The sequence below is a fragment of the Actinomycetes bacterium genome (assembly GCA_022396035.1).
Taxonomy (GTDB): Bacteria; Actinomycetota; Humimicrobiia; order Humimicrobiales; family Humimicrobiaceae; genus Halolacustris.
Genome location: JAIOXO010000006.1, coordinates 1 through 57,671, shown reverse-complemented (window position 1 = coordinate 57,671; position 57,671 = coordinate 1). Strand labels below are relative to the sequence as shown.

The window sequence follows — 57,671 nt, the reverse complement described above, 5'->3', positions numbered from 1 at the left end:
TAAATATTTCCTCTTTTGGCAGCAGGTAATTATCAAGGCAATCCATGCTTTCCAATATGGTTTTATCCATATCTTCTAAAAGTATCTTGGCCAGTACATCCCTGTCGCTGGACATTTTTACTTCTACTTCCAGGGGATCACAGATAACTGTAGTCAGGCTGCCCAGGGTTTTGCTCAGGTATTGCTGCAGGGATAAACTGTTATGGCCTTTTTTAAGTTTCCAGGGGTTTATATTGGGAAAGATTTCTGCCTGTTTTTCGCTGGACTCCTTCTTCCCGGTTACCGGGTTAACTGCATAAATATGCTGCAGGTCATCTCCAAAGAAATCAAGTCTTAACATTAAATCACCAGTTATATCGAAAACATCAACTACCGAACCTCTGATACTGAACTCCCCCCGGTCATAGACCATGTTTACCCGTTCATAGCCGGACTCAACCAGCCTTGCCACCAGAGTATCCCTTTCGTACTGGCCTCCCTGTTTCAAGGTTACGGGATCAAGATTTTTTAAAAGCTGGTGGTCCATTAAATTAAGGCAGGAATTTATGCTGGCTACAACTACAAAGGATTGCCTGCTGCCGGCAGTCTTTATGACTTTAAGCCTGGATGTTATCTTCTGCATATCTACCACTTTGTCCCGGTAATATATAGACATGGGAGGACTGGGGTAACTTAAAACCTGTTTTTTAGAAAGGCTGGCCACTTCGGTTACCAATTCCTGGGCCCTGTCCCAGGTAGAGGTTATGGCCAGGGTAGGGCCTTTAGAATTTTCAGCAAAGAAAGCAATCATATAAGCCCACAGGTCTTCTGCGGTACCTATACTCAGGCTTTCTTTTTTTTCTTCCAGAAGGCTTGAGATTTTTTTAAATTCGTCCTGGGCACAAAATAGATCAAGCAACATTTTTTAATGGAAAGTTTTAAAAGTGACTGCAACAGAGTTTAACCTAATTATATTTATTCATAACATAATTCAGACCATGTTCAATATAGGCCTCAATGGCTTCCACTGTATCCTGCAGCACAAAAACAAGCTCCCGGGCTTCTTTCTTCCCGAAGGGCTGTAACACATAATCTGCAGGGTCCCTGGTTCCGGGCGGCCTGCCTATACCTATCCTTAAACGGTGGAATTCCTTGCTCCCGGTAGAAGCCACAATTGATTCCAGACCTTTATGTCCAGCTGTGCTTCCGCCGGATTTGAACCTGATTTTCCCAAATTCTATATCCAGATCATCTTGTATTACCAGCATCTGGCTAATCTCAGGTCCATAATGATTTAGTATAGCAGATACCGAGCTTCCGCTCCGGTTCATATAGGTTAGGGGCTTGGCCAGAAGTATCTCCTGCTGGCAGCAGTTTAGCTTAAGCATATCAGCATTAAATTTGCTATAACTGCTGACTTTCCGTCCTTCAGCAAACCTGGCAACGGCCATAAACCCAATATTATGCCTGGTACGGTTATACTGAACTCCGGGATTGCCCAGCCCGATAATTAAAATCATGGTTGATTATTTATTCTTGTTCAGGAGTTTCTTCAGCTTTAGCATCAGCTTCTTCAGCTTCCTCTTCTTCGCCTTCTCTGCCTATCAGTTCAGGTTCTTCTTCGACCTCTTCTTCAACCTCTTCTTCAATCAGCTGTGAAGGATGAATTATGGATACTATGACTTCATTAAGATCACTTATAACCCTTATGTTCTCGCCAACCTCCAGGTCTGAAACTTTAACCGAGTCTCCAATTGCCAACTCCCTTATATCATAATCAATACTTTCCGGGATATCCTTGGGCAAACAGGCTATATGCAGCTCCCTTAAGCTATGCTGCATAACTCCGCCTTCTTCTTTCACTCCAATAGCGATATCGTCGTTTAGAATATGTATAGGAACCTGGGCTTCCACTTCCCTGGCCATCTCAATCCTCAAGAAGTCCAGATGCAAAAAGTTCCTGGTTATGGGATGTTTTTGTATATCCTTCAGGATTACAGATTCCTTCTTTTTGGAACCATTAACTGAAAGATTAAAGATGAGATTGGCTGTACCTTTTCCCTTTATGATCTGAGAAAATTGTTGGGCATCAATCTTTAAGGTTATAGGTTCTTTGGCCAGGCCATAGAGTACCCCGGGGATGTAATTTTCCCTCCTTAACCTTCTTGATGCATTATTTCCAAGCTCTTTATCTTCTCTCTTATCAACAGTCAAACTTAAACTTTCCATTTATTACACCTACCTTTAAAATTTAATTAAACCAGATTTTCTCCCTTAAACAACTCACTTACAGACTTGCAATGATAAACTTTTTTTATGGTTTTTGCAAGCAGTGAAGCAACGGAAACCACTTTTATCCTATTTTTGTCATAAGGCTTGTTTATGGGCAGAGTATCTGCCACTACTATCTGGGAAGCACTCGAATTCTGCAGCAGGTGTATGGCATCATCGGAAAATATGGGATGGGTGGCAGCAGCAAACACCCGGTTAACCCCACTGTCTGCCAGCATCTCTATAGCCTCTACCAGGGTCCCTCCGGTATCAATCATGTCATCAAAAAGGATGGCATCTTTGCCTTCCACCTCTCCCACCAGGTGTTCAATCTTGGCTACATTCTGGGAAGGCCTTCTTTTGTCAAATATGGCCAGGGGATAATGCAGCTGATTGGCCAGTATACTGGCTCTTTTAACTCCTCCCACATCAGGGCTTACCACTACCCCGTTTTTTATACCTAATTTCTTGAAATACTTGGCAATTATGGGTATAGCAGTAATATGGTCTACGGGAACATCAAAGAAACCCTGGATGGTTGCAGTATGCAGATCCATTACAATTAACCGGTCTATGCCCGCAACCTCCAGTATATCTGCAAACAATTTTGCGGTAATAGGCTCCCTGCCCTCCGCTTTTTTATCCTGCCTGGCATAGCCATAATGAGGAATAACCGCATTAATCATACCTGCCGATGCTCTCTTGAGGGCATCGACCATTATAAGGAGTTCCATAATATAGTCGTTAACCGGCTCGCTGCAGGTCTGGACCAGAAATACATCGGCACCCCGTACACTTTCTTCAAATTTTACATATATCTCCCCATTCTTAAACTTCTTCCGGTCAACCTTGCCCAGGGTTACCCCCAGCTCCTGGGCTATGTGTTCCGACAGTCTGATATTGGATGACCCTGAAAAAATCATCATTCTGCGGTTGGTAGGATAATCTCTCATTTAGCATCTCCCTCTATAACTAAGTTTTTTATCTTTGTTTTTTATTTATGGCTGCGCTTATAATTAATTTCTGCAACACTGCTTAGCCTTATCATTTTATTTAAATCAGCCCTTATTTAAATAATTGCCTATACATTGGCCTTTTTTGGTCTCCGTTTCCGGGCCCAGGCAGCTGTAAGGCCCAATACGGTTATTTTCTCCAATCCGGGAGCCGTTTACTACCGAGTTATTTATAATGGTATCCCGGCCAACAGCAGCATCATTAATCTGGCAAAAAGGGCCTATCCTGCAGCCGGTCCCTATGGTAGTGGTGCCAGTAATAAAGCAGTAAGGCTCTATGGTTGTATCTTTCTCTATCTCTACAGTATCCTGTATATGGGTATTTTCCGGATCCTTTATGCTTACCCCCTGTTCCATGAATTTCTGGTTTATTTTCTGCTTTAATATCTTTTCTACTTCTGCCAGCTGGTTGCGGTCATTTACTCCCATGACCTGGATAAAGTCTTTTAGTTTTAGGCTGGTAACTCTATCCCCGGCCTCTACCAGCTTTTCCACCACATCAGTCAGGTAGTATTCATTCTGTGAGTTGTCCGAATCTATGTTTTCTACATGTAAAAAAAGCTTATCCCGGTTAAAACTGTAAATAGAGGTGTTTATCTCTTTAATCATCTTCTGCCGGGCGGCTGCATCCTTTTGTTCCACTACTTTTAGCACCTTGCCCCGGCTGTCTTTTATTATCCTGCCATATCCTGTGGGGTCAGGCAGTATTGTGCTTAAAATGGCAGCGCTGCTGCCGGTTTTATCCATCTTCTGTACCAGAAGCTTTAAGGTCTTTGATTCTATCAGGGGACAATCCCCGCTCAACACTACCACTCTTTTACCCATTCTATCCTTAAGCTTGGCCACTGATCTGACTGCATGAGCTGTTCCCAGTTGCTGGTCCTGGTCTGCTGAAATTGCTTGGGGGAAATTTTGATGCAGATACTGCTTTACCATATCCTTTCTATGACCCACTACCACCACTACATTTCCGGGATTCAGGCCGTAGGCACTCTTTAGTATATAATAGAGCATGGGCCTTCCAAATATTTGATGCAGAACCTTGGGTTTTGAGGATTTCATTCGCTTGCCCTTGCCTGCAGCAAGGATTAAAACAGATAGATTTTCTCTTTTCTTCATCTCTGTAGGTTTAAATATCAAATAACTTCAAAATTCTAACATAAAATATGGTTATAATCTAAATTAATCCAGAAAGTTTCCTCCCGATATATCTTTGGACAGCAGTTCGTAGGATGGCCCAAAATACATGCTGACATATATAAGGTTATTACATTTATTGCCCAGCACTTCTTTCCTGAGGTAGAAGGCTGATCCCAGTGGTCCCTCGCCTTCGTATATCCGTGCAATGTCACTGGTTTTTCTTGTCTTTACTTCAATCTCTTCCCCGCACCGGCCGCACTTTACCTTAAAATCTATAAAATTGGAGGAAGATGGTGGTGAAAACATTTTTTTGAGGCTGTCTAAAAAACCCAAATTTGCTCCTTTTTTACTTACAACAACTATATTTTAAAGCCTGGCCATGATATTATCAATTCATTATTTGCCAAAGCAGTAAATAAATGGAAAATGATTTCCCAAAATATTAAAAAAATCTTTTACCTGGCCAATTATGCCTTCAAAGCAAAAATATCCGCAAAATACCGGACACCGCTTCTGTGCAGTTTCAAGATAACCTACCGGTGCAATTTAAAATGCCTGCACTGCCCTTTCTGGAGTAATCCCCGTCCGGCTGCCATGGAACCGGATAAAGCAGAGGACCTATTGCAGAAACTCTTTCTTAAAGGCATAAGGCTGGTTATCTTTGAGGGCGGAGAGCCCCTGCTTTATCCGGCTATTGGTCAGATGGTAGAAAAAGCCAAAAAATTATTTTTTTCAGTGGGCATAACCACAAACGGTACCCTGGACCTGGGAAAGGCTGACCCTGATATCTACTTTATATCCATAGACGGTCTAAAAGATGTCCATGAGTCTATACGTGGTAAAAGTTTTGACCTTATAATGGAAAACATCAGAACATACAGGCATAAAAAAATTATTGCCAATATAACCATATCCAGCTTAAACCACAAACAGATTAAGCCACTAATTGAATATCTGCAGGATAAGGTTTATGGCATCACCATCCAGTTTTTTTACCCTTTTCCCGGTATAGAAGAGCTGCAGCTGACCGCCGAACAAAGGATGTCTGCAATGGATACACTTATAGCTCTAAAAAGGAAGGGCTGCAGCATACTGGATTCACATACCTGCCTGCAGAAGATGAAAGATAACAGCTGGAGATGCCATGACTTTTTGATAGCCAGCGTTGAACCGGATGGTTCCATACATTTTGGCTGCTACTTAAAGCACCGGTTGGAAGTGTACTACTGCCGCTTATGCGGCTATGCCGTACACTGCGAGGCCAGCTCTGCCTATGACCTGGCGCCGGGTGCCCTGAAAACAGCCAAAAGGATATTCCTGGATTAGGCTGGCGATTTTGACTCAAGTTTCAGTAAGAAATGTTTTATGGGAATCCCTGCGCTGTAATTACCTGGTCTTCCGTCGCTTTTTATGACCCGGTGACAGGGTATTACAATCATCATGGGGTTCTTTCCCATAATGGACCCCACTGCCCGCCAGGCTTTAGGCCTGCCGGACATTTCGGCCAGCCGGCGATAGCTTACCGCCTGGCCATAGCCTACTTTTTTCAAGGTATTCAATACTTTGCAGAAAAACCGGGTGCCGTATATAAGGCGGGTATTTATGGTAAACTGCTCAAGATGGCCGTTTAGGTAACTGTCTACTTCCTGTTCCAGGTGCTCAAACCTTCTTTGTTTAAAACCCAGGCCCGCCTTCTGCTTGAAATGTTCAAATCTCTGTTTATCATTTCCCAGATACAAAAGCGTATTACTGTCCCAGGCATAATAAAGCAGGCCTATTTTAGTATCAAACTTATATTGAAACAGACTCAATTTGCTCTTACCGCCCTTTTTATGGGTAGAGTTATAAAGAAAATAGCAGCACTTACCATAATAATCGTAGCCCCGGAAGCAAGGTTAAATACATAAGAAAGCAACAGGCCGGACAGGCTGGATACAAAACCAAACAACACCGAAAAAATTACCATCTGGGTAAAATTGGAGCTGATGTTTTTAGAAGATGCTGCCGGTATTACTATCAGGGCGCTTACCAGTATTATGCCCAATACCTTGGTGCTTATAATTACAGTGGCAGCAACCATGATTATAAACAGGTAATCATATACAGCCACCCTTACTCCCTGCAGAGCCGCCAGCTGCCGGTCGAAGGTAATAAATATATAGGGCTTGAAAAATATAGCCAGAATTATTATTACCGCCAGGCCCAGCCCCAGAGACAGGTACATATAGAAGGTGTCTACTGCCAGAAGATTGCCGAAGAGGTAGCTGAGCAGGTCAGGCTTGTAACCCTTAGTAAAGCCAATAATCAGCACCCCTATAGCCATGGAGGTAGGCAGGAATATGCCTATTATGGTGTCTACTGAAAGAGTGCTCCGGTTCTTAATATAAGCTACCAGGACAGCAATGATAATTCCAAATATTACTGCACTTACTATGGGGTTTATGCCCAGCAGAAACCCCAGGGCAATCCCTGCCAGGGAGGAATGAGCTATGGCATTGGCAAAAAAAGACATTTTCTGCAATACCACAAACACCCCTATAAGTGAACAGGCTATACCTATTATGAGGCCGGATATAAGAGCCCTCTGCAAGAAAGGATAAGTTAAAAAATCCGCCATATTACTCCTCGAAAAGTTTGCACCTGTCTATGTCTTCCTGGGTTAATTCTTCCTGTGGCTTTTCCAGGCATTCCCGGTGCCTGAAAATCCCAAAGCCCTTTCCATAGGTTTTTTCCATATTCAAAGGCACCAGAACATCGCCAGGCTTTCCGAAGCCTACCAGTATGCGATTCAGGGCAGCTACCTTGTCCGCATACAGGTTAACTACAGTAACATCGTGGGAGATTAAAGCTACGGTTAGATTCTGGTTTTCCTTAAGCTGGTTTATAAGCTGGTAGAAACTCTTTTCTCCCTTAACATCCACTCCCGCCAGAGGTTCATCGAAAAATATGATACGGGGCTGGTTGGCAATAGCCCTGCCAATCAGCACTCTCTGTATCTGGCCCCCGGAAAGGTTGCCCAGTTTAGACTGTGCATATCCGGACATTCCCACCTGCTCCAGAGCCCAGCTGACTCTTTCCTCGATCTGCCCGGAGCTCCTGTTCTTTGAGTCTACGGCCATGGCTAGAACTTCTTTTACAGTAATGGGAAAAGTCCGGTCAAATTCAAACTTCTGGGGAACATAACCCACTATTCCCCGGTAGCTGTTAATATTAGAGGCAGGTTTGCCAAAAATCTTTATCTGGCCTGAATGGGGTACCAGATTCATCACTGCCTTTATAAGGGTGGTCTTGCCCGACCCATTGGGTCCAATAATTATAAGAAAGTCCCCCTGGTCAATAGAAAAGGTTATATCCTCCAGCACCCTTTTATTGCCCAGGGTTACCGATAACTTGTTTATCTCTAATGCTTTGGCCTGCATGACCTAACTGTTTAATTTTACAAAATGTTCTATGGAACGGTTATAGGTTTTTTCTGCCTTTTGGTCAAAATAACAGGCCGGCAGTTCACCCATATTCCGGTGGTATTCTATACACTGGCAACAAATGCCCTTGCGGGGACAGGGTTCATAGGTACAATTGCAAATATCCATGTTTTCTTCTTTTCTGCATTCCATATCTGTTCCTTTCTGTTAGTATTCTATTCCCTTAATTGCCTTTATCCCATTCTCAAATGCATGTTTTACCTGTTTCATATCGGTAACCGTATCCGCCAGTTCTACTATCCGGGGGTGGGCATTTCTTCCGGTAAGCACCAGGACTACATCCCGGGGTTTTTCCTCTATTATCTCGGCTACCGTTTCCGGGCTTATCAATCCGTAGTCAACCATATTATTTATCTCATCCAGTATAACTACATCATATTTTCCGCTTTCTACCATCTGCCGGGTATAATGGATAGAGCGGCCAGCTTCTTCTCTAAGCTTATCGCTTAGCACCGGTTTTCCCTGCTTCAAGGGTATAAAACCGGAACCCAGCTGCTTAACCTCAATCTGCGGTATATAGCTGGCAGCTTTTATTTCTCCGGAAACCCAGGGCCCTTTTATAAACTGAAGTATAAGCACTTTCCGGTTATGTCCGGCAGCCCTTAAGGCCAGCCCGAAGGCGGCTGTGGTTTTACCCTTGCCTTCCCCTGTATTTATGATTACCAGTCCCTTTTTCTGCATACTTAGATTTTATTAGATTTGACCTTTTTTATAAACCGGCATTTAGAATTTTATAGAAAGTTTCCATATCCATATTGCCCCTGAACAGGTCCGCCAGCTTATCATACTGTTTCTGTTTAAATACCTGGGAGCTTTCCTGGTTAAACTCAAGATTTAAGTTAACCTTGGCCAGGCCAGCCAGGTATTCTAATAAACAATTCCTTAACCGGTGGTTATCAAAAAGCCCGTGTATATAGGTGCCCATAACCATATTGCCTTTTTCCCGGTTTACCTTTATGCAGCCCTCCCGCTTATCCATACTTTCGGTTTTTACATAAAAGGGGTTTGCCAAACCTTTCACCCTGGTAGTCCCCATATGTATTTCGTAACCGGTAAAATATTCACTGAAACCTTCGGTTCCCAGGGCATCTGCGTTTAATTTAAACTGCACCTGGCTGGTATATTTTTCAGGCAGAAAATCTGTCTCTATATCCAGCAGCCCCAGCCCGCCTATGCTGCCGGCTTTAGTTTCTACTCCATAAGGATCAGATATGGTGCTGCCCAGCATCTGGTAACCTCCACAGATACCTATAACTGAAGCCCCCTTCCGGTAAGCCTGGGTTATATCCCCGGCCAGGCCACATTCTTTCAGGTACTCAAGGTCAGAAATGGTACTTTTGGATCCGGGAAGGATTATGAGGTGGGGAGAAGTTTCCTTAAGCTGTTTCCTGGTTTTAATATAGCTAACTTCAATATCCTGTTCTGTATCCAGGAAATTAAAATCAGTAAAATTGGATATATGGGGCAAATATATTATGGCTACCCTGAACCTGGCATTCCTGCTGCTATTTTTAATTTGCTGCTTTTCCAGGTTCACTGAATCCTCTTCATCCAGCAGGATATTGGTAAAAAAAGGGATGGTTCCCACCATCGGGAGCTTAAGTTTTTCTACTATCCACTTAATGCCCGGATCCAGCAGCTTTTTATCTCCCCTAAATTTATTTATCAGAAGTCCCTTAAAATACTTCTGCCATTTTGCCGGCATAATTTTCACCGTACCGTAGAAACTGGCAAAAACCCCTCCCTTATCGATATCCGCTACCAGTATTACCGGGGCATCGGCCGCCTGGGCGGTAGCCATATTAACAATATCATTTTTCAGAAGATTAATTTCAGCCGGACTGCCTGCCCCTTCTATTACCAGATAATCAAACCGGCTGCTTATATCCCCTATTATCTGCTTTATCCTGGGCATAAATTCCTGCTTGTAGTTATCATACTGGCCGGCAGACATGTTGCCCACCACCCTGCCCATGAATATAACCTGGGCAGCAGTATCCTTTACCGGCTTTATAAGTACCGGATTCATAAATACTTCCGGCTGCAGCCCACAGGCTTCAGCCTGCATGACCTGTGCCCTGCCCATCTCCCCTCCGGTTGCGGTCACAAATGAATTTAGGGCCATATTCTGGGATTTAAAAGGACATACCCGGTAACCATCCTGGTAAAGTATCCTGCATATAGCGGCCACGGTTACGCTTTTACCTACATGGGATCCGGTTCCCTGTATCATTACCGCCTTCATTTATCACCCTTCCCTATAGCCTGCAGCAGCTGGTCTTCTGAAGCTAAAACTTCTGCACCTTCCTTGATTATCTGGTTATAGATTTTGGTAGCTTTACCTCCAGTATAGTCCCGGCTGCTTATATCTTCTTTACCTAAAACCATTACTTTCTTTCCCATCTGCTGGGCCTGTCTGGCTGATACCAGGTTGGAAAAGTTTCCGTGCCCGAACTGCAGGGCGGGCAGTACAACAAGATCGCTTCCCCTTATAAATTTCAGGTTCCGGTTCTGGGCTTCCAGGCTTATGGGTGAGAAAGGAGCATCACTGACAAAGGGTATGCCCATCCTCTGGGCGGTGTTCAGATCGGTATCCAGGTTATTTACCACCCCGCATGAAACCCTGTAACCATGGGAGTACAGAAGGCTCATAACCGGAGAGGCCGCCCCTCCCCCGGCTATTACATGCACCCTTATATCCTTTATATTCCTTCTCTCCGGCGGGGTCAGGTTAAAAGTGGGGTTGATATAAAGTTTGCCGGTAAAAGGGTTTTTGGCCACATATACCTCGCTGCCGAAAACCCTTTCTATATTTTCTTCAGTTATGACCTCGGCCACCGGCCCGTAATCAAAAATAGAGCCTTCCTTTAAAAACATTACCTTATCCGAATACTGTATGGCCAGGTTCAGATCATGAAATATACCTATAATGGTCTTTCCATCCTGGGTATTAAGCCGCTTTATTTGCTCCATCAGCTCTATCTGAAAATTGATATCCAGATGACTGGTAGGCTCATCCAAAAGCAGAAGCGGAGTGTCCTGAACCAGGGCCTGGGCTATTATTACCCTCTGCTTTTCCCCTCCAGACAGTTCATTGTATTTCCGGTGGGCCAGACCGCCTATCTGAACCTTGTCTATTATATCTTCTACCCTCCGGTTATCCTCTTGTTTAAAGGACTCCAGACGTCCCATATAAGGATATCTGCCCATGGCAATCATCTGCCTTACTGTAAAATTAAAACCGGGATTGGTGGACTGGGGCACTACCGCCACCAGCCTGGCGGCCTGCCGGGGGCTGAGCCCTGCCAGGTTGTGGCCGGCTATATGTATGCTTCCTTCGTAATTTTTAAGAACAGCGCTTATGATATTTATAAGGGTGGACTTTCCGCTTCCATTGGGTCCCAGTATGGATACAAAACTGTGCTCACTTACCTCAAAGTTCATATCTTTTAATACCGGGTGGCCATTATAGGCAAAATCAAGATTTTCAACCGACAGCATATCCACTTAAAACACCTGCCTTTTGGACCTTATTAGAAGATAAATAAAGAAAGGCACCCCTACAATAGAGGTGATTATACCCACCGGTATTTCTCTGGGCATCAGCACCATGCGGGCTATGGTATCTGAAGCCAGCAGTACTATCCCCCCGGCCAGTGCAGAAGTGGGATACAGTATCTTGTGGTCCGGCCCCACTATAAGCCTTAGTATATGGGGGGTTATAAGGCCTACAAAACCGATTATGCCGCTAACCGAAACTGCAGCCGCAGCTATTAGGGAGGCCAGTACCAGCAGAAGTTTTTTTACCTGCTCGGTATTGACTCCCAGCTGGGTAGCCCTATTGTCGCCAAGAGAAATTATGTTAAGTTCATTGGTAAAAAAGGCAGCTGCTGTCAACAGTACTATTACAATAGGGGCAATTATGGTCAGCTGCTGCCAGCTGGAAGCAGTAAGGCCTCCCATCAGCCAGAAGATAACCCTGGCCAGGTCCTGGGACTGAAACATTAGTATAAAAGAATTTATGGAACTCAGCATAGCGCTTATGGCTACCCCTGCCAAAAGCAGGGTGAGCACCGATACCCGGCCCCTTATCCTGCTTATATTATATACCAGCAGGGTTACCCCTACCGCTCCCCCAAAGGCAAAAACACTTACCAGGCTTATGGAAGCCAGCCTGATGCCGGTGGCAAAAAGCAGGCCTACCGTGGCTCCAAAGGATGCCCCTGCCGATACCCCGATAATATAAGGGTCGGCCATGGGGTTTCTGAATATTCCCTGGAATATTACCCCGCTGGAAGCCAGGGCAATACCCACCAATATGGAGGTTATAATCCTGGGCAGCCTTATTCTGGTTATTATGGCAAAGTCATTGGAGCTTAAGGTGCTGGTATCTATAAGATTTCTTATGCCCGGGATATAGCTGGCCATAATCTTAGCGGTATCTTTAAGCGATATACTGGCTGACCCCAATGAAGCAGCCACTATGGCCATGGCAATAAGTATAATAAGCAGGATAATGGTATATTTTACAGTTCTTTTCATAACTTATGCCACCAGTATTAATGAAAACAAAAGAAAAGTGATCTCGGTCACCTGGGATACAGCTCCAGCCACATCCCCATTTATACCCCCCAAACGCCGGTAAAAAAGATGGCTGGCTATAATTAAGGCCAGCAGGCTGGCCAGAAAGGCTACCATGGCTTTAAGCCCCGGTATCAGGGCCAGGCCAGGATTTAAAAATAATTCCTGGCGGCCATAGCTGGCCTCAGATACATAGACCAGGATAAAAAATAGTATAACTGTATATATGGTGGAAACAAGAAACCGCATACGGTTGGATGCTGATTGGAACATGGCTGCCAGGCTGCCTTCTTTTTTTACCGGTTTGTAGCTGGTTAGCAGATAAACCATGGACCACCTGCCAAAACAGGAGAAAAAACTCAAAACAACCAGAAAGGAAAAAATATTTTCCGAATAATTCTGATAAAGGTAATATATAAGGCTGATTTTAAAAGCCAGCGCCAGTACTACTGCCATTACCCCAAAGGTGCCTATATCACTTTTCTTCATTATGGACAATATCTCTTCCGACTTGCTTCTTCCGGAAAAGATACCGTCAAATACATCGGCCAGCCCATCATAGTGTAATCCCCCGGTAAGTACAGCTTCCAGGGCAACCACCGTAATAACTGCCACCAGTATTGGCAAAAAAAGGCTGAAAGCCCAGAATGCCAGGGAAATAATTATGCCCAATATCAGGCCTATCAGAGGAAAATAGGTAAGAGACGGAGAGAAATCCTGTCGGTAGCCAAATCTGGCCGGTATCCTTATGATGGTTAAAAATCCCAGTGCATTTAAAAATCCTGCCATTATTTTAACCTCCGTCTTATTCCAGCAATAAAAAAGTAAGCCTCATCAGAGAGTAAAGCCAGCTGTTTATTGACAGTGCCCATAAGATCCCTGAATATCCTGCCCAGAGGATACGGGGGCACCAGGCCCATACCCACTTCATTGGATACAATAATGATGGTGGCATCTGCTGACTGCAGGAATTTATAAAAAGACTCAAATAATTGAGATACTTCTCCCTCGATTTTTTGCTCCAGATCATTGGGAATTATATCCAGTTCATCAAGCCGGTATCTTTCCAGAAACCGGTAAAGCAGATTGGTCACGCAATCCACTATCAGTACCTCACAACCTTTGATATCCAGCTGCTCCAGGTCTTTTTGTTCTATACTATCGCCTAGTTCAATGGTTTTCCAACCCCTGGGCCTTCTTTTTTTATGGGCCTCTATTCTTTTTTCCATTTCCTTATCGGTTACCCTGGCTGTAGCCAGGTAGGCTACCTGGCTGGAGATGGACGAGGCCAGCTCTTCTGCATAAAAGCTTTTTCCGCTTCTTGCGCCACCCAATAAAAAATATACCTTATGCATAAATTGCCTTTCACTACAGAGAAGGCTGATGCCTTCTCTGTATAATATTATCTAAAAGTAGCCAATAAATCATTCTATTATCTCAAACTGGCCAAAAATATCCTGGTGGAAAGCCTTGGCCAGCATCATAAGGCCTTTAACTGAATTATGATTGGGCCTTACTATAGAGTTTTCGGGCACCACATATACCCTTCCCCCGGTTACTGCAGACACGGTAGAAAACCGGGGATCCTCCAGTATTATCTCTCCGGTCCTGGCTTCATACATTCCCCCGTCACCGGCTACCATAACCTGGGGATTGTTATCAAGCAGTTTCTCCACACTGTATTCTGCATATCCTTCCAGGCCATCCCTGGCCACAATATTAATTCCGCCGGCTTTTTCTATCATATCATTAATATAAGTGTCTTTTCCTGCACTCCATAGTGGATCATCAAATATTTCGTAGAAAACAGTGGGTTTCTGGTCCTGTTCCAGATCTTTTACCTTGGTGTATATATCTTCTACCTGTTGCTCAAACTCATTTTTCAGCTGCTCGGCTTCATCTTCTTTTCCTATCATCTGGCCCAGGTTTATTATTTCCTGGTAAGCCCAGTCAAAGCTCTGGGCTTCAAAGGTATAAATGGTTATGCCCAGTTCCCGGAGCTTATCGTAATCCTCTTCAGATGATCCGGACAACCTTATTACCAGATCCGGATTGGCTTCAGCTATTTTTTCTATGTTGGGACCGTTAAAATCGCCATAAGCCTCAAACCCCTGGGCTAATGGCTCCCCACTTTCAATACTCCAGCTGTCTACCCCTATTACTTTGTCCATGGCATCCAAAGCGTCCAGCACCTCCAGCACGCTGGGAGCAAAGACAATCATTTTTTCTACCGGTCGGTCCATGCTTACCTGCTGTCCTATGCCGTCGGTTACCTTAATAGACCCAGCATCCTGCTCAGTAACGGGCTGGGTGCAGGATACGGATAGTATTAATAGGGATAAAATGGTTACTATTAAAATAAGTGTAAATATTTTTTTAGAAAACATAATTTTTTCCTTTCTATTTCTCTATTCCAGCCCTGGCAAGTATGCCCTGCTGGTAATAATGTTTTACTTCTTTCATCTCGGTTACCAGGTCTGCTGCCTCTATTATGGATTTATTTGCAAACCTGCCGGTAAGTATGAGTTCTGTGGCCTGAGGTTTTTGTTCTATAAGCCTTATAACATCTTCTACGTTTAGCAATTTAAGGTAGACAGCTATGTTGATCTCATCCAGAATTATTACATCGTATTGGCCGCTGCCAATGATTTTTTCCAGCTCCTTTAGGCCATTTTTAGCAGAATCGATATCTTCCTGCTCAGGGCTTTGGTTTATAAAACACCCTCTGCCATACTGTTTTATTTCAATATAGCCAGAAAATTTTTTAAGGGCCCTGATTTCTGAGTACTCCATTCCCTTTATAAACTGCCCTATAAATACCTTCATTCCATTTCCTGCAGCCCTTAAGGCCAGCCCCAAAGCTGCTGTGGTTTTGCCTTTACCGTTTCCGGTATAGACCTGGACATAGCCTTTTTGCAGGTTATCCATAATATCTCCTTTCTAAAAAGATAAAGGCTCTCCGCTTCGTTTTCAGCAGAGAGCCTTTAAATTTTTTAAAATAAAAAATTACTCCCTTTCTACCGAAGAGGTGTAACTTGTTTTCTGCCAGACAGGTCTCCTGACTTATGGGACTTTACCCTTCGCCTTCCCGGCTATTGCCAGTGGCCTATTGAAAGATACTCACCCAATTACAGTGGCGGGACCGTTCCAGATTCTAACTGGATTCCCTTGAAAAGCAGAATGATATTTGGTTGTAAAATAAGCTAAGGATAATATAGCATAAAGTGAGAAAAAAGGGTATGGGGAGTTTGAGAGTATACTGTAAGGCAAGACATATCTATAATAGTACATAATGGCTCGGTTTACCCTTTAAAAAGGGAAAGCAAGGGTATAAGAAATTATATTGACAAATCATTTTTGTATTTAAGGAAAGAAATCTTCTGTCCATATTAAGTATTTTAACCTTTGAGAAAAACAATACAAATTCTGGGGCTTATGAGAACAGTGCAAGCAATACACCTGCTGCAACTGCAGACCCAATAACTCCAGCAACATTTGGCCCCATTGCATGCATTAGCAGAAAATTACTTGAATCTTCCTTTAATCCGGTTTTATTTACAGTTCTGGCCGACATTGGAACTGCTGACACTCCGGCAGCACCAATTAAAGGATTAACCTTATCTTTTGATAATTTATTCATAATTTTTGCCAGTATAACGCCTGACGCAGTCCCGATAGAAAAAGCAATTAGACCCAATAAAATAATTCCCAATGTCTCCACGGTTAAAAACTGGTCAGCCTGTAACCTTGAGCCAACTGATAAACCAAGCAAAATGGTGACGATATTTATCAGTTCATTTTGAGCGGTTTTTGAAAGCCGGTCGGTTACACCGCATTCTTTTAATAAATTTCCAAACATCAGCATTCCGATGATTGGGGTTGCATCCGGCAGCAAGATTATACATAGAATAAAAATAATTATGGGAAAAAGAATTTTTTCTCTTTTGGAAACATGCCTGAGCTGTTTCATCTTTATTTTTCTCTCGCTTATAGTAGTTAACCCCCGCATTATAGGAGGTTGGATAATAGGGACTAGTGCCATATAAGAATATGCGGCAATAGCAATTGCGCCTAGAAGCTGGGGAGATAATTTAGATGCCAAAAAAATTGCTGTTGGCCCATCAGCTCCTCCAATTATTCCAATAGAAGCTGCGTCCCCCATACTAAAATTAAAACCCAGGTATTTGGTCAACAATAAGGCACCAAAAAATGTAGAAAATATTCCAAACTGTGCTGCCCCGCCAAGCAAAGCTGTTTTTGGGTTTGCTATCAGGGGGCCGAAATCAGTCATAGCTCCAATTCCCAAAAAAATTAAAAGCGGAAAAATAGAAGACTCGATTCCAAACTCATAAACCATTCCTAAAAAACCGGCTCCAGCAATATCAACTATGGGTATATTAGCTAAAATCCCACCAAAACCTATTGGTACTAACAAAAGGGGTTCAAAACCCTTTCTAATTCCAAGCCAGATTAAAAATAGTCCAACCAGGATCATAACTACTTGCCCAATAGTAAAGTTTGCAAGACCAGTAGACATCCATATAGTATATAGAGACTCTGATATTTGCATGCTCCCCCTAGTTTATTTAATATAAATTAAATCCTGGCCTGCTACTAACTGTTGGCCTTGGCTTACAGGAATCGAAGAGACGGTTCCCCCTACAGCTGATTTAATTTCGGTTTCCATTTTCATTGCCTCCAGAATCATAACAACTTCTCCTTCTTCTATAACATCACCTAAGCTGACTAGTATCTTGAAAACAGACCCTGCCATTGGTGCTTTGATAACCACAGAATCGTTTATCCCTATTTCTTCCGAATCTGAGGATAATTTATTCTTTCCTTTTCCCTTCTTAACAGAAACATTATATTTTTTTCCATCAACAATTGCGTTATCCCCATCAAAAGAAACAGTATACTTCTTATTATTGATGTTTACCGTATACTCGTTAGTCTCATCACCAGATCTTTCTTTTTCTTTTTTTCGAACCATTACTTTTCCTTCACCTTTCAGAAAAGCAATACCTTTTTCTTTACAAGCCCCTGCAATAAATATATTTTCATCAGTTATTTCTATACCATTGTCTACAAGCATTTTTTTAGCCGCATCCATACCTTTAGCAGGATTTTTTTCATCAATATCCAACGGGCTTTCGGTTGTGGGAGATAAGCCTAATTGTTTGGAAGCAATGGTAACTATTTCAGAATCCGGGGGTACGGGAGTTTTTCCAAAATATCCAAGCACCATCTTCCCGTAGCCTTCTGCTATCTTTTTCCAATCCCCGAACATAACATTATTAAAAGCCTGCTGAAAGTAAAATTGAGAAACAGGGGTAACGCTGGTGCCATATCCGCCTTTTTTTACTACCTCGCCCATTTTGGAGATAATATCTGTAAATTTATCCATAATATTGTTATCTCTCAACATTTGAGTATTAGCAGTCAAAGCACCGCCCGGCATGGGAGAAAACGGAATAAGCGGTTCAACTTTTTGTGATTCCGGAGGAACGAAATAGTCTTTCATGCACTCCTTAAAGACCATTTCAGCTTCCAGGATTTTATCAATATTTATTCCTAGCTCATATTCGGTCCCCCTTAAAGCATGCCACATGGTAACAATGTCAGCATGAGAGGTGCCGCCCGATACCGGGGCCATGGTTAAATCAATACCATCTACTCCTGCGTCAAGTGCTGCTTTATGACACAAAACACTACAACCTGCTGTTTCATGGGTATGGAATCTTAAATGAGTGCCTCCTGGCAACATTTTTCTGGCAAGTTTTATAGTTTCAAAAACCGTGGTAGGTGTTGATGTGCCTGAAGCATCCTTAAAACATACTGAATTAAAAGGTATGTCCGCATCTAAAATCTTTTTTAAAACATCTATATAAAATTTTGGATCATGGGCACCTTTGCAGCCCCTTGGTAATGCCATCATGGTAATAGCTACTTCATGCTTCAGTCCAGCATCAACTATGCATTGTCCACTATAGATTAAATTATTGACATCATTTAATGCATCAAAATTTCTAATTGTGGTAATCCCGTGTTTCTTAAAAAGCTCTGCATGAAGCTTTATCATATCCCTGGGTTGCGAATCCAAACCAACAACATTTACCCCTCTTGCCAAGGTCTGTAAATTTGCATCCGGCCCGGCAGCTTTCCTAAATGCTTCCATGGTCTTAAAAGCATTTTCATTGCAATAGAAAAATAAGGATTGAAACATTGCTCCGCCACCAGCTTCAAAATGAGTAATCCCGGCATCTTTTGCTGCCTCAATTGCAGGCAGATAATCATCCCTTAAAACCCTGGCTCCAAATACCGACTGAAATCCGTCCCTAAAAGAAAGATCCACAACTTTAATTAATTTTTTTGCCACTTTTGTAACTCCCGTTAATTTATTTGTGTATAGATTTTTTTATAGCTGCCACAGCTACCGCAATTTCTTCAAATTTTGAATCCTGATCCCTGGCTTCTGACAGGGATAAGTTTTTGTTTTCAATTGGCAAGAACTTTATGAAAAATTTAGAACTGTACATTATGGCTACTAAGGCACCCAAAAATAAGAAAACCATTAAGATTCCAATAACCATGACAATTAATCCTTCTATTAGCATATTATATCCCCTATGTTTATAATCTCTTCTCTGTCCTTGCAGTCTAAAATAAGTTGGCCTTTGTCATCTATCCCTTTTGCAATACCATAGTATTTTTTGTTAAAAACTACCACCTTAACCAATTTTCCCATAACCATATTTAAAAGACTATATTCTTCTTTAATTAATAGAAAACCTTTTTTCAATAATTCATCATATTGCAAAAAAAATTCTTTTAATAAAAAATCTAAAAATTCATCCCTATTTATTTCCTTTTCTAGTAAAACATTTAAGGATGTAGCCGGTTGACTTATTTTCTCTAATGTTTTTTCCTCCAGGTTTAAATTTACACCTATTCCAATAATAACGCCCTGTAAAGAATTGCCTTTTATTACTGTTTCTATTAATATCCCGGCAATCTTTTTGCCATTAGCCAATAAATCATTTGGCCATTTAATTTTTGCTTTAATAGAATATTTTTTTTTAAAAACCCTGGTTAAAACAACTGCAGTATAATGTGTAAGTGCATTAATAGTATTTATCTGTCGAAAATCAAATTGTGGCTTTAAAACTAAAGATACAAAAAGATTATTTTTCTCTGAAAGCCAATACCGTCCATTTCTGCCCTTGCCTCTGGTCTGCTTATCTGCAAGGATTACTGTTCTGTCTTCTATATTTTCAATGTTTTCTACAGCATAATTATTGGTGGATTCTATTTTAGGGAAATATATTCTTTTAACCATATATGCAAATTCCTAAAAATTTTATTTTATTCTCTGGAGACCTGCGCTACTAGTCAGAGATGTTTAATACTGCTACTGTTTCATTTCTGTTATTCTTCTTAACATTTGTAATTTTGAAACCCCAATTTACAAGTATTTACATCCTTTATTTTACCCCATAACCAGTTTTACAGAAATATATATTACATAGTAATCAAATATATTTATGGGTGCAAAAAGGTTTTAACTAAAGGTTTGTTGTTTAGAAAATGGGACTTTATTGTTGTCTAGAGTATAGGATAAAAAATAGCCTGTAAACTGAGTTATAGGCTAAAATGTATAGAAGATGTATTTTGGTCTATAATGAGATATAAATTTAGATTTGTTTGCTGATAATAATTATCTCTTAACCATTACAGTCAATGCTTTTGGAACAACTTTGACATCTACTGGCGCTGCCCCTATCAATTCCCCATCCGCTTGAACCAACATTTTGTGTTTGGAATAAATATGCGCTTCCTTTATTTTATAATATTCTTCCTTTAAGAATGAATTTGATTTCCCAATTGACAATAAGAAGATAAATTTTATTATTTTCCACCAACTTTTCCTGCTGATAACAACCAAGTCAAGAAGGCCATCTGTTGTGCTAGCCTTATGTGCTATTTGATACTCCCCGGCATAGTCCTTAGAATTTGAAACTATTACGAAATAGTCTACAGAATGAAATTTATGCTCAACATGGATATTATGCCATTTATATGTTAAGAGTTGTTTAATTCCAGAAAGCAGATATGCAAAGTTCCCCAACCTTTTCTTGACTTCTAGATTGACTCCTTCTATTAACTTTGGGACAAATCCTACATCGACCATCATAGTAAAATATCTAGCTTCCTCATTTGTTTTTGCATAACCCAGGTCAATCTTTACTCTCTTGCCGTGTGTGATTAATTCTGAAGCTTCTTTCACATTAAATGGTATCCCCAGCTCTAAAGCAAGAACATTAGTGCTGCCATAAGGTATGACTGCAAGTGTTATCTTTGAGCCAATGATACCATTTATGACTTCGTTTACTGTTCCGTCTCCGCCGGCCACAATAACCATATCATACTTTTTTCTTGCTCCTTGTGCCAGTTCTATTGCGTGCTTTGGATGCTTTGTAAATTCAATATCTAGTTTCATATTTTCTTTATTACAGCTTTTCCTCACTTCTTCTATAATTTCTGCAATAGTTGGTTTCGGCGAAGAAACCTCTTTTGCTGTATTTTCCAATTTCTTGAAAGTCCATTTCAATAAGGGTGAAATTTTTATTTTTGTATTCCCGGACTTTGGATTTATAATTAGAATTGCTTTCATATTATTTCCTGTGAAAGATTCTTAAAAATATCAAAAATATTTAAAACACTCGATTCTACTACATTATACTACTACGTTCTTCACAATTAATAGTTCAAAGATTATCATCATTAAAAATGCATTGGATATTCCTTAAACTGATTACAAACAGAGAAGACGCTGAAAAATCTTTTATATTTGAAGGATAGAATATCTGTAGTAAGGTTTGATTAATTGTGCTGGTTGCAGTGTTGTATGCAAAGTAATTTTTATTGGAGACTCCTGCTTTATATTATTTCACTATTTCTTCTAAATCCATTCTAGAATTATTAATATTTTCTATCGCTTTATAACCATTTAATCCTTTACCAGATGCGAAAAAAATCTGAACCATTTTCTTAAATTTGCTTTTTCTCTCCTTTTACCTAAAAATAGAATCATTACAATCACTATTTCTAATTATTTATGTTCTTTTTCATAGCTTAGTTTTATAATAAGAATAAATAAAAAATAGATTTATGGAAGTCATGGCTAGGAAAAAATTTATATTTTTTTTAGAAGCGAAAAATACTGCAGGGGAGAAAGTTAAATATCCAGTTTATAGTGATGAAGAATTTTATTATATTAAAGAACACAAGATTGAAAAGGGTAAAGACATTGAAGAGGCTATAGAAAAACTTTTTAAAGTTAAAGTTATCGGGCCAGTATTTGAAAAACCCCCTCACCAGGACAAAAAATTTCATATCTAAAACATTTTAAAGCTACCAGCCACACCGAATCCTTATTATATTGTTAGAATTGGTTGCCCTTTTTTTGTAGAAAACCAGATTCTAGAATTGGTGGCGGCATCCCATCATTAAGATTGGATGGTATAATTAAGAGGATCAAGAACAGATAATTAATTTTATGTTAGCCTCTAAGCCGAGTTATAAGCTAAATATACTTAAAAGATGTATTTAGTGTTGTAGTGAATAAATATTTAAAATCTTTTTTTAAAAAAATCAATCCAGACATATTGAAAAAAATAAAAATTGATATTAAAAATATTTAAAAGCATTTAAAATAGCTGATGGTTTTAATTTCAATGCCTGATTTATTTCTGCATAGCTTAAATATCCGCAGTTTTTACATAATTCGGCATCTCCAGCAAACCTGCAACATTCATAGACATCATTGCTTTCATAAATGCGGCAAATATCCAAAGGCCGCAACCAATCATTTTTTATTGCTGATTTTATGCCAGCTTGAGAATTTAATATTTTGTATTTCTTCTTAAAATCTAATAATCTAAGTAAAATTTCATTCCTTTCGGTAACATCTAAATATAAATCATCATATCCATAATAAGGTGTGTGAAAATAAAAAAATATGCCACGTATTTTATCTATGTTATTTATATATGCACAAAATTCTCCTATTTCTTCCTTGTTATGAGTGTTAATTGTAAAATTTATAAAAAGAGAAGAGTGCTTTGATTCATTAATATTTCTCATTATTTTATCAAATGTTTTACCGCGTATTAAATCATGAGTTTCTTTAAGTCCATCAATGCTAATAAAAATAGTATCAGCAGATGTTTCTAATGGAAATGTTCCATTTGTATAAATAATAACTGCAAGAAATCTTTTTTTATGAGCATATTTAACAATGTCTTCAACATTATAATAATTGTCATGCCAGACAAATGGTTCTCCACCTTCAAGATATAAAGTACGACCTCCTTGTTTGTAAAATGTATCAAGTGTTGAAGTTATTTCTTCAAATCGCATATCATCAGTCTTACGTTCAGTTACTCTGCAGTGCAAGCATCGTAAATTACACTTGTTTGTTATAGCTAACCCGGCAATAAGAGGGGTGCGTTTTTTTAAGATTTTATTACCGGCTATGTATTTGATTCCATAGATCATATTTTTCAACATGTTACAGTTCAACCCTTTTTGGCCAGGGGTCCTGCTTTGAAGTTCCCCACAACTTACTTATATAACTTATTGAAAATAGATCCTCAATTGCATGTAGCCAATACGAACCTCTATCTGTAAGAACTATTTGATCTTTGTTATCATTTAAGAACCTAAAAAAAGATAATATTTTTATATATTTTCCATAGATCTCATCAAATTCCTTTCCAAACCTTTCCATAAAATCGCTTCTTTTAAATCTAGTTTCATAGATTCTCCAGTAAAACCACCATGCCATCTGCATTTTTTCTGAAAGATTTAATGATAGGGCAATTGGCAATGTTTTATTCTTAATTGCTTTAATATACTCAGAAACATTGAAAGTATTTAGATAAAAAATATTCTTAAGATATGTTCCGCCACTTGCTCCTAGACCAATATAAAGAGGTACTGCCACAGAACAGTATTTTGGAACTTCTTTTTTTGTAAATGCCCAGACAGATGTTCTTTCAAAGCCAGCAGCATAAAAAATATTCTCAAGAATACCTAGCATTTTTCGTCTTTTAATTACAGTAGATAAATTGTAATTGACCTCCTCAGAAGTTGCACCCATTTTAGTATATGGAAATCTAAAGATTGGATAAGCTGCAACCTGGTCAACACCCGTATCAACCAAATCATGGCCTGACTGCTCTATTTCTTTATAAGTTTGGTTTGGCAATGCAAACATGATGTCCACATTAACACATTCAAAGCCCATATTAACAGCACGCTTGATTGCAGACTTTGCTTTTTCTGCTGTATATGGTCTGCCCAGCATCTTTAGATGCTTATCTTGCATAGCCTCCAAACCCATACTCAGATACTTAACACCCATATTAATAATAGTATTGAGATTTTTTGATGTTAAGTGATTGGGATGGCTTTCCATATGTGTCTTACATTGGATGTTAAAATTAAAAAAAATATGCTCCAATATTTCTTTAATACCGCTGTATAGCATTGTTGTTGGAGTTCCTCCACCAATATAAAAGGAGGTAACTGGCTTATTACCAATCAAAGAAGAATAGAAGTCAATTTCTCTTTTAACTGCACAAGTATATGCTTTCGCTAAATCAGGTTTATAAATCTCTTTATTATAAGGGCAATAAGAGCATATTTGTTCACAAAAAGGTATATGCAAATAAAGGCCGAATTCTTTAATGTCCTCAAACTCCGTACTTAATTCTCCAAATGAAGGAATTCTGGATTCAAGTACAAGCTCCTTTTCCCTTATTAATAATCTCTTTAAAATTGTTCTTATAAAATCTTCTTTTGAAGGAGTTGTTGGCCTTCTATCTTGTACCATTTTTAACCTTCTACTGATATAGCATTTGTCCTTTAATATAATAAGAAGTTTCCATTCAAAATTTAAGTTAAAAAATAATAGGTTATTTATATTTATTACATTATACTACTGTTCTATAAATAATAATTATTATCAAAGGTAGAAAAGCTGACTTTATTAATTATAGTAGTTGCCAAGTTATCTACTAGTTAATCAGCTATCATCTTGACCACACTCAGCATCCCTACCTGCAAGTATATCCAGTCCATGAGGCAGGGGTCTGTAAATGAGCTCCAGGCTGTCCTTGACACCCTTTATACTTCCCGGAAGATTTATTATCAGAGTCTTCTTTCTGATCCCGCTTATGCCGCGGGAAAGGATAGCCCTGGGAGTCTTCTTCTGTCCCTCTATCCTTATTATTTCACTGAAACCGGGCACCTTTCTTTCTATTACTTTTTCGGTAGCCTCGGGTGTCAAATCCCTTTGTGAAAAACCTGTCCCTCCTGTGGTGAGTATCAGGTTTGCTTCACCCGTATCGCATATTTCAATAAGCTTTTCCTTTATCATATCCAGTTCATCCGGGACAATAGCATAATCTGCTATATTCCAGCCCTTTTCCAAAAAATATTCCTGGATATATTTACCACTCCTGTCTTCCCTCTCACCGCGGTATCCCTTATCGCTCACTGTAATAACAGCTATCTTAAGTTCTTTCTTCATCCTGACTCCCAACTTTTTATCTTATCTCCTACTTTTATATTTCCGGGTTCTATCACCCGGCAGAATATTCCCTCTTTGGGCATAATGCAGGAACCCATCTGGTAATATATGCTGCATGGCCTGGGACATTCTTTTCCTATCTGGGTGACTTCCAGGATGGTCTCTTCTCCAGATCCCTGAATCTCCAGCTTTTCACCTATTTGAAGTCTGGTCAGGTCTATTCCTGAGATGGTAAGATTCTCTGCAAAATCACCCGGGTTCACTTTTATTCCGGCATCCTTTACCTTCTGGATGCTCTCCACTGCAAGAAGGCTGACCTGCCGGTGCCAGTCACCGCTGTGCCCGTCTCCCTCTATTCCTGACTTATTTACCACAGCAACATTTACAGGGCTCTTCTTTCCGCCCTTCTTACTGCTTATATTGATTGACTCTATTCTTCCTTCGATCTTTTCCTCCGGATAATCATTTCTTTATATAGCCAGACTTCCCCCCGGTCTTACTCAGTAGGCAGACCGGTCCTATCTGCATGTCTTTAGAAAGGGCTTTACACATATCGTAAATGGTTATAAGGCTGACACTGGCTGCCGTGATGGCCTCCATCTCCACACCTGTACTGTCATATGCGCTTACCCTTGTCTTAACCTCTATACTCTCTTCACCATCAAGAATATTAAAATCAATATCTATCCTTTTTAACCTTATCTGATGACAGAGGGGAATAAGTTCCCAGGTTTTCTTAGCGGCACTTATACCAGCTATCTTTGCCACGGCCAGTACATCACCTTTCCCGATATCATTATCCCTTATCTTTTTGATGATATCCTTATCCAGTTTTATGGTACCTATTGCTTCAGCCGTCCTTGTGCTGTCTTTTTTCCCTGAGATATCCACCATCCTGGCTTTTCCACTACTGTCAATATGTGTGAAATCACTATCTTTTTTCATAAGCCTTACCCCGTTTTTTCTATCCGCCTATTCTGTTCATAAGGTCCGGTATCTTTTTTTTATCTTCTGGACTGCAGCCAGTATTATTGCTGTTCCTGCTTTTTGGTTTTTTATTAACAAACATTATAATATCATCTTTTATGTTTTTTTCTGATACTCCGTGCCTGATGCTCCTCGTAAGGTCCAGACCGTTATCGGAAAACAGACACAGTTTCAATAGCCCGAGAGGTGTTATCCTGATCCTGTTACAGTAAAAACATGATTCTTCCTGATTACGGATAAGACCTATAGCCCCTTTTGCCCCCTTTATTTTGAAATAAACTGCAGGACCATAACCTTTCTTGTCTTTCAGGCTTTCTATCTCCCCAAACTCCTTCATCACATCAAATATGGTATCTGCAGGAATACTTTCGTGAGTCCTGGTCTTTAGAATATTTTTAGAAGTGCATTCTACCTCTTCAAGCAGGGCAACCGGCATCATCTCTATAAACCTTATGTCTATTTTCTTTTCTATAGACCATTTTATAAAGTCCCTTATATCACCGGTTCCCAAAAAACTACCCAGAACTGAATTTATCTTTATGCTCTCAAATCCCATATCAAGGGCTCTTTCCAGGGCAGTAATCACTTTATACAGCTGTCCGCCTCTGGTTATCTTACTGTATTTTACCGGATCGAGGCTGTCCATGCTTATATTGATCCCGCTTATGCCGGCCTGTCTGAGACCTTCCAGATATTTACTCAAAAGAATCCCGTTAGTGGTAATGGATATCTTCTCTATTCCCTCAATCCGTGAAATCCCTGATATGAGGCCCAGTATATTGTCCCTTAAAAGCGGTTCCCCTCCAGTGATTCGTAACTTTCTTATGCCCAGCTGTGCCAGGATATCTACCACCTTCAGTAGCTCCTCATATGTCAGGACCTCTTCCCTGCCGGCAAGCCTTATTCCCTTTTCAGGCATGCAGTAAGTGCAGCGCAGGTTGCACCTGTCAGTCACTGACAATCTGAGGTAGTCTATTTTCCTGTCATAACTGTCTTTTAATATCTTTTCCATATCAGAATAAATGGATAGAGCTTGCCTTTATTCCTGCAGTTATTTTTACGCCTTTTTTTAGCCCAAGCCTCTCTATAGAGTTCTGGGTCACAAAGGAAGTAAGCATAAAACCGCATTCTATCTCTATTTTTTTAAACATACCGATATCCTTGATGGAGTTCACCTTTCCCTTTAGAATATTCATGGCAGAAGACTTCTGAAACGGGATATCCGTACTGTAAAGTATGACATCCTCAGGCCTTATGGCTATGGTCACATGGGAACCCTTTCTTGCTTTACCTACTACATATAATATCTGTTTTTTCCCATTGAACTGTACTCCTATTTCAGCCAAATTCTCCCTGCTGACCTCGACCACTCCCTCTACCAGGGTCTCGACACCCACAAATTTTGCTATAAACTCATTGGCAGGTCTCCTGAAAACCTCTTCCTTGATATCAAACTGCTCTACCCTTCCCTCGTTTACCACCGCAAGGTAGTCTGCAAGGACCATAGCTTCATTCCTGTCATGAGTCACATAGATTATGGATTTTCCATATTTCTTCAACAGCTCAAAAAGGTCTTCCCTTAAGTCCTCCCTAGACTGCTGGTCGATATTGGCCAGGGGCTCATCCAGCAACAGAAGTCCCGGGTCTAACACAAGAGCTCTTGCCAGGGAAACCCTTTGTTTTTCTCCCCCTGAAAGGTCTTTTACCCCCCTTTTTAGTATATTATCTATTTTCAGTCTCTTTATGAAAAAATCCAGCCTGTTTCTGACACTTTTTATGTCTATTTTCCTAAACTCAAGCCCCATTATTATATTATTATAGACAGAGGTATTAAAAAGAAGCGGTTCCTGAAAGACAACTGCCATCTTTTTCCTTATGGAAGCCTTATTAGAACCGGACCTTAATATATCTTCACCATCAAAGTTTATTGTACCTGCATCAGGCTTTTCCAGTAGGTCGATCAGCCTTATAATTGTCGACTTTCCCGATCCATTGGGCCCTATAAGTGCGAGGATCTTGTTATGTTCAAGAAACAAGCTGTCTATATCCAGCTTGAAACCCCCGTTATATTGTTTTTTAAGTTCCTTTATCTCAAGGATCTTTTTATCCATATACTACCTTCTTTTTGCTGAATAAGTGTAAGAATAAGGTTGACTATAAAAGTAAGTACAAGAAGGATCACCACCAGTGCAATGGCTACAGCGAATTCACCCATCCTTACCATCTGGATAGTTGCTGTTGTGAGCACCCTGGTCTCACCTTTTATATTTCCCCCGACCATGATAACTGCTCCTACTTCAGATATGACCCCGCCGAAGCCAGCCATCACGGCAGCGAGTGCAGGCAGTTTTGCCTCCTTTATCAAAACCCATAGCACCTGCAGCCTATTCGCTCCAAGGGATAGGGCCTGCTGCCTAAGTCTGGGATTTATCTGCTGTACTGCCGCAAGTGTTATTCCTGCTATTATAGGAGAAGCGATTAGTACCTGGGCGATCACCATAGCAGAAGGTGTATACATCAACTCCAGAAAACCAAATACACCGCTTCTCCAAATAAGAAGAGTGACAAATAATCCGGCCGCTACCGGGGGAAGGCCCATTCCTGTATTTATTACAGCCACCAGGAATCTTTTTCCAGCAAAAGTATTAAGTCCGACCAGTATACCTACTGGTAGCCCCAGTAACATAGAGAGAAAAACAGCGCTCCCTGAGACTTTTATGGTAAGGAAGAGTATGTCATAGACCTCCCTGTTCCCGGTAAATATGAGGATAAATGCCTGTTTTATTCCTTCCCAGATTATATCCATCTAACACCTTACTTTTTTATTACATCAGGGTAGAAAAGAGGCTGTCCGAATTTTTCCATACCGAACTTCCTTATGATGTCCTGTCCTTCTGCTCCGGTTATAAACTCGACCAGCTCCATAGCGCCCTCATAGTTTATACCCAGGCCGGGGTGCGTTTCGGGATCTACCGGGATTATGCCGTAGGGGTTGAACAATATCCCGTCGTCCTGTACCAGTACTATAAGGATCAAGTTTTCTTCCTGGGAAAGGAAAGTCCCTCTGTCGCTCATGGTATAAGCGCTCTTTTCATCTGCTATCCTCAGCGTAGCACCCATTCCCTGCCCGGTCTCAAGATACCAGTCGCCTTCAGGTGTCACTCCGGCATTTTCCCATATGATAAGCTCTTTTTTGTTAGTACCTGAATTATCTCCCCGGGAAACAAATGGTGATCCTGTTTCAGCTATTCTTATATAGGCTTCAGAAGCACCGAGCCCTATTATACCGGCAGGATCTTCTTCGGGCCCTATCACTACAAAATCATTGTGCATGACATCAAACCTTTCAGTGCCATAACCATCTTCAATAAACTTATCTTCCGAAGCCCTGCTGTGGACCAATATTACATCTGCTTCTCCCCTTTCACCCATGGCTATAGCCTCGCCTGTACCCACGGCAATGGGCTTTATTTCATAGCCATATTCTTCCTCAAATACCGGGAGCAGAACGTCGAGCAGGCCGCTGTCATATGTACTGGTAGTAGTTGCCAATATGATCTCTGCATCCTTTGTTTCAGCTTTGCAGGATATTCCCAGGAATATACTTGATATGAGAAGTATGACACTGGTAAATATAACCATTGATCTCTTTAAATTAAAATAATCTTTCATCTTTTCCTGTAGGATCCATTTCCATTTTTAGGTTTTAATAAAAAACACTTTTCAAGGTCAAGCTTAATGTGCCACTGCCAATTAAAAGACCGGCAAGGAGCTCTTGCCGGTCTATATATAAATATATTCAAACCTTCAAGTCTCCTTTCCAAAAGGGAGGCTGACCCGTTTCCCGGACAACCCTGTCGCTCAAAATCCATGGTCCCTTAAGGGATTTTAGGATATTTGAGTCGGAGACAAATATTTAATTTTGTAAGATTATACTATTTAAATAGAATATTTCAAATGCTACAAACTCTAAAACACATATACCTCTGCAATGTTTCCTTTTTTTACATCCCCAATATCAGAAGGAAAAAATGCGATGCCATTTGCCTTTACCATGGAAGTCAGGATCCCTGATCCCTGCATTCCGGTGGAACTGAAAAAATATTTTCCATCTTTTTTTTCCAGTATCACCCTGGCGAAATTAGCCCTTCCCTTTTTATTTCTGAACTCATGAAGCGCTTCTGCTATGACCTTTGCTCTGAAAAGTTTTTCAAATCCCATCATCTTCCTTATCAGTGGCCTTACATATATCTCAAAACAAACCATAACTGAAACTGGATTTCCGGGAAGCCCGAAAATAAACCTGTCTTTGTATTTAAAAAAGGCCAGGGGTTTTCCAGGTTTCTGGTTTACACGCCAGAAGATAAGGTCTGCACCAATATCTTCCAGGGTATCTTTTACAAAGTCATAATCACCGACAGATATACCTCCGCTTAAAAGAAGGATATCATTTTCCTTTAGTGCCTTTTTGATACTCTTTTTAAGGACTTCTTCATCATCACGTATGATACCATACCTGTTATATTCTGCCCCTGTCTCCATTATCTGGGCAGAAAGGGAATAGCTGTTACTGTCCCTCACCATCCCCTTCTTAAGCTTCTTATCAATCTCAAGGAGCTCATCCCCAGTAGCAATGACACCGATTCTGGGAGGCTGGAATGTTTTCACAGTTCTTATACCCAGTGAAGCCAGGACCCCTATTACAGCTGGACTTATCACCTCAGAATTTTTGAGGACTATATCAGATTTTTTAATGTCTTCGCCCCTGTATCTTACATTATCCCCGGGTTTTACTTCCCTGAAAACCAGTATGCTTTTACCGTCTCTCTGCACATCCTCTTTCATCACCACTGAATCTGACCCTTTTGGCATAACCGCTCCGGTCATAATGGGAATACAAGAACCTGGCTCTATTTCGGTATTTGGGACTTTCCCAGCAGGAATGCTCCCTCCGGCGATCATGAGCGTTATGGGATAACTTTTATCGGCGCCCTTTACATCATTTGCTATTACAGCATAACCGTCCATTGCTGAATTGTCATAGATGGGTATGTCTTCAGAAGCAGCTATATCCTCGGCAAGTACCTTTCCCAGGCTGTCCAGAATAGGTGTTTTTATTATTTTACATTCAAATCTGGAATCAAGTACAAGTCTTTTAGCTTCTTCGACTGAGATCATTTAGCAATATGTCCTTATCCTCATAATGAAATACCAGTTATTAATAATATTATTATAATACAGTCCTGTAAAGGAGGCGGATAACTTTATTAAAAATCTAAATGAAACCGTATCGTTGCCTCATATAAAAATCTAAACGAAATTATTTTAATAAGTCTCTATATTTGAAAAAAAGATTCTTCTCAAATATAGGGGATAAGGATGTTAAATATGAGGCATAAAAAGGCAATAACCAAGCAACTAAGAGCCAGATACAACAAAGCAACTAAAAAGCAAAAAGTTATAGGGTATATTAGCGCAGGAGGAAAGAGGATAAGGTTTGTGGTTGATAAAAGGAAAAAGAATATACGGTCATGATGTTTTTCTGGCCTTAAAGAGGAGCTGGATAGTATTTGACTTTATATGCAGAAAGCGTCTTATAATTACCCCCTTACTATATTTATATCTTACCTCATTTTTCATCCAGTTTTTGGGGGTAATTATAATAACAGGAAAAGTCTACATTCTTGGGTTGGCTACTTGCTATCCGAGGAATTTGAATATATATTTATTAAAAGCAAATCTTGTGATCTTTTCGTGATTTAAGATAGGCAGCTCTCCAGTTTTTGGGGTTCACTCCAACCGACAGTTATGATGGCGAAGAGAAGATATGTAAGGATATAGAAGTCTCACTGGTAAAAGAAGAAGACGGGAGTTGGAAGATAGTCTTTTGGAACTAGGAAATAGTATTAAGATAGAAAAAATAAGATCTGGAGGCAAAAGGGAGAAAAAAGCGGACCTAATCCCGCAGGAAGCATTGCTCCACCTTTATTTAAACGGCCATAAAATATGTGTCATCTCATGTTCGCCGGAGGATCTAATCGAGCTGGCGATCGGCTATGTGTTTTCACATGGCTATGTGGACGCCTATAAGAGCATAAATATCATAGAGATGTGCGGTGAAGATATAGAAAACGGAAACAGAAGCCCCGATGAGCCGGGTATGGAAAATATCTCAGCGAAGATAAGGGCTGATGTAGTAATGAGGGGAAAAATAGAGCCGGGATATATATCATCAGGCTGCGGGAGCATAGACGGAAAGGACACAGCATCATTACCCTCTCTCATAAAGTCGAAGATAACGGTATCATCGGATACGATTCTGGGACTTAACAGGAAGAACCTTTCCGCCCAGAAGCATAAGAAAGCCCTGGGAGGGCTGCACTCCGCTTCACTCTTTGATATAAGAGGAATGCTTCTGCTGGTAAGGGAAGATATAGGGAGACATAACTGCCTTGATAAGATAATAGGACATACGCTGATAAATGATATGGATCTTTCAGACAAGATGATATTTACTTCCGGAAGGGTTTCTATCGACCTTGTGCTTAAGGCGGGAAGAATCCTGGTCCCAGTAGTGGTCACCAATTCTTCTGTAACTCATAGCGCAGCCATGATGGCCCAAAGACTGGGCCTTACTATAATAGGCTATGCAAGGGGAAACAGGTTTAATATATACAGTTGTCCGGAAAGGATAATGTGATTTTTCATCTTCTATATGCCACTTTTAGCCAGTTTTTTTCACCAACTATGTACCACTAGGAGCATGTCCGAGAATAGAATAATTAGTGCATAAACTCAAAAACACATAGCTATAATTACCCAAAAATACTATAATAATTTAAAACAATTATTATAGGATGTTTTTTGCAAATTAAAATTCCTCACTTTTGCAAAATTTTTCCCAGGCACCGGTGGAGAATTTTTTTGATCAGAAGGCCGCCTGATCTTGTAATTATCTAATCCATATAATCCCTTCCTTTCTACTTGACCTCTGATTCCATTAGCCTGACACTTGGCTATGGTAACAACGACACCGGCTACAGCATACCGGAGGACTTAAAGATAAAAAACAAGAGGGTTGCCAAGATAAAGAAGGCTAAGGCAGCTTTGGAAATGGAAGGTAATCTGTATTCATCAGACTCAGATTAGCAAGATAGACAGCTTATAATACAAGCTTTCTTATACTAAGATGGATTGAATGGTAATCAGCTGGACTTTGAGCTATTATAGATCAGCCTCTAACTGCTTTAAGGCGGCGATTGTTTTTATCCTTGTCTCAAGGTCTGCAACAAGTTCTCCGTTAAGTACTCCCATAGTTATTAATTTTACTCCAATAATCCCTGCCTGAACAATGGCTTCTTCTCTTTCTATTTTTGCAATTTCTTCTGGTCCGCACAGGTTGCTTGTCTTGTTACCATTACAGGAATGGTAAATATATACTTAATGTCCCTGCTGTGCAAACTTCACAATAGTCCCCCAACACAATAACTCAATATTATCATGGTGGACTTCAATTGTTAAAACTTTCATATTTGCTTACTTCGCAGCATTAAAATTAATATTGGTAATCAACCATAATAAATTAAGATATATGTTTTATTGCCTAATACTTCCAATATTGCTAACTACTGTTGCAATTACTATTATTGCACCTAAGACAATAGTCTGCACAAAAGAAGATATACCTATTATATTTAATGCATTATTTAGTATACCGAGCAGTAGGACACCAAAAAATGCTCCTACCAGGCTTCCCCTGCCACCTTCGAAGGTAATTCCGCCTATTATAGCTGCAGCAAGTGCTTGTAGTGAGTAACTTGAGCCCACATCTGCTTGAATCATGCTTAGCCTGGATATAAGAACTAGGGCAGTAAACCCCACTATAAGACCCCCAAGCGTGTATATCGATATTACATGAATATTAACATTAATACCTGATAGGTATGCGGCCATTGGATTTCCCCCAATGGCATTTAATCTCCTACCATATTTTGTATATTTTCTTAATAGGTATGAGAAAGCAAAAATCCCTAAAAAAAACAGGATTGATACCGGGACTATTCCCCCTATTCTTTGCTGACCTAGAAATTCAAACTGGCCTGTAATAGCTTTTGGTCTTCCGCCGCCTATTATTAAAGCCATTCCTAGAAAGACATAAGACATACCTAATGTAATAATAAGGGGGGTAACTTTGCTTTTAGCAATTATAAATCCATTAACAAAACCAAAAAAAGTACCTATAGCAAGGACTATGATCACGCCTAAGGCAATGCTGTTTCCTGCTAGTATGAATCTAGCAAATATTATTGCTAGAAGTCCAGCCAAGTTACCATGGGAAATATCCAGCCCGCCGGATATCATCAGCAAGGATAGCACCATTGTAAGTATACCCAGTGTAGCTACCTGCTGCATTATATTTAATAAGTTCCTCAAGGTAAAAAAGTTTGGATTAATTGCAGTTGCAATTATTCCGATTAATATTATCACCAGGATTAAATAGACAACTTGATTGTTTAAAAGAGCAAAAATTCTAGCAATAGAAGATTGCCCATTTCCTTTTTCACTAATCTTAGATTTTGACACTTTTAATTTCCTTCCATAAAACCTGATAAAATATTTTCTTCGCTTATCTCATCTTTCTCGAGCACTTTTGATATCTCATAATCCTTGATTATGATTACCCTGTCACTTAGTGATATAAGCTCCGGCATTTCTGAAGAAATCATAATAATAGACTTACCACTTGCAGCAAGTTCAGTGAATAATTCATAGACTTCAGTTTTTGCATTTACGTCTATGCCATGGGTAGGTTCATCTACTATTAAAGTATTTACCCCTTTAAAAAGCCATTTAGCAATAACTACTTTTTGTTGGTTACCACCACTTAAATACATCACTTCCTTTTTTAGAGAGGGGGTTTTTATATTTAATTTATCTACATATTCATCACATATTTGTCTTTCCCTGTTCAAATTTAAGAATATTTTTCCTATTTTATCAAGCCCGGCAGCTGTGATGTTATAAGCAACGGGAAGACCCATAAAAAGACCATCGCTTTTTTTGTTTTCAGTAAGTAGTGCAATTCCTGCTTTGACCGCCTGTACAGGATTGTCAGGAGTAATATCTTTACCATTATAGAAAACCTTACCCCCATGTTTCCTGTATGCCCCAAAAATTGCTCTAGCGATCTCTGAACGGCCTGCGCCTTTTAGGCCAGCAATACCTAATATTTCCCCTTTTCTGACTTTGAAGTTTATAGGTTTGGAAGACTCCTTTATTTTTAGGTTTTTAACCTCAAAGATATAATCACCTACAGGACTGTCCTTTTTCTTATAAAAAAGGTCTACGGAGCGGCCTATCATAGCGTTGCAAAGATCATCTGTGTTCAAGCTTTTTTGGCTTTTATCAGTTGTGCCTCTGGATATTCCATCGCGAAGTACTGTAACCCTATCAGCAACCTCGATTATTTCATCCAGGTCATGAGCTATATAAATAACCCCTACTCTTTCTTTCTTTATTTTCTTGACCATATCTCTTACCAGGCCTACATCATCTTTAGTGAAAGCTTGGGTAGGTTCATCAAGGATCAAAACTTTTGGTTTTTGGGCCAGCGCTTTAAGAATCTTTACAAATTGCTGGTCAGGTGGACTCATCTTTTCATATATTTCATTGATTTTTATTTTTATACCAAATTGCTCTGCTAACTGATTTGCCTCATCAATCAAAGTCCTGTAATTTAAAAAGAATTTTTTACTGTTGGTCAGTTCCAAACCTAAAAAAATGTTTTCTGCAGCAGTTATACCTGGTACCAGGATATCTTCCTGATACACAGTCTGAATCCCACGCATTCTCGCTAAATGGGGGGTTAAATACTTATGATTCTGGCCATTAATAGTTATAATTCCATTGTTAGGGTGAAATACACCGGAAAGTAACTTTATAAATGTCGATTTGCCAGCACCATTCTCTCCAATAAGAGCGTGGACTTCCCCTAGATAGAGATCAAAATTAAAATTTGTTAGAGCTTTTACACCAGGAAATTCTTTGGAAAGACTCTTTACTTCCAGTACTTTTTCTTTTTCTAATGAATTGTTTTCCACATTCGCTCCATATAAAAAATTTTTAATTGCAGTTCTGACCTTTTGTTTTACGGCCTCATGTTTAAACACAAGGCCGTAAAACCTATTTAGCTGCCATTAACTAACATGGCTTACAGACTAAGAAAGGATTACCAGGAATCCAGCCCGCCTATATAATCTATCAGTTCCATTGATGGTTCCCAAGGAATGTTTTCATCAAGGTTATCTGGTGTGATTACCATATTGGGAAGGGGTATAAATTTCTCTGGCGGTTCTATACCCTCAGTGGTGTAAAGCCACATAGCTTTGAATAACCAGAGCCCTTGTAAAGAAACTGGTGCAGCTACAGTTGCATCGATAACACCTGCATCAAATAATTTGATTCCGGTTGGTCCACCGCCAGTGGCTATAATAGGAACAGTGCCTTCAAGCCCAGCATCTTTCAAAGCATTGTAGACGCCCTGAGCGACTGGTTCATTATTGGCAAAGACAGCATCAAACTCTTCACCCGATGCTATAACGTCTGCTGCCTCAGGCTGTGCAGTCTGAGTGTCCCATTGTGAATCCCTTCTTACAGATATAGTGGTTCCACTGGTAGATTCAGCAATAGCTCTTTCTACGCCTGCTTCATAAGCTTCGACGATTCCCATCCCAGGGGCCCCTCTTGCATAGAATATTTTTGCTCCTGGATAGTTTTCGTCTAGCCATTTAATAGCTTCATAGCCGATAGCATCATATTCACAGGCTACATTGAACATATAGTCGCCCTGGAACTCATAGTCTATCAGATCTGAGCTAAGCTTGGTATTTTCAAAGTAAATAGGCATTCCTTCTTCTTCAGCTATAGCTGCAAACCCCTCTGCACTTTCAGGAGTCCATACATATACAGATATGGCATCTGCCCCTTTGTTGATCAGGTCCTGAAAGTCATTTAGCTGTTTTGCATTGTCCCAACCAGCATCTGTAACCTGTACTTCCACACCTTTAAGGTCAGCTGCGTATTTGAAGTTCTCAATACTGTACCCGTTCCATTCATCTGAAAGTGCTGGTGAAACATTACCGAATAAAAGATCCGTCTCTTCGGCTGGTTCCTCAGCAACTTCTTCAGCTGGTTCTTCGGCTGCTGCTTCTTCGGCAGGTTCTTCGGCTGCTGCTTCCTCAGCTGGTTCCGTGGCAGCTGGCTCTTGCTGGCAACCACTTAACCCTAGAAGAATCAGTGAAACTGAAATCACCGAAATCATTATTAACATTAATACTTTTCTCATCTTTCCTCCTTCTTAATAAAAACTTAACTTTCTTCATATAGTATCTCTACTATATTTCATTATTAGTTTATTTAGTTTGTTAGTAATTTGCAACAAACCTATTTTAACTAACAATTTTATTAAAATCTATTATTTATGCGTGTGTATTTGAAAAAATCCCAGCATAAATTCAGATTTTAGTCTTATCACTCAAAACCAAGATGTCTTTTTGCATCCAGAGGTAAATCATCTAATAATGCACCATTAGCATTGGTGACTGCATTATCAGGATCCAGATAAAGTATAAAAGATGCTCCTTCTTTAACTGCAGAATATAGATTCCTTGGTTTCTTGGCATCTCCTACGGTTACTACTGGAACTCCTGCTGCTTCTACCTTTTTAAATACTTTTGCCATTTCATCATTGGTTCTAGTATTGCATGTAACTATATCATCCACTTCCAGGGTAGTCTTGTTTAAGGATCCGTCAATAATCTGTACTTCTTTTTCACCAATATAATGTACGGTAGAGCTCTCCATCACTTTGACCGGGTATTTGAATGGTTTTGAATGAAGTGCTTCTGCATCGCCTTGATTCATTCGTTTTCTCAAGACATACATATGAATTACTTCCACACTTGAACCAAACTCTCTTCTGTCAGTTACGACCGTTATATCTTTTCCTGCTGCTCCCAAAAAAGCTACTAGATCAGCAGCACCGTAATGGTCGCCCCAAACTATCACTTTTTCTCCTAGTTTACGGTTCTTACGTTTACTACCTTTTGGATAGAATTCACATGTTGACTTGGGACATGCAAATGCTTCTTCCATAGGCACCACTCTGTCTTTTTTACCATTGACCTCAGGAATATAGCTAACTGCACCGGTTGCATTAAGTACTACATCAAATTTTTTGAGTTCTTCTGCAGTAGGCACATGTTCCATTTTAACATCAACACCGAGATCGGCTATTTCATTCCTTATCCAGTCAGCGTACCATTTCATCTTGTCTTTACCCGGCACTAAACAACAGCCCAGTATAGCACCACCCAGTTCAGCATTTTTCTCAAATATAGTGGGTTTATGTCCACGCATAATAGCCCATCGTGAAGCTTCCATCCCTGCTGGGCCACCGCCTACTATGGCAATATTTAAGGGATTTTTAACTTTTTCCTTATCCATTTTATAGAAATCCATGTTTCCACAAACCGGATTGACCGCACATTGTATCTCCTTCATATTCATCAAGGCTTCCTGCCAGCAGCCGACCAGGCAGGATATACATTTACGGATTTTCTTCTCTTTACCAAATTTGACTTTGGTTGGCCAATAAGGATCTGCCAAAGCCTGTCGACACATACCTATCATATCAGCCTTTCCTTCAGCAATTACTTTTTCGCAGAATTCAGGGCTCCTTAACTGATGGCTTATTATTACAGGTATGTTTACATGGGGCTTTACTGCCTCTGAAGAATAAATAGTCCAGCCTTCTTTATATTGCATCGGATCAAAACCAGCACCAGGAGTTTCTTGTATGCACTGGCTTAAGTCCAATGCTGCAGCGCCGCCTTGCTCAAGAGCAACTGATATTTTTATGCTTTCCTCAACATCTATTCCACCTGGAACCCATTCATTTGCTGAAAATCTTACTATGACCGGAAAATCTTTTCCGCATTTGTTGTGGATTTCCTGGATTACTGCCAGAGGGAAACGCATACGATTCTCAAAACTACCACCAAAACGATCGATACGCCGGTTAAGATATGGACTCATAAAAGATGACATAAGGTAACCGTGAGCTGCGTGCAGACATACTGCATCCATACCTGCTGACTGGCATCTCCATGCTGCCAATGACCATAATTCTATTTGATCAAGGACTTCCCTTGTTGACATGGCCCTTATCTCTTTACCCTTTTCCTCTGCGTTAGCAAAAACGATTTCATGACCTGCAGACCAAGGAAGTTTTACCACCATATCGTTGGTAGCCATTATGCTGTCTTTAGGCATGGGGCATTGTCTTCCAGGATGCTGTATTTGCGGTATTGCTAATGCACCATATTTGTGAATAGCTTTTGCTAATCTAGTCAAGCCAGGTATCATATTATCGTCATCTACTATTAGGCCTGTAACAGTAACTCTGCCTGTCTTGGAATCAGGAGTACATCCTCCCATATTTATCATGCTGTATCCACCTTTGGCTATCTCCGAGTATACAGCTATATCTAAATCACTCACAGAACCATCGGCATTGGAACAGCTTATCGCAGTGGGTTCAAAATTGATCCTGTTTTTTGCTACTACACTGCCAATTCTCAATGGTTTAAAAAGATTTGGATATTTACTTTCTATTTTCATAAATCCTCCACTAACTGATTATGCCATTTCGATCTTTTCCTCTCATCTCCTCTATTCTTGCTAAGACCACCTCCCTTTTGATTTAATATTAACTATACCAAATCACCTCCCGCCCTGATCATTGCTTTTATTATTTTACCTTAAATGGATATAAATTACCTAATATTTTGCTCTTTCTCTGCAAAAACCGTACAGCCTAAGATCCCTGTATCTACCGCAAGCGATGCTGTTTTGATTCATTGATGACTGAAGGAGACAACGCTTTTTATTGTTTTACGAATATTTTTTATAAATAATGTTTCCAACTCCGATAATTCCAGGATATCTCCCCCTGTTACTATTATTTCATGATTTATGTATCAAGATCATATAGATTTTCTAAAACATTATTTATTCTCTGTCTCAAGCTTAATTATTTTTGAAAATAGTATTACATACAATCTGGGGATTAATTTTATTTAAATCATCCCTGACCATTTCAATTACAATACTTTTTTGCCAGACCTGGTTACTTTTATTATCTCGTTTTTTCAAACATTGGAAATGTAATTTGATTTTTCCAATTTTTGTTTATCAAGTTTTTAGCCTATTCTGCAACTATTAATCATTCTGTCTTAATTTTACCTGAAAAGCAACTAAGATAAAAGAAATTCACAGATTTATCATCTTCCTTTAATTTTACCCTTTAAGCTGCTAAAAATGGGGGTTTTTAACAACTGTACAATTTAGCACTTTCTAAATTATTGTAAATAGGGCAAGAATTGTAGCAATTTCTAGGTTATGGAGTGCCTAAAACATCTAAAATCTGATAATATTAAATTAGTTTGGCCGGAGTGATCTCTTAAATACTAATAAGCGGTAGTTGCTGTATGTAAATGGGGATAGGAGCAAACAGACGCATAAGAATATAAAAGCCTGCTTGTATATGTATCTACGTTCCACATATTTGAGATTTCTTTAAAACATCTATTTTCAATATGTCACCGGCAGCAGCATAGCTTAACGGTATTTCTAAGATCACTTATACTGGCTCCAGTATCCAAATTGGTTGCCCACATCCAGTTCGCTGGCTCTTATACTTCCTGCCATCCTTTTCCGTCTTGGCTATGTACCCTTTTTTTGGTACTCTCCTCTGGTACTATAACCCTTACAGGCTTACCGTAACTGTTCCAACATCCTGAAATTAAGTGCTCCCATAGCCTTATTCAAAAAATAAATAATAAATTAGGAATGTAGCAAAACCGGTAGAGCTATGACCTATACCTCAAAATATGTTTTACCCTGAATAAGTTACTACCCCTGGCAATCACTAAAAATTATTACCATCCTTTAAAACCGGTTAGGATGTAACCAGAACCTTTTTAGAATACTTCCTACTGCCCTTATTCTTCCTGGATGTATGTTTCTTCCTCTTGGAAAAAGACCTGGGCCCTTTAGCTTTCTTGCCGCCACCCGAACCATCAACCCTTATCTTCCTGCCCTTATAGACCTCATCTTCCAGCAAATCAACAACCTCATCCATAAAAGGCTCTTTTATATCCACAAAAGAATAAGCCCCTTTAACATTTATCCTCTCAAACTTATCTGCAGCCAATCCGGTCATACCTTTAAGGTAGCTATGCATCTTGGCCTTATTAAAACCATCCATGGTGCCCAGATTTATAAACATGCTTCTACCCTTTTTATTCATATTTCTTGCTCTCTTATGGTCCTTGCTCAAGAAATCTATATTCAGGTCATCTTCCTCCCGGTAGTACTCTATAAACCGGTTAAACTCCATGGAAACCATCCGCTTTATAAGCTCTTCCTTATCCAGATGTTCAAGCTCAGCATATATGGCAGGAAGGTATTTGGAAATCTCTTCCCTGTCCACATCTACTTCCTGTATTTTTTTCATCAAACCCAGAAGCTGGGCCTCGCACACCTCTACCCCGCTGGGGACTTTGGTATACACAATCTTTTTCTTTATCTGTCTTTCAATCTGCCTGATCTTATTCATATCTCTGGTATTGGCAATGGATACGGTTATGCCTGATTTTCCCGCCCTGGCAGTCCTGCCGCTCCTGTGGGTATATACTTCATTCTCATCCGGCAATCTGTAATTTATTACATGGCTTACATCACTTACATCTATACCCCTGGCCGCCACATCGGTAGCCACCAGCAGCTGCAGTGATTTTTCTCGGTAATGCTTCATTACCTTGTCCCGGAAAGCCTGGCTTAAATCCCCATGCAGAGAATCAGCATTATAGCCATCTCTAACCAGTCTTTCAGCAATTTCTCTGGTCTCTATCTTGGTCCTGCAAAATACTATGGCAAAAATATCGGGGTTAGCATCCACAATTCTCTTTAATGCCTTGTACCGGTCCACTTCGTGTACCACATAATAAATATGTTCACTATTTTCTGCTGCAGAATTCTTGGCTCCAATGGTAACCTCGCTGGGATCAGTCAAATACCTTTTAGTTATTGAATGTATACCATCAGACATGGTAGCCGCAAACAACCAGGTCCTCTTATCTTCAGGGGTAAATTCAAGTATGGCATCAATATCTTCACGGAAACCCATATTAAGCATTTCATCAGCCTCATCAAGCACTGCATACTTGACCGTAGAAAGATCGATCTTCTTTCTCCTTATAAGGTCCGAAAGCCGACCCGGGGTGGCTACTACAATGTGAGCGCCCTTCTTTATGCTGCTTATCTGTTTTCTTATGCTGGATCCCCCATAAACTGCAACTACCCTTACATCCCTGAGGTACTTGCAGTAATCCTCCAGGTCCCTGGTAATCTGAACACATAATTCCCTGGTAGGAGCCAGTATGAGGCCCTGTACCGCTTTTGAGCCGGTATCTACCAGACTGATAAGGGGCAGGCCGAAGGCAGCGGTTTTCCCGGTTCCGGTCTGGGCCAAACCTATAAAATTACGGCTGCCGTCTTTTAGGACCGGGATTGACTGCTCCTGTATGGGAGTAGGTGTTTCAAAGCCCAGTTCCGAAATGGCCTTAATTAATTCTTTTTTTATTCCAAATTCTTCAAATTGATTCATTTTTATATCCAATACAAATATTAATTACTAATATGATGGTTTAAGGTGATGATAAAAGAAGATACTAATTTCCTGTCCACTACCTGTAAAACTACCAGAGATACTTAAATTCATATCAATTAGAACATATATCCCTGCATCAACCGCTAATTATAGCAGGTAACGCCGGTAATAGATAGGTCAAATATTATTACCATATTCTATAAGTAATCATAGCCTTCCAATCTATAAAACCCCCCAACTGCCATTCATTTGTCCCCGGAACAAAAATAAGATAATATTTAAAAAAATAAACCAAAGGAATATATAAAATGTCAAACATCCTAATAGTCATACTGGTATCGGTAACCATAGCCCTGTTTCTGGCTATCCTTATAATACTGGTAAGTATAGTCCTCCCCAAGGAAAAGGGGAAATCCCCAAAGATTGAAAGGCTGCTGCAGATAATGCCCAAAAGAGATTGTGGCGCCTGCGGCTATGCTGGCTGTGAAGAATATGCAAAAACTGTAGCCCAGGATCCTTCGGTAGCCCAGAAAGACAAGTGTCCCTTCATTCTGAAGGATGAACAAAAACTGGAAGAACTGGAAGAAATACTTGGAGTAAAAATCAGCAAGGATAAAAAGAAATAAATAGATCAATATGCACCTTGGTCTGGATTTCCAAGTCTCCAACCATTATAATCCAGGATAAAATAAACTGCAGCCAAGGTAATAGTAATGAAAAATAAAAAGACATATAAGGTAACTGCAAAACAGGAAAACTCAAAAATGTGCTTCGTTTGCGGGCTGACCAATAACCTGGGGCTGAAAGCATCCTTTTATGAAACAGACAAGCAGGAACTTATAGCTGTCTTTACACCAGGCCAGGCTCATCAGGGCTACCCCGGCCGCCTGCATGGAGGCATAGCAGCCGCCATCCTGGATGAGGCTATTGGACGCAATATAAATATGAACAGGGACGACCAGCTCTGGGGAGTAACAGTAGATTTTAATATCCGGTTCAAAAAACCCATACCCCTGGATAAACCACTAAAGACAGTTACCAGGCTCACCAAAGAAAACCGCCGATTCTTTGAAGGTAGTGGAGAAATAGTGCTTGATGATGGAACTATTGCTGCCACTGCCCGGGGCAAATACTATAAGATGCCCATAAAAGATATAGCTTCAGATTTTACTATGGATTCCGATGACTGGAAAGTGGTTAAAACCGGGCAGGATCCAGCCAGGATAGATGTCCCCTAACATATCTGTGTTAAATGCTTTACATAATTATAGTAAGTGAATAAAGTTGCTATTTAATTTAATGCAAAATTTTGGGATAATTATAAAAATTATGAAAAGCTGTTAATGTCAAAGTAGGTATTAGCAATCGCCAAAATTATATTATGCAAAGAATTTAATACAGACCTGGAGCACTTTTTAGCCAAAGCTAAATTTTTATAATCAGGTAAACCCTGTTATGTCTATCATAAAAAAGTAGGAAAGAGAAATAAAAAATAATGTTATGAATATTTTGTCTATTAACTCTTACTATCAGACTATGATATCTTGTTTGGTAGTAGTTGCTGCAGTTATCCTTGGCAGCCTGAACCCGGTTAGAAAAGCATAGACTGCAAGTAGTGATTAAAGACTGAATTTTGGATATCATAATTTCTGGACACTTTGTTTGCAAGCTTTTGGCCATTAAATTAAATATAGATAAGGGATGATTAAAATGAAAACATCTGTCAGTTTTTTCACTTTCGACCAGGACGTTGATTATAGGGAAGCAATGGAGGAATCCAAAAAAGCAGGTTATGATGGTGTGGAATTCGTGGTTACCGAAAAAGACGGCAATATAAATATGAAGACCACTGATAAAGAGGTAGAAGAGTTAAAAAAATATGCTACCGACCTTGGCCTTGAAGTCAGCTCGGTAGGGGCATGGAATCTATGGGAATATAATCTGGTTTCAGATGATTCATCTATTGCCAGCCATGCCAGGGATATAATTAAAAAGCAGATAGATGTGGCGCAGATTTGCGGTGCAGACACCATACTGGTTGTTCCCGGATACGTGGGTACGCCCTTTGCACCGGGTATTGTCCGGTATGATACCGCCTATGAAAGAGCACGGGAAGCATTAAGTGAACTGGCACCATATGCGGAAGCTGCTGAAGTGGCTATAGGCGCTGAGAATGTATGGAATAAATTTTTACTTTCGCCAATTGAATTCAAACGGTTTTTAGATGAAATAAATTCTCCATACGTTGGTGCCTACTTTGACATAGGAAACATAATATATATCGGATATCCCGACCAGTGGATCCGCATCCTGGGTAAAAAACATATAAAGAAGCTGCACTTTTGTGACTGCAGATATGATCAGTGCGGACTGGGTATGTTTGTGGACCTCTTAGAGGGTGACGTGGACTTCAAGGCAGTAATGAGTGCTGTACATGATATTGGTTATGACGATTGGGCGGTAGTGGAATTTTTACCAAATTACAAGACCTTCCCCTATCAGTCCATAATCAATGCAAAATTATCTCTGAACACTATCCTTGGCATTAAATAGCCTAAAATATCCACTGTATATTAATAAAGGCATGCTTGCATCCGGGGCGCAGGTTTATGGATGTTACTGGTTTATGCTTTAGAAGGTTTCTGGCAGATACCCCTATTTTATGCCGGTTATAACAGCTTTTTTAAAGATATTGGCACCGTTTTTGCAGGTGCCAATATTGATTTTAGGTGCCATATGTTATTTAATGTATACAAATAATACAAACAAAGTAACGGTTAGATGAAAAAATTTTTTGTCATCCTATTGGTTGGAACCCTAGTCTGGGCTGTGCCCTTTGCTACTTCTCTGCTGGCGGAACCCTTAAAAGAAACCGGACCCTTTAAAGAGTTAAAATTTTTAGCCCTGATCATTGCTGCAGTATTTTTCCTGGTTATCTACTTCAGAAGACAGTTTAAAGGCTTTGCCGGTGAAGGATTTTTGGTAGGAATAATGTGGCTGGGCATATGCCTGGTCCTGGATTGGCTGCTTGCCTACGGACAGGGAAATTTCGGGCAATATTTTTTAAACCAGGGTTTCCTGTACCTATCCATCCCTATAATATCTTCCGGATTTGACCTTATCGTTAAAAGAAAATTATGGTAGAATAATAGGATTTGTGCATAATCTGCAGATAATTTTAATCTGCTGCGCTATGTGATTTAATAATGCTAAAATAGGGTTTAGTTTTAAAAAATAAGGAGGTTTTATTATGGCTAAATTAAATACAACCTATATGGGTTTGGAACTAGACAACCCTATAATAGTCGGCGCTAATAACCTGATGAAAAAAATGGACAATATTAAGAAAATGGAAGAGGCTGGAGCAGGAGCTATTGTCTACCGGTCCCTTTTTGAAGAACAGGTACAGCTTGAAGAGCTTCAGTTAACCGATGAAGCCCAGGAATATGATGAGAGACATGCAGAAATGATAGATGTATTCCCGGATATACACCATGCCGGGCCCAAAGCCCATCTGTACCAGCTGGAAAAAATAAGGAAAGCCATTTCCATTCCCCTTATAGCCAGCCTTAACTGCATAAATAAGGAAGTATGGGTTGAATATGCTAAAAAGATAGAAGACATCGGTGTAGACGGGCTGGAAATAAACCTGTATTCCCTGCCTTATGATATTAATATAGAAGGAGGGTCAATTAAGAAAGAACACTTTGATATTGTAAAACAGGTAAAACAGGCAGTTTCTATTCCGGTAAGCGCAAAGCTGAGTTTCTTTTATACCAATCCCCTGAATGTCATAAAGACTATGGACCAATCAGGCTTAGCCGGTTTTGTCCTGTTTAACCGTTTATTTCAGCCGGATATCGACATATCCAGCCAGAAGCATACCCGGCCTTTCAACCTGAGCAGCACTGGAGATTACAAACTGCCTTTAAGGTTTACCGGTCTTTTGTATAATAATATAAATGCAGATATATGTGCCAGTACCGGTATATTTACCGGAGAGGACGTGGCCAAGATGATACTGGCCGGAGCAAAGGCAATACAGTGTGTCAGCACCCTGTACAAAAATAAAATCAGCAATATCGGACAGATGAAAAGGCAGCTGAGTGACTGGATGGATAACAAAAATTACGGGACATTAGAAGATTTTAGAGGTAAACTGTCAAAGGATAAGGTTGCTGATCCTTTCGTCTACCAGAGGGCGCAGTATGTAGACATACTGATGAATAAGGAACCTATAATTAAAAACTATACAAGATAATATCTATTTAAAGGAGTAGAAGTACTATGAAAAAAATGAAAACCATGGATGGAAACACCGCAGCGGCACATGTGGCCTATGCCTTTACTGATGTAGCTGCGATATACCCTATTACTCCATCCTCACCAATGGCAGAATATATCGATGAATGGTCTGCCTATGGACAGAAAAATATTTTTGGGCAGCAGGTAAGCGTGGTAGAGCTCCAATCCGAAGGAGGGGCATCAGGCGCTGTTCACGGCTCCCTGCAGGGAGGTGCACTTACCTCTACTTTTACCGCTTCCCAGGGATTGCTGCTGATGGTACCCAATATGTATAAAATATCAGGAGAGCTGCTTCCTGGAGTTTTCCATGTAAGCGCCAGGGCGGTAGCCACCCATGCTTTATCCATATTTGGCGACCATTCTGACGTTATGGCTACCAGGCAAACCGGTTTTGCCCTGCTGGCTTCGGGAGGAGTACAGGAAGTAATGGACCTGGGAGCTGTAGCCCATCTGGCTGCTATTAAGTCCAGAATTCCTTTCCTGCATTTCTTCGATGGTTTCAGGACTTCACATGAAATACAAAAAATAGAAACCTGGGATTACGAAGATCTCAAAAAAATGGTAGATATGGAATCAGTAAAAGAATTCAGGGACAGGGCCCTAAACCCCATGCATCCGGTTACCAGAGGAACAGCCCAGAACCCTGATATCTTTTTCCAGGCCAGGGAATCAGCCAATAGCTTCTATGAAAAAGTACCCGATATTGCTGCAGACTATATGGCCAAAATAAGTAAAATAACGGGGAGAGAATACAAACCTTTCAATTATTTTGGAGCCAAGGATGCCAAATACATTATTATAGCTATGGGTTCAGTTACCGAGACCATTGTAGAGACTGTAGACTACCTTAACCGTAATGGTGAAAAGGTGGGAGTTATAAAGGTACACCTGTACCGTCCCTTCTCCTTAAAACATTTTATGGACGTTCTGCCTGAGTCAGTAGAAAAGATTGCTACCCTGGACAGGACCAAGGAGCCGGGCTCGCTGGGAGAACCCCTTTATGAAGACGTTAAAACCTTATTCTACAATATGGATAAAAGGCCGGTAATAGTAGGCGGAAGATATGGACTGGGGTCTAAAGACACCACTCCTTCCCAGATAAAAGCAGTATTTGAAAACCTTAAAAAAGATGATCCTAAAGACAGCTTTACTGTAGGTATAAACGATGATCTGACCCATACTTCCCTGCCGATAGGAGACAATATAGTTACCGAACCTGAAGGTACTATAATGTGCAAGTTCTGGGGACTGGGTTCTGACGGTACAGTAGGAGCCAACAAGAATGCCATTAAAATAATTGGAGATAATACCGATATGTATGCACAGGGCTATTTCCAGTATGACTCCAAGAAATCAGGAGGCCTTACCATTTCTCACTTACGGTTTGGCCACCATCCTATAAAATCAACCTATCTTATTGAAAATGCTGATTATATAGCCTGCCACAATCAGGCTTATGTAGACCAGTATGATCTGCTTAAGGGATTAAAAGACGGCGGTAAATTCGTGCTTAACTGCCAGTGGGATAAGCAGGAACTGGAAGAAAAATTACCGGCAGATATGAAGAGATACCTGGCTGAACACGATATCGATTTCTATACCATTAATGCTACTGATATTGCCAGGGATATCGGCCTGGGCAACAGGATCAACATGGTAATGCAGGCAGCTTTCTTTAAGATTGCCAAGGTAATTGAACTTGATAAGGCAGTCCAAATGTTAAAGGATGCCATTGAAAAAACCTACGGTCGAAAAGGAAAGAATATAGTAGAAATGAACTACAAGGCAGTTGACCAGGGAATAGAGAAACTGCAAAAAATAGATATACCTGATTCCTGGAAACAGGCTAAACAAACCAGGAAAGAAGCAGATATCGATGTACCGCAGTTTATAAAAGAGATACTTATTCCTATGAACCGTCAGGAAGGCGACGACATACCGGTTAGCAAATTTGAAGGACGGGAAGACGGAACGTTCCCTCCAGGCACATCAGCTTATGAAAAGAGAGGTATAGCAGTAGAAGTACCTCACTGGATTAAGGAAAACTGTATACAGTGCAACCAGTGTGCTTATGTATGTCCCCACGCAGTTATAAGGCCGTTCCTGCTTACTGAAAAAGAAGCAGAAAAAGCTCCTGACGGCTTTGAAATGCTGGACGGAAAAGGCAAAGACATAAAAGAGTATAAGTTCAAGATACAGATAAGCCCTCTGGATTGTACCGGCTGTGGAAACTGTGTAGAGGTTTGCCCGGCAAAAGAAAAAGCGCTGGAACTGGAACCACTGGAAACCCAGCTTTCGGAGGTAGAAAACTGGGAGTATGCACGAAGCTTATCTCCCAAGGAAGAAATAGATGCCAGCAAACTAAAAGGATGCCAGTTCAGGCAGCCTCTGTTTGAGTTTTCCGGTTCCTGCGCAGGCTGTGGTGAAACATCCTACGCAAGGCTTATAACCCAGCTGTTCGGAGACAGGATGATGATTGCCAATGCTACCGGATGCTCCTCAATATGGGGCGGTTCCGCACCTTCTACACCTTATACCGTAAATCATCTGGGAAGAGGACCGGCATGGGCCAACTCCCTGTTTGAAGACAATGCTGAATACGGATACGGTATGGCTCTGGGTAACAAACAGGTAAGAGCCAAGATTATGGATCTGGCAACTGAAATGGTTAAGCTTAAAATAAACTCCGGTCTAAAAGATGTGCTCAGCCAGTGGATAGAGAACTCAGAAGATGGGGATAAAACCAAAGAAATCTATCCGGAAATGGTGGAGCTGCTTTCCAAGAAACAATCAGATGATAAGGCTGAAGATATCAGGAAACAGTTGCTGGAACTAAAAGATTACTTCATCAGGAAATCGGTATGGATATTCGGTGGTGACGGCTGGGCTTATGATATAGGTTACGGCGGCCTGGATCATGTGCTCGCATCCGGTGAAGACGTAAACGTATTTGTTTACGATACCGAAGTTTACTCCAATACCGGAGGCCAGTCCTCCAAGGCTACCCCGTTAGGCGCGGTAGCCAAATTTGCCGCTTCCGGAAAAAAGGTTAAGAAAAAGGACCTGGGACTTATGGCCACCACTTATGGTTATGTATATGTAGCCCAGATAGCTATGGGCGCCAATAAAAACCAGACCCTGAAAGCCATACGTGAAGCGGAAGCTTATAAGGGACCCTCTATTATAATTGCTTATTCTCCCTGCATTAACCACGGTATAAAAGCTGGAATGTCTCATACCCAGGGCAGGGAAAAGGAAGCAGTAGATTCAGGCTATTGGCACCTTTACAGGTATAATCCCCTGTTGAAAGAAGAGGGCAAGAACCCGTTCATGCTGGACTCCAAAGAGCCTTCTGAATCATTCAAGGATTTCCTTATGGGAGAAGTAAGGTATGCATCGCTTACCAAGACCTTCCCCGAGATAGCAGATGAGCTGTTCGAGAAAGCAGAAAAAGATGCTGAAGAAAAGTATGAACAATACAAGAAAATGGCGGAAGCTGAATAGTTCAGAAGATAATATAAAAAAGTGCAGGAGAAATCCTGCACTTTTTTTATGCCCTTATTTATCCTGTCTGCAGTCCAGGTCAGCTACATAGGGCTTTATATCTATAACCGGCGTCCCGTCCAGCATGTCTACATCCCTTACATAGATTCTACTGCCCTCAACTTTCTCCAGCCTTACCACCGACATTCCCAGGTGGTTGGGCCGGTGCGGCGATCTGGTGGCAAATACTCCCTTTCCCGACTTCAGTACTTTAGTCCCAAATAAGTTCTGAAAAGTAATAAAACCCCACCATATAAGAGAATGAAAACTTAGAGGCCAATGTAGTGCCTTATCCACAATATATGATTGACATAGATGTATTTCCGTGATATTATCTTTTTATGTTTGTAAGAGTAAAATCATCACCAAATAGTGCCGGAAGATCAGTTCAGATAGTCCAATCCATAAGAAAGGCAGACAGGGTCTCCCAGAAGATAGTGCGTCATGTGGGAATGGCATATGATGATGACGAGCTTTCTAAATTAAAGCTACTTGCCGAGTCAATAAAGCTAAAGCTGGAGGCAGGGGGACAGGAATTTCTATTTAAACCAGAGGAGATAGTAAAACTGGGAAATTCCGGTAAAAAGTACGCAAACCGAGACTATATTGTAAATGTTAAGAACCTAAAAGAAGAGCAGAGGCTTACTTGCGGTATTCATGAAGTCTATGGAAAGTTATTTGATGATCTTGGATATGGTAAAGTGATAAAAAGATCCTCAAGAAACAAGGCTACAGTTAATATATTTAAAAATATAGTCCTTGCAAGAGTTGCAAACCCGGTATCCAAGATGGCAACAGTAGATATGCTGGAAGAAGACTTCGGGGTAACACTTGATCTGGACAGGGTATATAGGATGATGGACTCACTGGATGGGCCCGCAATAGAAAAGCTTAAAAATATATCATACCAAAATACAGCCAATCTACTGGGCACTAAAATTGATGTAATATTCTATGATGCAACCACCATATACTTTGAATCATTTGAAGAAGACACTTTAAAGAAAAATGGCTTTTCAAAGGATCACAAGCATAATCAACCCCAGGTGCTACTTGCCCTTATGGTAACATCTGACGGGCTTCCTGTAGATTATGAAGTATTTAAAGGTGATACCTACGAAGGCCATACGCTAATCCCTTCACTTAACAAAATAAGGTATAAATACGACATAGATAAAATCGTATTTGTGGCAGACTCTGCCATGCTGTCAAAAGACAATATCTGTAAGCTTGAAAGCCTTGAGGGCCAAAATATATCCTACATAGTGGGCGCAAGGCTAAAGAATATGTCCTCTAGCTTAAAAGAGGCGATACTTGATAGCAAAAACTACCAGAGAATAAAAAAAGAATATTATGTAGCAGAAATTAAGGACGGCAATAGGAGGATAGTTGTTAGCTATAGCGGTAAAAGAGCCAGAAAAGATGCACGTGATAGAAAGAGGGCTATAGCTAAGCTAACAGCAAAGCTTGACAGATCTGCCAGCGCCAAGAGCCATCTTTCAAACCATGGATACAGGAAATACATAAAAGTGGAAGGGCCTTCAAAGGTTACCCTGGATAAAGATAAGATTGCCGATGATTCAAAATGGGACGGACTGCATGGAGTGGTTACAAATTCATACCTGGACCCGGTCAATACTCTTAAAAGATACAATGAGCTATGGAATGTGGAAGCTGCATTTCGGGTTACAAAGCATGATCTTAAGGTAAGGCCCGTATATCACTGGAAGCCAAGAAGGGTAGCCGCCCACATAGCGATATGCTTTGCAGCCTATTCACTTGTAAAAAACCTTGAATACAGGGTAGCCTTGCAGTACAAAAAGCTAAGTATTGAAAAGATAAGACAACTGCTTATGAAGGTTCAGACCTCCATTTTATTTGATAAGGAAAAAAGGATACGCTACGGACTACCTTCCAGGATGAAAAGAGACGCCAGAAAGATATATAATATCCTTGATATTAAGAGAGCTATTACACCTTATATTATAGAAAAATGTAAGTTGTAGTGCCTTTTAATTTTTAAAAACCCAGTGTTTATGCTGGTTTTAGCGTTTTAAGTGCGGAAGTCGGGAGGTGGTTGGGCCGGTGCGGCGATCTGGTGGCAAATACTCCCTTTCTGTGATTCTGGCCCGGTGGCCGGGCAGTAAGCCGGTAATCTTTGTTCTGGTTAAAGTAGAAAAGAATAATTATATATTTGCGTTCTGCAAGGCCTTTTAACCCTTCTAAATATTTGGGGTATATATCTATAATTCCTTTTGCCCCATTGGAACAGACAGCCTGCCTGGGCGCCTTTTCCCTATCCTTATAGGGGGTGTGCATTATACCTATAGGCCTTATTGTATATTCTTCCATATGCTTGTAACTTGGATTTCCGGTACCTTTATTTTTACCTTATTTTACATAATTAAAAGAATTTACGATACTTCCAAAAAGTTGGCACGCCATACATAATAACCTTCCAGGCTGAAAGTAAACAGCATACAGGTCCGGCCGGCTCCCTTGAATAAATCAAACACCATGCCATATTTTATATTTTTATTTGGAATGCTTTAATAAAAATTATATTTATCACAATTTATTTAAGCTTCAAGGAAATTATATGGTTCTTAAATATGGTCATTCCGGCTTGATGATGCCTTCATGCAGCCGCAGAATCCGGTCGCTGACTTTTCTGGCTACCCCCAGGTCATGAGTTATAAACAGCATTCCCAGCCCTCTCTGTTCCTGGATCTGGTTTAGAAGTTTAAGTATTTTTGCCTGTATGCTGGCATCCAGGGAAGATGTTGGTTCATCCGCTATAATCAGCTTTGGTGATAAAATTAAGGCTCTGGCAATGGCTATCCTCTGGAGTTCCCCACCGCTTAAATGGTGAGGGTAGGATAAGAGAAATTCCTGGCTATGGGGCAGCTGTACCTCTTCCAGTACCTGCTTTACCCTGTCTGTCCTCTGATGTCTGTTGCCCCACTTCCTTATCACCAGGGGTTCCATCACTGCATCTATTACATTCAAGCGGTGAGAAACTGCAGACCGGATATCCTGGAAAATCATCTGTACCAGGCCGTAGAAGGCAGAATCCCATTTCTCAACTCTCATGTCCTCTAAATATATATTTCCACCGTCAGCGGCAACCAGACCCATGATAATCTTCGCCAATGTGGTTTTACCGCAACCACTCCTGCCCAGAAGGGTTACTGTTTCCCCCTCATATATGTTAAGACCTACAGATTGTAATACAGCATGCTGTCCATAACTTTTACTAATTTTTTCAGCTTTAAGCAGGGCTATTATCCCTCCCCGGTGGCAGGCAACACTTTTTGAACCCTGATTTTTAAGTTCAGGTTTTTTTATTCTGCAGATGTCTATAGACTGGGTACACCTGGGCCAGAAAGGACAGCCCTGCTTTACAAACTCTGCCTGCCCCCTTATTCCCTGCAGATCTTTGGTTCGGCCGGTTGAAGGATAAGACCTTATAAGGCCGCGGGTATAAGGATGGCGGGGATTGGAAAAGATCAGACCAGTAGATCCGTATTCAACTATACTGCCCCCATACAATACCAATGTCTTACAGGATAGCTTCTCTGCAGTATCCAGATCGTGGGTTACCAATATCACTACTCTGGACCTGCTCAGGCTCTTTATGGTAGCTATAAGTTCCTGCTTGGATTCCTGGTCCAGGGCAGAAGTGGGCTCATCCAGAATAACCACCCCGGGATCAGGCAAATAGGCCATAGCCACCAATACCCTCTGTTTTTCACCCATGCTCAACTGATGGGGGTAGTCATGCGCCCTGTCCAGGGGGAAATTAACCCTATCCAACATCTGCTCTATATTTTCACTACTGCCATCAGCCACCTCACTTAACTGCTGGTATATAGTCATGGTAGGATTAAGTATATTATCTACATTTTGAAACACCATGGAAATCTGTTTCCATCTTATCGGCTTCCAGCCTTTTGCATCCAGCTGACAGAGGTTGAGGCCGTCAAAAATTATCTCTCCTTCGGTCCAGGCATCGGAAGCGCTGTTTTTAAGCAAGCCCATAATACTCATAGCCAGGGTGGTCTTACCGGTTCCAGACTCTCCAACCACAGCAATTATTTCATCCTTTCCGGCCTCAAAGTTTATGCCCTTGAGGATCTTTTTTTGCCCATAGGAGGCGTACAGGTCTTTTAATTTAAGCATCCCTTAACCTCGGATCTATTACCTTTTCCATTAAATTGCCCAGGAAAGTAAAGGACAGCAGTATCAAAGCCAGCATTATACCAGGAGGCAGAAGCCACCACAACCATACCGGCAGATAGTAAAAACGGAAGGCATTATGCATTATGGTGCCCAGGCTAACCGTAGCCAGGCTGGAGATTCCTATAAACGCCATGCCGGCCTCCAAGAAAACAGCTGAGCGGGCATTGTGCAAAAAAGAAACCACAATAATATTGCCAATATCGGGAAAGATATGCCTGGCAAGGATATATCCCTTGCCCGCCCCGAAGGTCCTGGCACAACTTATATGGGTCTTCTGTTTTATAGCCAGGGTCTGCCCCCTTATAATCCTGGCTCCCCCCTGCCAGTGAAACAGGGATATTATTATAATCAAGCTGGCCAGACCAGGCCTTATAAATGCAGATACAAGTATAATTATAATTATAGAAGGAAGCACCAGCAGAGCATCAATCACCCTCATGGTAACCATGTCCGGCCACCCCCCTATAAACCCGGCAAGCATCCCTACAACAACACTGATTAAAGTTGCCAGTATCCCTACACTTACTGAAATGAACATGGAAGTTCTCAACCCGTAAAGCAGCCTGGAAAATATATCCTGGCCCAGATCATTGGTTCCCATCCAGTGACCCGGCCCGGGACTGGCAAATATGTGATTGCTGAAATCATGGGGGTCCATAGCCAGCCAGGGAGAAAAAATTCCAAACAAAAACAGCAGCGCCACCACTGCCAGGCCTGCCTGGGCCCTTCTATCCTTCCTCAGGTTTTGTTTAATGCTAATATGCATATTCTATCCTGGGGTCCAGTTTTACATACATAAGGTCTGCCAAAAAATTTATCAGCAGCACCAGTACCGTAACCTGCAGCAGGCTCCCCTGAAGCATGGGATAATCCCGGTTAAGTATAGAATTATAGATAAGGGTACCCATCCCCGGATAGGAAAACACTATCTCTACAAACAAGGCTCCGGTAACCAGCCTGCTACCCAGGTTTATGCCTGCCTGGGTAGCAACAGGTATAAGGGAATTCTTTCCTGCGTGGACATATCTTATCCTCCTGGCGCTAAGCCCCTTGGCCCTGGCCAGCAGTATATAGGGCTCGCTTAAATTGGATACCATGGAATTCCGGGTAAGCAGGTATACCGAGGGCAAAAACACCACTACCAGGCTGACAAGAGGCAGCAGCAGATGTTTAGCAAAGTCAATGGAAAATCCCAGTCCGGTAAGTCCGCCGTAAGCAGTACTGGCCCCCTGCACCGGGAGCAGCCCCAGGATGGAACCCAGAAGTATTAAAAAAAGAGCCCCTACAAAAAAACTGGGGAAGCTGGATGAAAACATAATAGTCCCCAGCAGGATTCTATCCAGGATTTTCCCCCTTCTCCATCCAGATTCAATCCCTGCGGTAACCCCCAGAAAATTGGAAATAATCATAGCCAGGCCCATAAGCACCAGACTATAGGGTAGATAAGATAAAAGCACCGACCCCACCTCTGCCTTATGATAATAGGAATAACCCAGCTGTCCTTTGAACAGAGAACCCAGGTAGTCAAAATACTGAACTATGGCCGGCCGGTCAAGGCCGTAGGTATGGTTGATATACTCTACTGCTTCAGGGGGCAGCTTTACCAGAACCTCCTGGCCATAAATGGCACTTACCGGATCCCCGGGAAGCAGTCTGGGAGCTATAAAATTGATAGAGATTATTACCAGAAACGCGATTATATAACTGGTCCAACGCTTTTTCATATCACTAATCTATAAATGCTATTTTATTTAAAGGCAGGGGTATGCCTAACGCAATTCCTCCCGGGGTAAAAAATATATCAGCTTTCTGGTTATGTGCCCAGTACCACTGTGCATAATAAAGGGTTATTGAGGGCAGATGCTGTGAATATAGGTCCTGAATCTGATAAACCATCTGTCTTCTTTTCCGGATATCCATCTCTTGAACCTGAGCTTCCAGTAAATTTACCAGATGTTCATCTTTAAAATATCTTACGCTGTTAAAATCCTGCCCTGTTATCACCCGGTTTAAGGCTTCCGGGTCACCGCCCAGACCTCCATGGCCGCTTATGGCCAGGTCAAAATCCCAATTTTCAATTTTGCTGTCCAGGGTTTTGCCTTCATAGCTTACCAGATCTATTTTTATGCCTGCCTCTTCCAGATTGCTCTTAATTATCTGGGCATCCCTTTCAAAATCCCCCTGGCTTACTGCCAGCTCCAGCTTTAATATCCTGCCTCCGGAATAATAATAGCCGTCCTGCTTCAGCTGATAGCCATGTTCTTCCAAAATTTTCTTTGCTTTATCCCTATCAAATCTGTACTGAAAAACTTCCGGATTATACCACGAACTGTTTGCCGGAGGCATAAGTCCGGCACTTCCCTTTACTGCAAAGCCTCTCTGTGATATCTCTACTATCTGCTCCAGGTTAACAGCATAAGCCAGGGCCTGCCTGACCGGTTCCCGGGCCAGCAATTCATTATTTTCATGGTTTATTAAAAGTTTTGCTGCCCATACCGGAGGCTCCTGTTCTAAAATAAAGCCTTTCTGCTGGGTATCGTCAGCTATATCCGCAGGTATTGCCGCCGCATCTATATTATTGCTTTGCAGCATGGAAGCACTAGTTTCAGGAACCACTTTTACAAAAGCAATACTGTCAATATTTACCTTGCCTCCGTAATAATCCTGGTTGGCCTCAAATAAATACGAACCTTCACTGGGGCTGTAATCAGCCAGAGTAAAAGGCCCGGTTCCGGTAAGCGCATCCTCTGTGGAATAATTAAAAGGATCCTCAATATCTTTCCAGATATGTTCAGGCA

General features: G+C 40.7%; 56 protein-coding genes and 2 riboswitches (1 of these 58 running past the window's edge). Of the genes, 12 read left to right on the top strand and 44 right to left on the bottom strand.

The genetic code is table 11. The features are described 5' to 3' along the window. The 6 genes from mfd to K9H14_03430 form a co-directional block, all read right to left on the bottom strand. Positions 1-901: the 5' end (the start) of a transcription-repair coupling factor gene (gene mfd / locus K9H14_03455; protein MCG9479249.1), read on the bottom strand. The gene continues 2,405 nt to the left of window position 1, outside the view; 901 of the gene's 3,306 nt are visible here — the first part of the coding sequence; it begins with the start codon at positions 899-901; the stop codon falls past the left edge of the window. A 43-nt stretch (positions 902-944) separates the two neighbouring features. After that, on the bottom strand, positions 945-1,499 hold the full coding sequence (gene pth, locus K9H14_03450; GenBank protein ID MCG9479248.1) for an aminoacyl-tRNA hydrolase: 555 nt from the start codon (positions 1,497-1,499) through the stop codon (positions 945-947). 10 nt (positions 1,500-1,509) lie between these two features. Continuing rightward, positions 1,510-2,208 (bottom strand): 50S ribosomal protein L25, encoded by a 699-nt coding sequence (locus tag K9H14_03445; protein MCG9479247.1) that lies wholly within the window; start codon positions 2,206-2,208, stop codon positions 1,510-1,512. A 26-nt stretch (positions 2,209-2,234) separates the two neighbouring features. After that, on the bottom strand, positions 2,235-3,203 hold the full coding sequence (locus K9H14_03440; protein ID MCG9479246.1) for a ribose-phosphate pyrophosphokinase: 969 nt from the start codon (positions 3,201-3,203) through the stop codon (positions 2,235-2,237). Positions 3,204-3,308: 105 nt separating this feature from the next. After that, on the bottom strand, positions 3,309-4,382 hold the full coding sequence (gene glmU / locus K9H14_03435; protein ID MCG9479245.1) for a bifunctional UDP-N-acetylglucosamine diphosphorylase/glucosamine-1-phosphate N-acetyltransferase GlmU: 1,074 nt from the start codon (positions 4,380-4,382) through the stop codon (positions 3,309-3,311). Positions 4,383-4,445: 63 nt separating this feature from the next. Further along, positions 4,446-4,736 (bottom strand): hypothetical protein, encoded by a 291-nt coding sequence (locus K9H14_03430; GenBank protein ID MCG9479244.1) that lies wholly within the window; start codon positions 4,734-4,736, stop codon positions 4,446-4,448. A gap of 93 nt (positions 4,737-4,829) precedes the next feature. Here K9H14_03430 and K9H14_03425 point away from each other — a divergent pair, with 93 nt between their 5' ends. Beyond that, on the top strand, positions 4,830-5,729 hold the full coding sequence (locus tag K9H14_03425) for a radical SAM protein (protein MCG9479243.1): 900 nt from the start codon (positions 4,830-4,832) through the stop codon (positions 5,727-5,729). On the opposite strand, the gene K9H14_03420 is transcribed toward K9H14_03425, so the two are convergent. The 17 genes from K9H14_03420 to K9H14_03340 all read right to left on the bottom strand — a co-directional run bounded on the left by K9H14_03420 (position 5,726) and on the right by K9H14_03340 (position 21,140). Continuing rightward, entirely contained in the window at positions 5,726-6,214 is a 489-nt protein-coding gene (locus K9H14_03420; protein ID MCG9479242.1) for a methylated-DNA--[protein]-cysteine S-methyltransferase, read from the bottom strand. The two genes, K9H14_03425 and K9H14_03420, sit on opposite strands and share 4 nt — an antisense overlap. Then, positions 6,211-7,020, bottom strand: coding sequence for a metal ABC transporter permease (locus tag K9H14_03415; protein ID MCG9479241.1), 810 nt, complete (start codon positions 7,018-7,020; stop codon positions 6,211-6,213). The genes K9H14_03420 and K9H14_03415 overlap by 4 nt, the downstream gene beginning before the upstream one ends. Before the next feature lies 1 nt (position 7,021). Next, positions 7,022-7,822, bottom strand: a complete 801-nt coding sequence (locus K9H14_03410) for a metal ABC transporter ATP-binding protein (protein MCG9479240.1) — start codon at positions 7,820-7,822, stop codon at positions 7,022-7,024. 3 nt (positions 7,823-7,825) lie between these two features. After that, a complete protein-coding gene (locus K9H14_03405) occupies positions 7,826-8,017 on the bottom strand; it encodes a DUF6485 family protein (GenBank protein ID MCG9479239.1) in 192 nt (63 codons plus the stop codon). A gap of 15 nt (positions 8,018-8,032) precedes the next feature. After that, on the bottom strand, positions 8,033-8,566 hold the full coding sequence (cobO, locus tag K9H14_03400; GenBank protein ID MCG9479238.1) for a cob(I)yrinic acid a,c-diamide adenosyltransferase: 534 nt from the start codon (positions 8,564-8,566) through the stop codon (positions 8,033-8,035). A 28-nt stretch (positions 8,567-8,594) separates the two neighbouring features. Then, positions 8,595-10,130, bottom strand: a complete 1,536-nt coding sequence (locus K9H14_03395) for a cobyric acid synthase (GenBank protein MCG9479237.1) — start codon at positions 10,128-10,130, stop codon at positions 8,595-8,597. After that, positions 10,127-11,392 carry an ABC transporter ATP-binding protein gene (locus K9H14_03390; protein ID MCG9479236.1) on the bottom strand — a complete coding sequence of 422 codons (1,266 nt, stop codon included), beginning with the start codon at positions 11,390-11,392 and terminating at the stop codon, positions 10,127-10,129. Before K9H14_03390 ends, K9H14_03395 begins: the two co-directional genes overlap by 4 nt. Continuing rightward, on the bottom strand, positions 11,393-12,427 hold the full coding sequence (locus K9H14_03385; GenBank protein ID MCG9479235.1) for an iron chelate uptake ABC transporter family permease subunit: 1,035 nt from the start codon (positions 12,425-12,427) through the stop codon (positions 11,393-11,395). A 3-nt stretch (positions 12,428-12,430) separates the two neighbouring features. Next, entirely contained in the window at positions 12,431-13,255 is an 825-nt protein-coding gene (locus K9H14_03380; GenBank protein ID MCG9479234.1) for an adenosylcobinamide-GDP ribazoletransferase, read from the bottom strand. Beyond that, positions 13,255-13,821, bottom strand: a complete 567-nt coding sequence (gene cobU, locus K9H14_03375; GenBank protein ID MCG9479233.1) for a bifunctional adenosylcobinamide kinase/adenosylcobinamide-phosphate guanylyltransferase — start codon at positions 13,819-13,821, stop codon at positions 13,255-13,257. The genes K9H14_03380 and cobU overlap by 1 nt, the downstream gene beginning before the upstream one ends. 69 nt (positions 13,822-13,890) lie before the next feature. After that, complete coding sequence (locus K9H14_03370; GenBank protein ID MCG9479232.1) at positions 13,891-14,853, bottom strand: ABC transporter substrate-binding protein; 963 nt, start codon at positions 14,851-14,853, stop codon at positions 13,891-13,893. A gap of 13 nt (positions 14,854-14,866) precedes the next feature. Beyond that, complete coding sequence (cobO, locus tag K9H14_03365) at positions 14,867-15,394, bottom strand: cob(I)yrinic acid a,c-diamide adenosyltransferase (protein MCG9479231.1); 528 nt, start codon at positions 15,392-15,394, stop codon at positions 14,867-14,869. Positions 15,395-15,496: 102 nt separating this feature from the next. Then, a riboswitch (cobalamin riboswitch) is annotated at positions 15,497-15,672 on the bottom strand. Between the two features lie 227 nt (positions 15,673-15,899). Beyond that, positions 15,900-17,036, bottom strand: coding sequence for a sodium ion-translocating decarboxylase subunit beta (locus tag K9H14_03360; GenBank protein ID MCG9479230.1), 1,137 nt, complete (start codon positions 17,034-17,036; stop codon positions 15,900-15,902). 12 nt (positions 17,037-17,048) lie between these two features. Then, complete coding sequence (locus K9H14_03355; protein ID MCG9479229.1) at positions 17,049-18,845, bottom strand: biotin attachment protein; 1,797 nt, start codon at positions 18,843-18,845, stop codon at positions 17,049-17,051. A 19-nt stretch (positions 18,846-18,864) separates the two neighbouring features. Further along, positions 18,865-19,083: a hypothetical protein gene (locus K9H14_03350; protein ID MCG9479228.1), complete on the bottom strand. Its 219-nt coding sequence runs from the start codon at positions 19,081-19,083 to the stop codon at positions 18,865-18,867. Continuing rightward, complete coding sequence (locus tag K9H14_03345; GenBank protein MCG9479227.1) at positions 19,077-19,805, bottom strand: biotin--[acetyl-CoA-carboxylase] ligase; 729 nt, start codon at positions 19,803-19,805, stop codon at positions 19,077-19,079. Before K9H14_03345 ends, K9H14_03350 begins: the two co-directional genes overlap by 7 nt. A gap of 378 nt (positions 19,806-20,183) precedes the next feature. After that, positions 20,184-21,140, bottom strand: coding sequence for a diacylglycerol kinase family lipid kinase (locus K9H14_03340; protein MCG9479226.1), 957 nt, complete (start codon positions 21,138-21,140; stop codon positions 20,184-20,186). Between the two features lie 506 nt (positions 21,141-21,646). Here K9H14_03340 and K9H14_03335 point away from each other — a divergent pair. Then, positions 21,647-21,868, top strand: coding sequence for a hypothetical protein (locus tag K9H14_03335; protein ID MCG9479225.1), 222 nt, complete (start codon positions 21,647-21,649; stop codon positions 21,866-21,868). A 288-nt stretch (positions 21,869-22,156) separates the two neighbouring features. Here the strand turns inward: K9H14_03335 and K9H14_03330 are convergent, their stop codons facing one another. From K9H14_03330 to K9H14_03285, 10 genes are all read right to left on the bottom strand, one after another. Beyond that, positions 22,157-23,038 (bottom strand): radical SAM protein, encoded by an 882-nt coding sequence (locus K9H14_03330; GenBank protein ID MCG9479224.1) that lies wholly within the window; start codon positions 23,036-23,038, stop codon positions 22,157-22,159. A gap of 1 nt (position 23,039) precedes the next feature. Further along, positions 23,040-24,365, bottom strand: a complete 1,326-nt coding sequence (locus K9H14_03325) for a radical SAM protein (protein MCG9479223.1) — start codon at positions 24,363-24,365, stop codon at positions 23,040-23,042. Positions 24,366-24,557: 192 nt separating this feature from the next. After that, on the bottom strand, positions 24,558-25,064 hold the full coding sequence (locus K9H14_03320) for a MogA/MoaB family molybdenum cofactor biosynthesis protein (GenBank protein ID MCG9479222.1): 507 nt from the start codon (positions 25,062-25,064) through the stop codon (positions 24,558-24,560). After that, entirely contained in the window at positions 25,061-25,510 is a 450-nt protein-coding gene (locus K9H14_03315) for an MOSC domain-containing protein (GenBank protein MCG9479221.1), read from the bottom strand. The genes K9H14_03320 and K9H14_03315 overlap by 4 nt, the downstream gene beginning before the upstream one ends. 16 nt (positions 25,511-25,526) lie before the next feature. Then, on the bottom strand, positions 25,527-26,009 hold the full coding sequence (moaC, locus tag K9H14_03310) for a cyclic pyranopterin monophosphate synthase MoaC (protein ID MCG9479220.1): 483 nt from the start codon (positions 26,007-26,009) through the stop codon (positions 25,527-25,529). Positions 26,010-26,028: 19 nt separating this feature from the next. After that, complete coding sequence (gene moaA / locus K9H14_03305) at positions 26,029-27,063, bottom strand: GTP 3',8-cyclase MoaA (protein MCG9479219.1); 1,035 nt, start codon at positions 27,061-27,063, stop codon at positions 26,029-26,031. A gap of 1 nt (position 27,064) precedes the next feature. Further along, complete coding sequence (locus K9H14_03300; GenBank protein MCG9479218.1) at positions 27,065-28,162, bottom strand: ABC transporter ATP-binding protein; 1,098 nt, start codon at positions 28,160-28,162, stop codon at positions 27,065-27,067. After that, a complete protein-coding gene (locus K9H14_03295; GenBank protein ID MCG9479217.1) occupies positions 28,138-28,857 on the bottom strand; it encodes an ABC transporter permease in 720 nt (239 codons plus the stop codon). The genes K9H14_03300 and K9H14_03295 overlap by 25 nt, the downstream gene beginning before the upstream one ends. An 8-nt stretch (positions 28,858-28,865) precedes the next feature. Next, complete coding sequence (locus K9H14_03290) at positions 28,866-29,693, bottom strand: substrate-binding domain-containing protein (protein MCG9479216.1); 828 nt, start codon at positions 29,691-29,693, stop codon at positions 28,866-28,868. A gap of 155 nt (positions 29,694-29,848) precedes the next feature. Next, positions 29,849-29,971: riboswitch (molybdenum cofactor riboswitch) on the bottom strand. Between the two features lie 49 nt (positions 29,972-30,020). Continuing rightward, positions 30,021-31,229, bottom strand: coding sequence for a molybdopterin molybdotransferase MoeA (locus tag K9H14_03285; protein MCG9479215.1), 1,209 nt, complete (start codon positions 31,227-31,229; stop codon positions 30,021-30,023). A 210-nt stretch (positions 31,230-31,439) separates the two neighbouring features. Here K9H14_03285 and K9H14_03280 point away from each other — a divergent pair, with 210 nt between their 5' ends. The 3 genes from K9H14_03280 to K9H14_03270 all read left to right on the top strand — a co-directional run bounded on the left by K9H14_03280 (position 31,440) and on the right by K9H14_03270 (position 33,200). Continuing rightward, the gene (locus tag K9H14_03280) at positions 31,440-31,586 is read left to right on the top strand and encodes a hypothetical protein (protein ID MCG9479214.1); all 147 of its coding nucleotides are present in this window, start codon (positions 31,440-31,442) and stop codon (positions 31,584-31,586) included. A 352-nt stretch (positions 31,587-31,938) separates the two neighbouring features. Next, positions 31,939-32,751, top strand: a complete 813-nt coding sequence (gene fdhD / locus K9H14_03275; GenBank protein ID MCG9479213.1) for a formate dehydrogenase accessory sulfurtransferase FdhD — start codon at positions 31,939-31,941, stop codon at positions 32,749-32,751. A gap of 284 nt (positions 32,752-33,035) precedes the next feature. After that, on the top strand, positions 33,036-33,200 hold the full coding sequence (locus K9H14_03270; protein ID MCG9479212.1) for a hypothetical protein: 165 nt from the start codon (positions 33,036-33,038) through the stop codon (positions 33,198-33,200). 447 nt (positions 33,201-33,647) lie between these two features. Here the strand turns inward: K9H14_03270 and K9H14_03265 are convergent, their stop codons facing one another. The 5 genes from K9H14_03265 to K9H14_03245 form a co-directional block, all read right to left on the bottom strand. Continuing rightward, the gene (locus tag K9H14_03265; GenBank protein ID MCG9479211.1) at positions 33,648-34,634 is read right to left on the bottom strand and encodes an ABC transporter permease; all 987 of its coding nucleotides are present in this window, start codon (positions 34,632-34,634) and stop codon (positions 33,648-33,650) included. Positions 34,635-34,636: 2 nt separating this feature from the next. Beyond that, on the bottom strand, positions 34,637-36,220 hold the full coding sequence (locus K9H14_03260) for a sugar ABC transporter ATP-binding protein (GenBank protein ID MCG9479210.1): 1,584 nt from the start codon (positions 36,218-36,220) through the stop codon (positions 34,637-34,639). A gap of 59 nt (positions 36,221-36,279) precedes the next feature. Further along, positions 36,280-37,395 carry a sugar ABC transporter substrate-binding protein gene (locus tag K9H14_03255; GenBank protein MCG9479209.1) on the bottom strand — a complete coding sequence of 372 codons (1,116 nt, stop codon included), beginning with the start codon at positions 37,393-37,395 and terminating at the stop codon, positions 36,280-36,282. A 185-nt stretch (positions 37,396-37,580) separates the two neighbouring features. Continuing rightward, positions 37,581-39,731, bottom strand: a complete 2,151-nt coding sequence (locus K9H14_03250; GenBank protein ID MCG9479208.1) for a hypothetical protein — start codon at positions 39,729-39,731, stop codon at positions 37,581-37,583. A 1,339-nt stretch (positions 39,732-41,070) separates the two neighbouring features. After that, complete coding sequence (locus tag K9H14_03245) at positions 41,071-42,780, bottom strand: DEAD/DEAH box helicase (GenBank protein MCG9479207.1); 1,710 nt, start codon at positions 42,778-42,780, stop codon at positions 41,071-41,073. Positions 42,781-43,091: 311 nt separating this feature from the next. Here K9H14_03245 and K9H14_03240 point away from each other — a divergent pair, with 311 nt between their 5' ends. The 6 genes from K9H14_03240 to nifJ all read left to right on the top strand — a co-directional run bounded on the left by K9H14_03240 (position 43,092) and on the right by nifJ (position 50,592). Next, positions 43,092-43,409 carry a hypothetical protein gene (locus K9H14_03240; protein MCG9479206.1) on the top strand — a complete coding sequence of 106 codons (318 nt, stop codon included), beginning with the start codon at positions 43,092-43,094 and terminating at the stop codon, positions 43,407-43,409. A gap of 87 nt (positions 43,410-43,496) precedes the next feature. Continuing rightward, a complete protein-coding gene (locus tag K9H14_03235; GenBank protein ID MCG9479205.1) occupies positions 43,497-44,021 on the top strand; it encodes a PaaI family thioesterase in 525 nt (174 codons plus the stop codon). Positions 44,022-44,493: 472 nt separating this feature from the next. Further along, complete coding sequence (locus K9H14_03230; protein MCG9479204.1) at positions 44,494-45,336, top strand: sugar phosphate isomerase/epimerase; 843 nt, start codon at positions 44,494-44,496, stop codon at positions 45,334-45,336. A 228-nt stretch (positions 45,337-45,564) separates the two neighbouring features. Further along, positions 45,565-45,927 carry a hypothetical protein gene (locus K9H14_03225; GenBank protein MCG9479203.1) on the top strand — a complete coding sequence of 121 codons (363 nt, stop codon included), beginning with the start codon at positions 45,565-45,567 and terminating at the stop codon, positions 45,925-45,927. A 106-nt stretch (positions 45,928-46,033) separates the two neighbouring features. Beyond that, positions 46,034-47,044, top strand: a complete 1,011-nt coding sequence (locus tag K9H14_03220; protein ID MCG9479202.1) for a dihydroorotate dehydrogenase-like protein — start codon at positions 46,034-46,036, stop codon at positions 47,042-47,044. Between the two features lie 26 nt (positions 47,045-47,070). Then, the gene (nifJ, locus tag K9H14_03215; protein ID MCG9479201.1) at positions 47,071-50,592 is read left to right on the top strand and encodes a pyruvate:ferredoxin (flavodoxin) oxidoreductase; all 3,522 of its coding nucleotides are present in this window, start codon (positions 47,071-47,073) and stop codon (positions 50,590-50,592) included. A gap of 54 nt (positions 50,593-50,646) precedes the next feature. On the opposite strand, the gene K9H14_03210 is transcribed toward nifJ, so the two are convergent. Continuing rightward, entirely contained in the window at positions 50,647-50,961 is a 315-nt protein-coding gene (locus K9H14_03210) for an SAM-dependent methyltransferase (GenBank protein MCG9479200.1), read from the bottom strand. A gap of 11 nt (positions 50,962-50,972) precedes the next feature. Between K9H14_03210 and K9H14_03205 the strand changes: the two genes are divergently transcribed. Continuing rightward, entirely contained in the window at positions 50,973-52,637 is a 1,665-nt protein-coding gene (locus K9H14_03205) for an IS1634 family transposase (protein MCG9479199.1), read from the top strand. Positions 52,638-52,665: 28 nt separating this feature from the next. Here K9H14_03205 and tsaA read toward each other — a convergent pair whose 3' ends face one another. From tsaA to K9H14_03180, 5 genes are all read right to left on the bottom strand, one after another. Further along, positions 52,666-52,983, bottom strand: a complete 318-nt coding sequence (gene tsaA / locus K9H14_03200) for a tRNA (N6-threonylcarbamoyladenosine(37)-N6)-methyltransferase TrmO (GenBank protein MCG9479198.1) — start codon at positions 52,981-52,983, stop codon at positions 52,666-52,668. Positions 52,984-53,247: 264 nt separating this feature from the next. After that, the gene (locus K9H14_03195) at positions 53,248-54,813 is read right to left on the bottom strand and encodes an ABC transporter ATP-binding protein (protein ID MCG9479197.1); all 1,566 of its coding nucleotides are present in this window, start codon (positions 54,811-54,813) and stop codon (positions 53,248-53,250) included. Beyond that, positions 54,806-55,639, bottom strand: coding sequence for an ABC transporter permease (locus K9H14_03190; GenBank protein ID MCG9479196.1), 834 nt, complete (start codon positions 55,637-55,639; stop codon positions 54,806-54,808). Before K9H14_03190 ends, K9H14_03195 begins: the two co-directional genes overlap by 8 nt. Then, the gene (locus K9H14_03185; GenBank protein MCG9479195.1) at positions 55,629-56,597 is read right to left on the bottom strand and encodes an ABC transporter permease; all 969 of its coding nucleotides are present in this window, start codon (positions 56,595-56,597) and stop codon (positions 55,629-55,631) included. Before K9H14_03185 ends, K9H14_03190 begins: the two co-directional genes overlap by 11 nt. Positions 56,598-56,601: 4 nt before the next feature. Continuing rightward, positions 56,602-57,671 (bottom strand): ABC transporter substrate-binding protein (locus tag K9H14_03180; protein MCG9479194.1); only part of this gene is annotated, 1,070 nt, incomplete at its 5' end.

Bases quoted from the DNA above. Each gene is read 5' to 3' on its own strand.
- pth (MCG9479248.1), bottom strand. From the start codon at position 1,499: ATGATTTTAATTATCGGGCTGGGCAATCCCGGAGTTCAGTATAACCGT.
- K9H14_03445 (MCG9479247.1), bottom strand. From the start codon at position 2,208: ATGGAAAGTTTAAGTTTGACTGTTGATAAGAGAGAAGATAAAGAGCTT.
- K9H14_03440 (MCG9479246.1), bottom strand. From the start codon at position 3,203: ATGAGAGATTATCCTACCAACCGCAGAATGATGATTTTTTCAGGGTCA.
- glmU (MCG9479245.1), bottom strand. From the start codon at position 4,382: ATGAAGAAAAGAGAAAATCTATCTGTTTTAATCCTTGCTGCAGGCAAG.
- K9H14_03425 (MCG9479243.1), top strand. From the start codon at position 4,830: ATGATTTCCCAAAATATTAAAAAAATCTTTTACCTGGCCAATTATGCC.
- K9H14_03415 (MCG9479241.1), bottom strand. From the start codon at position 7,020: ATGGCGGATTTTTTAACTTATCCTTTCTTGCAGAGGGCTCTTATATCC.
- K9H14_03410 (MCG9479240.1), bottom strand. From the start codon at position 7,822: ATGCAGGCCAAAGCATTAGAGATAAACAAGTTATCGGTAACCCTGGGC.
- K9H14_03405 (MCG9479239.1), bottom strand. From the start codon at position 8,017: ATGGAATGCAGAAAAGAAGAAAACATGGATATTTGCAATTGTACCTAT.
- cobO (MCG9479238.1), bottom strand. From the start codon at position 8,566: ATGCAGAAAAAGGGACTGGTAATCATAAATACAGGGGAAGGCAAGGGT.
- K9H14_03395 (MCG9479237.1), bottom strand. From the start codon at position 10,130: ATGAAGGCGGTAATGATACAGGGAACCGGATCCCATGTAGGTAAAAGC.
- K9H14_03385 (MCG9479235.1), bottom strand. From the start codon at position 12,427: ATGAAAAGAACTGTAAAATATACCATTATCCTGCTTATTATACTTATT.
- K9H14_03380 (MCG9479234.1), bottom strand. From the start codon at position 13,255: ATGGCAGGATTTTTAAATGCACTGGGATTTTTAACCATCATAAGGATA.
- cobU (MCG9479233.1), bottom strand. From the start codon at position 13,821: ATGCATAAGGTATATTTTTTATTGGGTGGCGCAAGAAGCGGAAAAAGC.
- K9H14_03370 (MCG9479232.1), bottom strand. From the start codon at position 14,853: ATGTTTTCTAAAAAAATATTTACACTTATTTTAATAGTAACCATTTTA.
- cobO (MCG9479231.1), bottom strand. From the start codon at position 15,394: ATGGATAACCTGCAAAAAGGCTATGTCCAGGTCTATACCGGAAACGGT.
- K9H14_03360 (MCG9479230.1), bottom strand. From the start codon at position 17,036: ATGCAAATATCAGAGTCTCTATATACTATATGGATGTCTACTGGTCTT.
- K9H14_03350 (MCG9479228.1), bottom strand. From the start codon at position 19,083: ATGCTAATAGAAGGATTAATTGTCATGGTTATTGGAATCTTAATGGTT.
- K9H14_03345 (MCG9479227.1), bottom strand. From the start codon at position 19,805: ATGGTTAAAAGAATATATTTCCCTAAAATAGAATCCACCAATAATTAT.
- K9H14_03340 (MCG9479226.1), bottom strand. From the start codon at position 21,140: ATGAAAGCAATTCTAATTATAAATCCAAAGTCCGGGAATACAAAAATA.
- K9H14_03335 (MCG9479225.1), top strand. From the start codon at position 21,647: ATGGCTAGGAAAAAATTTATATTTTTTTTAGAAGCGAAAAATACTGCA.
- K9H14_03330 (MCG9479224.1), bottom strand. From the start codon at position 23,038: ATGTTGAAAAATATGATCTATGGAATCAAATACATAGCCGGTAATAAA.
- K9H14_03325 (MCG9479223.1), bottom strand. From the start codon at position 24,365: ATGGTACAAGATAGAAGGCCAACAACTCCTTCAAAAGAAGATTTTATA.
- K9H14_03320 (MCG9479222.1), bottom strand. From the start codon at position 25,064: ATGAAGAAAGAACTTAAGATAGCTGTTATTACAGTGAGCGATAAGGGA.
- moaC (MCG9479220.1), bottom strand. From the start codon at position 26,009: ATGAAAAAAGATAGTGATTTCACACATATTGACAGTAGTGGAAAAGCC.
- moaA (MCG9479219.1), bottom strand. From the start codon at position 27,063: ATGGAAAAGATATTAAAAGACAGTTATGACAGGAAAATAGACTACCTC.
- K9H14_03300 (MCG9479218.1), bottom strand. From the start codon at position 28,162: ATGGATAAAAAGATCCTTGAGATAAAGGAACTTAAAAAACAATATAAC.
- K9H14_03295 (MCG9479217.1), bottom strand. From the start codon at position 28,857: ATGGATATAATCTGGGAAGGAATAAAACAGGCATTTATCCTCATATTT.
- K9H14_03290 (MCG9479216.1), bottom strand. From the start codon at position 29,693: ATGGTTATATTTACCAGTGTCATACTTCTCATATCAAGTATATTCCTG.
- K9H14_03285 (MCG9479215.1), bottom strand. From the start codon at position 31,229: ATGATCTCAGTCGAAGAAGCTAAAAGACTTGTACTTGATTCCAGATTT.
- K9H14_03280 (MCG9479214.1), top strand. From the start codon at position 31,440: ATGAGGCATAAAAAGGCAATAACCAAGCAACTAAGAGCCAGATACAAC.
- K9H14_03255 (MCG9479209.1), bottom strand. From the start codon at position 37,395: ATGAGAAAAGTATTAATGTTAATAATGATTTCGGTGATTTCAGTTTCA.
- K9H14_03250 (MCG9479208.1), bottom strand. From the start codon at position 39,731: ATGAAAATAGAAAGTAAATATCCAAATCTTTTTAAACCATTGAGAATT.
- K9H14_03245 (MCG9479207.1), bottom strand. From the start codon at position 42,780: ATGAATCAATTTGAAGAATTTGGAATAAAAAAAGAATTAATTAAGGCC.
- K9H14_03240 (MCG9479206.1), top strand. From the start codon at position 43,092: ATGTCAAACATCCTAATAGTCATACTGGTATCGGTAACCATAGCCCTG.
- K9H14_03235 (MCG9479205.1), top strand. From the start codon at position 43,497: ATGAAAAATAAAAAGACATATAAGGTAACTGCAAAACAGGAAAACTCA.
- K9H14_03230 (MCG9479204.1), top strand. From the start codon at position 44,494: ATGAAAACATCTGTCAGTTTTTTCACTTTCGACCAGGACGTTGATTAT.
- K9H14_03225 (MCG9479203.1), top strand. From the start codon at position 45,565: ATGAAAAAATTTTTTGTCATCCTATTGGTTGGAACCCTAGTCTGGGCT.
- K9H14_03220 (MCG9479202.1), top strand. From the start codon at position 46,034: ATGGCTAAATTAAATACAACCTATATGGGTTTGGAACTAGACAACCCT.
- nifJ (MCG9479201.1), top strand. From the start codon at position 47,071: ATGAAAAAAATGAAAACCATGGATGGAAACACCGCAGCGGCACATGTG.
- K9H14_03205 (MCG9479199.1), top strand. From the start codon at position 50,973: ATGTTTGTAAGAGTAAAATCATCACCAAATAGTGCCGGAAGATCAGTT.
- tsaA (MCG9479198.1), bottom strand. From the start codon at position 52,983: ATGGAAGAATATACAATAAGGCCTATAGGTATAATGCACACCCCCTAT.
- K9H14_03195 (MCG9479197.1), bottom strand. From the start codon at position 54,813: ATGCTTAAATTAAAAGACCTGTACGCCTCCTATGGGCAAAAAAAGATC.
- K9H14_03190 (MCG9479196.1), bottom strand. From the start codon at position 55,639: ATGCATATTAGCATTAAACAAAACCTGAGGAAGGATAGAAGGGCCCAG.
- K9H14_03185 (MCG9479195.1), bottom strand. From the start codon at position 56,597: ATGAAAAAGCGTTGGACCAGTTATATAATCGCGTTTCTGGTAATAATC.